This window comes from Leifsonia poae, assembly GCF_050632865.1.
Classification (GTDB): domain Bacteria; phylum Actinomycetota; class Actinomycetes; order Actinomycetales; family Microbacteriaceae; genus Leifsonia; species Leifsonia poae_B.
In genome coordinates this window covers 113,870-170,305 of sequence record NZ_JBODSA010000001.1, presented here as the reverse complement: position 1 = coordinate 170,305, position 56,436 = coordinate 113,870, and the positions used below count along the sequence as shown (strand labels likewise).

General features: G+C 69.9%; 50 protein-coding genes, 1 tRNA gene, 2 pseudogenes and 1 riboswitch (2 of these 54 only partly in view). Of the genes and pseudogenes, 17 read left to right on the top strand and 36 right to left on the bottom strand.

The window, feature by feature from the left end; genetic code table 11:
• Positions 1-703: the 3' portion of an HAD family hydrolase gene (locus tag ACRAWB_RS00810; RefSeq protein ID WP_431351627.1), read on the top strand. The gene continues 23 nt to the left of window position 1, outside the view; only the last 703 of its 726 coding nucleotides appear in the window; its start codon lies beyond the left edge, outside the window; it ends in the stop codon at positions 701-703.
• Between the two features lie 54 nt (positions 704-757).
• Here ACRAWB_RS00810 and glpK read toward each other — a convergent pair whose 3' ends face one another.
• From glpK to ACRAWB_RS00795, 3 genes are all read right to left on the bottom strand, one after another.
• Positions 758-2,278 (bottom strand): glycerol kinase GlpK, encoded by a 1,521-nt coding sequence (glpK, locus tag ACRAWB_RS00805; protein ID WP_431351626.1) that lies wholly within the window; start codon positions 2,276-2,278, stop codon positions 758-760.
• Between the two features lie 72 nt (positions 2,279-2,350).
• Positions 2,351-3,079 carry an MIP/aquaporin family protein gene (locus ACRAWB_RS00800; RefSeq protein WP_431352682.1) on the bottom strand — a complete coding sequence of 243 codons (729 nt, stop codon included), beginning with the start codon at positions 3,077-3,079 and terminating at the stop codon, positions 2,351-2,353.
• 181 nt (positions 3,080-3,260) lie between these two features.
• Complete coding sequence (locus ACRAWB_RS00795; RefSeq protein WP_431351625.1) at positions 3,261-5,000, bottom strand: FAD-dependent oxidoreductase; 1,740 nt, start codon at positions 4,998-5,000, stop codon at positions 3,261-3,263.
• A 139-nt stretch (positions 5,001-5,139) separates the two neighbouring features.
• On the opposite strand from ACRAWB_RS00795, the gene ACRAWB_RS00790 reads away from it, so the two are divergent.
• Complete coding sequence (locus tag ACRAWB_RS00790; protein WP_431351624.1) at positions 5,140-6,147, top strand: sugar-binding transcriptional regulator; 1,008 nt, start codon at positions 5,140-5,142, stop codon at positions 6,145-6,147.
• A gap of 72 nt (positions 6,148-6,219) precedes the next feature.
• Here the strand turns inward: ACRAWB_RS00790 and ACRAWB_RS00785 are convergent, their stop codons facing one another.
• Positions 6,220-7,932 (bottom strand): hypothetical protein, encoded by a 1,713-nt coding sequence (locus ACRAWB_RS00785; protein ID WP_431351623.1) that lies wholly within the window; start codon positions 7,930-7,932, stop codon positions 6,220-6,222.
• A gap of 98 nt (positions 7,933-8,030) precedes the next feature.
• Positions 8,031-8,185, top strand: a riboswitch (FMN riboswitch).
• A gap of 71 nt (positions 8,186-8,256) precedes the next feature.
• Between ACRAWB_RS00785 and ribD the strand changes: the two genes are divergently transcribed.
• From ribD to ribH, 4 genes and pseudogenes are all read left to right on the top strand, one after another.
• Positions 8,257-9,342: a bifunctional diaminohydroxyphosphoribosylaminopyrimidine deaminase/5-amino-6-(5-phosphoribosylamino)uracil reductase RibD gene (gene ribD / locus ACRAWB_RS00780; RefSeq protein ID WP_431351622.1), complete on the top strand. Its 1,086-nt coding sequence runs from the start codon at positions 8,257-8,259 to the stop codon at positions 9,340-9,342.
• 4 nt (positions 9,343-9,346) lie between these two features.
• Complete coding sequence (locus ACRAWB_RS00775; RefSeq protein WP_431351621.1) at positions 9,347-9,976, top strand: riboflavin synthase; 630 nt, start codon at positions 9,347-9,349, stop codon at positions 9,974-9,976.
• A pseudogene (gene ribA / locus ACRAWB_RS00770) lies at positions 9,973-11,274 on the top strand (GTP cyclohydrolase II). The gene ACRAWB_RS00775 and the pseudogene ribA overlap by 4 nt, the downstream one beginning before the upstream one ends.
• Positions 11,271-11,747: a 6,7-dimethyl-8-ribityllumazine synthase gene (gene ribH, locus ACRAWB_RS00765; protein WP_363807564.1), complete on the top strand. Its 477-nt coding sequence runs from the start codon at positions 11,271-11,273 to the stop codon at positions 11,745-11,747. The pseudogene ribA and the gene ribH overlap by 4 nt, the downstream one beginning before the upstream one ends.
• Before the next feature lie 4 nt (positions 11,748-11,751).
• Here ribH and ACRAWB_RS00760 read toward each other — a convergent pair whose 3' ends face one another.
• The 5 genes from ACRAWB_RS00760 to ACRAWB_RS00740 are packed head-to-tail and all read right to left on the bottom strand — an operon-like array spanning position 11,752 to position 14,111.
• On the bottom strand, positions 11,752-12,159 hold the full coding sequence (locus tag ACRAWB_RS00760) for a VOC family protein (protein WP_431351620.1): 408 nt from the start codon (positions 12,157-12,159) through the stop codon (positions 11,752-11,754).
• On the bottom strand, positions 12,159-12,773 hold the full coding sequence (locus ACRAWB_RS00755) for a dihydrofolate reductase family protein (RefSeq protein WP_431351619.1): 615 nt from the start codon (positions 12,771-12,773) through the stop codon (positions 12,159-12,161). The genes ACRAWB_RS00760 and ACRAWB_RS00755 overlap by 1 nt, the downstream gene beginning before the upstream one ends.
• A gap of 4 nt (positions 12,774-12,777) precedes the next feature.
• Entirely contained in the window at positions 12,778-13,254 is a 477-nt protein-coding gene (locus ACRAWB_RS00750) for an SRPBCC family protein (RefSeq protein WP_431351618.1), read from the bottom strand.
• On the bottom strand, positions 13,251-13,598 hold the full coding sequence (locus ACRAWB_RS00745) for an ArsR/SmtB family transcription factor (RefSeq protein ID WP_431351617.1): 348 nt from the start codon (positions 13,596-13,598) through the stop codon (positions 13,251-13,253). The genes ACRAWB_RS00750 and ACRAWB_RS00745 overlap by 4 nt, the downstream gene beginning before the upstream one ends.
• A gap of 18 nt (positions 13,599-13,616) precedes the next feature.
• Positions 13,617-14,111, bottom strand: coding sequence for a DUF2269 family protein (locus ACRAWB_RS00740; RefSeq protein WP_431351616.1), 495 nt, complete (start codon positions 14,109-14,111; stop codon positions 13,617-13,619).
• 170 nt (positions 14,112-14,281) lie between these two features.
• On the opposite strand from ACRAWB_RS00740, the gene ACRAWB_RS00735 reads away from it, so the two are divergent.
• Entirely contained in the window at positions 14,282-15,676 is a 1,395-nt protein-coding gene (locus ACRAWB_RS00735) for an MFS transporter (RefSeq protein ID WP_431351615.1), read from the top strand.
• Positions 15,677-15,697: 21 nt separating this feature from the next.
• Here the strand turns inward: ACRAWB_RS00735 and ACRAWB_RS00730 are convergent, their stop codons facing one another.
• Genes ACRAWB_RS00730 through ACRAWB_RS00720 form a run of 3 tightly spaced genes read right to left on the bottom strand, consistent with a single transcriptional unit; the run spans position 15,698 to position 18,293 of the window.
• Positions 15,698-16,528 carry an ABC transporter permease gene (locus ACRAWB_RS00730; protein ID WP_431351614.1) on the bottom strand — a complete coding sequence of 277 codons (831 nt, stop codon included), beginning with the start codon at positions 16,526-16,528 and terminating at the stop codon, positions 15,698-15,700.
• A complete protein-coding gene (locus ACRAWB_RS00725) occupies positions 16,525-17,370 on the bottom strand; it encodes an ABC transporter permease (protein ID WP_431351613.1) in 846 nt (281 codons plus the stop codon). The genes ACRAWB_RS00730 and ACRAWB_RS00725 overlap by 4 nt, the downstream gene beginning before the upstream one ends.
• The gene (locus tag ACRAWB_RS00720; protein ID WP_431351612.1) at positions 17,367-18,293 is read right to left on the bottom strand and encodes an ABC transporter ATP-binding protein; all 927 of its coding nucleotides are present in this window, start codon (positions 18,291-18,293) and stop codon (positions 17,367-17,369) included. Before ACRAWB_RS00720 ends, ACRAWB_RS00725 begins: the two co-directional genes overlap by 4 nt.
• 96 nt (positions 18,294-18,389) lie before the next feature.
• Here ACRAWB_RS00720 and ACRAWB_RS00715 point away from each other — a divergent pair, with 96 nt between their 5' ends.
• Together ACRAWB_RS00715 and ACRAWB_RS00710 are read left to right on the top strand one after the other, a co-directional pair.
• Positions 18,390-18,605, top strand: a complete 216-nt coding sequence (locus ACRAWB_RS00715) for a hypothetical protein (protein ID WP_431351611.1) — start codon at positions 18,390-18,392, stop codon at positions 18,603-18,605.
• Positions 18,606-18,653: 48 nt separating this feature from the next.
• A complete protein-coding gene (locus ACRAWB_RS00710; RefSeq protein ID WP_431351610.1) occupies positions 18,654-20,633 on the top strand; it encodes an ABC transporter ATP-binding protein in 1,980 nt (659 codons plus the stop codon).
• Positions 20,634-20,712: 79 nt separating this feature from the next.
• On the opposite strand, the gene ACRAWB_RS00705 is transcribed toward ACRAWB_RS00710, so the two are convergent.
• Positions 20,713-22,545: a phosphoenolpyruvate carboxykinase (GTP) gene (locus ACRAWB_RS00705; protein WP_431351609.1), complete on the bottom strand. Its 1,833-nt coding sequence runs from the start codon at positions 22,543-22,545 to the stop codon at positions 20,713-20,715.
• A gap of 114 nt (positions 22,546-22,659) precedes the next feature.
• Between ACRAWB_RS00705 and ACRAWB_RS00700 the strand changes: the two are divergent.
• Positions 22,660-24,110 (top strand): annotated as a pseudogene (locus ACRAWB_RS00700) (helix-turn-helix domain-containing protein).
• Positions 24,111-24,118: 8 nt separating this feature from the next.
• On the opposite strand, the gene ACRAWB_RS00695 reads toward ACRAWB_RS00700, so the two are convergent.
• The 8 genes from ACRAWB_RS00695 to ACRAWB_RS00660 form a co-directional block, all read right to left on the bottom strand.
• Positions 24,119-24,880 (bottom strand): 3-hydroxyacyl-CoA dehydrogenase, encoded by a 762-nt coding sequence (locus ACRAWB_RS00695; RefSeq protein WP_431351608.1) that lies wholly within the window; start codon positions 24,878-24,880, stop codon positions 24,119-24,121.
• Positions 24,881-24,921: 41 nt separating this feature from the next.
• Positions 24,922-26,112 carry a thiolase family protein gene (locus tag ACRAWB_RS00690; RefSeq protein ID WP_431351607.1) on the bottom strand — a complete coding sequence of 397 codons (1,191 nt, stop codon included), beginning with the start codon at positions 26,110-26,112 and terminating at the stop codon, positions 24,922-24,924.
• Between the two features lies 1 nt (position 26,113).
• A complete protein-coding gene (locus ACRAWB_RS00685; protein WP_431351606.1) occupies positions 26,114-27,577 on the bottom strand; it encodes an NAD-dependent succinate-semialdehyde dehydrogenase in 1,464 nt (487 codons plus the stop codon).
• Complete coding sequence (locus tag ACRAWB_RS00680) at positions 27,570-28,085, bottom strand: Lrp/AsnC family transcriptional regulator (RefSeq protein ID WP_431351605.1); 516 nt, start codon at positions 28,083-28,085, stop codon at positions 27,570-27,572. Before ACRAWB_RS00680 ends, ACRAWB_RS00685 begins: the two co-directional genes overlap by 8 nt.
• 47 nt (positions 28,086-28,132) lie before the next feature.
• Positions 28,133-28,864: an alpha/beta fold hydrolase gene (locus ACRAWB_RS00675; RefSeq protein WP_431351604.1), complete on the bottom strand. Its 732-nt coding sequence runs from the start codon at positions 28,862-28,864 to the stop codon at positions 28,133-28,135.
• A complete protein-coding gene (locus tag ACRAWB_RS00670; protein WP_431351603.1) occupies positions 28,861-31,107 on the bottom strand; it encodes an MMPL family transporter in 2,247 nt (748 codons plus the stop codon). The genes ACRAWB_RS00675 and ACRAWB_RS00670 overlap by 4 nt, the downstream gene beginning before the upstream one ends.
• A gap of 74 nt (positions 31,108-31,181) precedes the next feature.
• A complete protein-coding gene (locus ACRAWB_RS00665) occupies positions 31,182-31,754 on the bottom strand; it encodes an isochorismatase family protein (RefSeq protein WP_431351602.1) in 573 nt (190 codons plus the stop codon).
• Positions 31,755-31,787: 33 nt separating this feature from the next.
• A complete protein-coding gene (locus tag ACRAWB_RS00660) occupies positions 31,788-33,308 on the bottom strand; it encodes a D-alanyl-D-alanine carboxypeptidase/D-alanyl-D-alanine-endopeptidase (protein ID WP_431351601.1) in 1,521 nt (506 codons plus the stop codon).
• Positions 33,309-33,397: 89 nt separating this feature from the next.
• Between ACRAWB_RS00660 and ACRAWB_RS00655 the strand changes: the two genes are divergently transcribed.
• Positions 33,398-34,003, top strand: a complete 606-nt coding sequence (locus ACRAWB_RS00655) for an RNA polymerase sigma factor (protein WP_431351600.1) — start codon at positions 33,398-33,400, stop codon at positions 34,001-34,003.
• A 1,351-nt stretch (positions 34,004-35,354) separates the two neighbouring features.
• Positions 35,355-35,597 (top strand): hypothetical protein, encoded by a 243-nt coding sequence (locus ACRAWB_RS00650; RefSeq protein WP_431351599.1) that lies wholly within the window; start codon positions 35,355-35,357, stop codon positions 35,595-35,597.
• A 76-nt stretch (positions 35,598-35,673) separates the two neighbouring features.
• Here ACRAWB_RS00650 and ACRAWB_RS00645 read toward each other — a convergent pair whose 3' ends face one another.
• Positions 35,674-35,889, bottom strand: a complete 216-nt coding sequence (locus tag ACRAWB_RS00645) for a DUF2945 domain-containing protein (protein WP_431351598.1) — start codon at positions 35,887-35,889, stop codon at positions 35,674-35,676.
• 61 nt (positions 35,890-35,950) lie between these two features.
• Between ACRAWB_RS00645 and ACRAWB_RS00640 the strand changes: the two genes are divergently transcribed.
• Positions 35,951-36,583 (top strand): TMEM175 family protein, encoded by a 633-nt coding sequence (locus ACRAWB_RS00640; RefSeq protein WP_431351597.1) that lies wholly within the window; start codon positions 35,951-35,953, stop codon positions 36,581-36,583.
• Here the strand turns inward: ACRAWB_RS00640 and ACRAWB_RS00635 are convergent.
• From ACRAWB_RS00635 to topA, 7 genes are all read right to left on the bottom strand, one after another.
• The gene (locus ACRAWB_RS00635; RefSeq protein ID WP_431351596.1) at positions 36,559-39,030 is read right to left on the bottom strand and encodes a PKD domain-containing protein; all 2,472 of its coding nucleotides are present in this window, start codon (positions 39,028-39,030) and stop codon (positions 36,559-36,561) included. The two genes, ACRAWB_RS00640 and ACRAWB_RS00635, sit on opposite strands and share 25 nt — an antisense overlap.
• 188 nt (positions 39,031-39,218) lie before the next feature.
• A tRNA-Thr gene (locus tag ACRAWB_RS00630) sits at positions 39,219-39,294 on the bottom strand.
• A gap of 81 nt (positions 39,295-39,375) precedes the next feature.
• The gene (locus ACRAWB_RS00625; protein ID WP_431351595.1) at positions 39,376-40,086 is read right to left on the bottom strand and encodes a TetR family transcriptional regulator; all 711 of its coding nucleotides are present in this window, start codon (positions 40,084-40,086) and stop codon (positions 39,376-39,378) included.
• Positions 40,087-40,126: 40 nt separating this feature from the next.
• Positions 40,127-41,662 carry an alpha/beta hydrolase gene (locus ACRAWB_RS00620; RefSeq protein ID WP_431351594.1) on the bottom strand — a complete coding sequence of 512 codons (1,536 nt, stop codon included), beginning with the start codon at positions 41,660-41,662 and terminating at the stop codon, positions 40,127-40,129.
• Entirely contained in the window at positions 41,659-42,867 is a 1,209-nt protein-coding gene (locus ACRAWB_RS00615) for a DNA polymerase III subunit delta' (RefSeq protein WP_431351593.1), read from the bottom strand. The genes ACRAWB_RS00620 and ACRAWB_RS00615 overlap by 4 nt, the downstream gene beginning before the upstream one ends.
• A gap of 61 nt (positions 42,868-42,928) precedes the next feature.
• Positions 42,929-43,549 carry a dTMP kinase gene (gene tmk, locus ACRAWB_RS00610; protein ID WP_431351592.1) on the bottom strand — a complete coding sequence of 207 codons (621 nt, stop codon included), beginning with the start codon at positions 43,547-43,549 and terminating at the stop codon, positions 42,929-42,931.
• The gene (gene topA, locus ACRAWB_RS00605; protein WP_431351591.1) at positions 43,546-46,374 is read right to left on the bottom strand and encodes a type I DNA topoisomerase; all 2,829 of its coding nucleotides are present in this window, start codon (positions 46,372-46,374) and stop codon (positions 43,546-43,548) included. Before topA ends, tmk begins: the two co-directional genes overlap by 4 nt.
• 272 nt (positions 46,375-46,646) lie before the next feature.
• Between topA and ACRAWB_RS00600 the strand changes: the two genes are divergently transcribed.
• The gene (locus ACRAWB_RS00600) at positions 46,647-46,892 is read left to right on the top strand and encodes a hypothetical protein (protein ID WP_431351590.1); all 246 of its coding nucleotides are present in this window, start codon (positions 46,647-46,649) and stop codon (positions 46,890-46,892) included.
• A gap of 114 nt (positions 46,893-47,006) precedes the next feature.
• On the opposite strand, the gene ACRAWB_RS00595 is transcribed toward ACRAWB_RS00600, so the two are convergent.
• The 5 genes from ACRAWB_RS00595 to ACRAWB_RS00575 form a co-directional block, all read right to left on the bottom strand.
• Entirely contained in the window at positions 47,007-47,360 is a 354-nt protein-coding gene (locus ACRAWB_RS00595; RefSeq protein WP_431351589.1) for an Rv3654c family TadE-like protein, read from the bottom strand.
• Entirely contained in the window at positions 47,357-47,704 is a 348-nt protein-coding gene (locus ACRAWB_RS00590; RefSeq protein ID WP_431351588.1) for a hypothetical protein, read from the bottom strand. Before ACRAWB_RS00590 ends, ACRAWB_RS00595 begins: the two co-directional genes overlap by 4 nt.
• Positions 47,705-47,732: 28 nt before the next feature.
• Positions 47,733-47,930, bottom strand: coding sequence for a DUF4244 domain-containing protein (locus ACRAWB_RS00585; RefSeq protein WP_431351587.1), 198 nt, complete (start codon positions 47,928-47,930; stop codon positions 47,733-47,735).
• Between the two features lie 102 nt (positions 47,931-48,032).
• A complete protein-coding gene (locus ACRAWB_RS00580; RefSeq protein ID WP_431351586.1) occupies positions 48,033-48,938 on the bottom strand; it encodes a type II secretion system F family protein in 906 nt (301 codons plus the stop codon).
• Positions 48,935-49,921 (bottom strand): TadA family conjugal transfer-associated ATPase, encoded by a 987-nt coding sequence (locus ACRAWB_RS00575; protein ID WP_431351585.1) that lies wholly within the window; start codon positions 49,919-49,921, stop codon positions 48,935-48,937. The genes ACRAWB_RS00580 and ACRAWB_RS00575 overlap by 4 nt, the downstream gene beginning before the upstream one ends.
• Before the next feature lie 335 nt (positions 49,922-50,256).
• Here ACRAWB_RS00575 and acs point away from each other — a divergent pair, with 335 nt between their 5' ends.
• Positions 50,257-52,206, top strand: coding sequence for an acetate--CoA ligase (acs, locus tag ACRAWB_RS00570; protein WP_431351584.1), 1,950 nt, complete (start codon positions 50,257-50,259; stop codon positions 52,204-52,206).
• Between the two features lie 63 nt (positions 52,207-52,269).
• Here the strand turns inward: acs and ACRAWB_RS00565 are convergent, their stop codons facing one another.
• Together ACRAWB_RS00565 and ACRAWB_RS00560 are read right to left on the bottom strand one after the other, a co-directional pair.
• Positions 52,270-52,740, bottom strand: coding sequence for a RidA family protein (locus tag ACRAWB_RS00565; RefSeq protein WP_431351583.1), 471 nt, complete (start codon positions 52,738-52,740; stop codon positions 52,270-52,272).
• Positions 52,740-52,907 (bottom strand): hypothetical protein, encoded by a 168-nt coding sequence (locus ACRAWB_RS00560; RefSeq protein ID WP_431351582.1) that lies wholly within the window; start codon positions 52,905-52,907, stop codon positions 52,740-52,742. Before ACRAWB_RS00560 ends, ACRAWB_RS00565 begins: the two co-directional genes overlap by 1 nt.
• An 81-nt stretch (positions 52,908-52,988) precedes the next feature.
• On the opposite strand from ACRAWB_RS00560, the gene ACRAWB_RS00555 reads away from it, so the two are divergent.
• Together ACRAWB_RS00555 and ACRAWB_RS00550 are read left to right on the top strand one after the other, a co-directional pair.
• Positions 52,989-55,514 carry a transglycosylase domain-containing protein gene (locus ACRAWB_RS00555; RefSeq protein ID WP_431351581.1) on the top strand — a complete coding sequence of 842 codons (2,526 nt, stop codon included), beginning with the start codon at positions 52,989-52,991 and terminating at the stop codon, positions 55,512-55,514.
• A protein-coding gene (locus ACRAWB_RS00550; protein WP_431351580.1) for a metallophosphoesterase crosses the window boundary here: on the top strand, positions 55,514-56,436 show its 5' portion. The gene runs 58 nt beyond the window's last position; 923 of the gene's 981 nt are visible here — the first part of the coding sequence; its start codon is at positions 55,514-55,516; its stop codon lies off the right edge, out of view. The genes ACRAWB_RS00555 and ACRAWB_RS00550 overlap by 1 nt, the downstream gene beginning before the upstream one ends.

Below are 56,436 nucleotides of genomic sequence, written 5' to 3'. Positions count from 1 at the left end.
CCTCGACGACACCCTGTTCGCGCACCGCGCCGCCGTGGAATCCGGCATCCTGGCGTACGCCCAGGCGCTCGGCGCCCCCTACGGCGCGCTGGAGGCCGACGAGGTGGTGACGATCTGGCACGACCTCGAGGAGGAGCACTACCACTCCTACCTCGCCGGAGACCTCGACTTCGAGGGCCAGCGGCAGGCGCGCGCCCGCGACTTCGCCGCGCGCCACGGCGTCGCGCTGAGCGACGACCAGGCGAGCGCCTGGTTCGCCGACTACTTCGAGCACTACGTCGCCGCTTGGTCGCTGCACGACGACGCGCTGCCCGCCCTGGATGCGCTCGAGCGACGTCTCCCCGGCGTGCGCTTCGGCCTCATCACGAACGGCGACCTCGCGTTCCAGCGCCGAAAGGTCGAGGCGGTCGGGCTGGATGCGCGGATCGAGCACCTGATCGCCTCCGGTGAGGTCGGCATCCCGAAGCCCGACGCGGCGATCTTCCGCGTCGCCTGCGAGGCTTTCGGCGCCCCTCCGGAGGAGGCCGCCTACATCGGCGACCGCCTCCGCACCGACGCCATCGGGGCCGCCAGAGCGGGTCTGACCGGCGTGTGGCTCAACCGGCATGACGCCGTTCCCTCCCCCGACGACGAGCGGGATGCGGTGGATGCGGGCGTGCGCATCATCCGCTCGCTCGACGAGCTGCCGTCGCTGCTGGCGTGACGACGACGAAGCGCCGCCCGGCGGGAGCCGGACGGCGCTTCGAGGTGGGACTGCTCAGTCGTTCTGGGTGTCCGCGTCGACCCAGTCGAAGGTCTTCGTGACGGCCTTCTTCCAGAGACGCAGCTGACGCTCGCGCTCGGCCTCGTCCATCTTCGGCTCCCAGCGGCGGTCCTCCTGCCAGTTCTTGCGCAGGTCGTCCAGGTTCTCCCAGAACCCGGTCGCGAGGCCGGCCGCGTAGGCCGCGCCCAGGGCGGTGGTCTCCGCGACGACCGGACGGACCACCGGCACGCCGATGATGTCCGCCTGGAACTGCATGAGCAGGTTGTTGGCGATCATGCCGCCGTCGACCTTCAGCTCCGTCAGATCCACACCGGAGTCCGCGTTGACCGCGTCCAGCACCTCGCGGGTCTGGAAGGCCGTGGCCTCCAGAACCGCACGGGCGATGTGGCCCTTGTTGACGTAGCGGGTCAGGCCGACGAGCGCACCGCGCGCGTCCGCCCGCCAATACGGCGCGAACAGGCCCGAGAACGCCGGCACGAAGTACGCGCCGCCGTTGTCGTCGACGGTCTTCGCCAGCTCCTCGATCTCCGGGGCGCTCGAGATGATGCCCAGGTTGTCGCGCAGCCACTGCACCAGCGAACCGGTGACCGCGATCGAGCCCTCCAGAGCGTAGTGCGGCTTCTCGTCGCCCAGCTTGTAGCCGAGCGTCGTCAGCAGACCGTTCTTGGAGTGGACGATCTCCTCACCCGTGTTGAAGATGAGGAAGTTGCCGGTGCCGTAGGTGTTCTTGGACTCGCCCGGATCGAACGCCGCCTGGCCGAAGGTCGCGGCCTGCTGGTCGCCCAGGATGCCCGCGACGGGCACCTCGCGCAGGAGGCTCGACGACTCGACCTGGCCGTAGACCTCGGACGAGCTCTTGATCTCCGGCAGCATCGACTTCGGCACGCCGAACACCTCGAGGATGTCGTCGCGCCAGCTCAGCGTCTCCAGGTCCATGAACAGCGTGCGGGAGGCGTTGGTGACGTCGGTCGCGTGCACGCCGCCGTCCGGGCCGCCGGTGAGGTTCCAGAGCACCCAGCTGTCGGTCGTGCCGAACAGCAGGTCGCCCGCCTCGGCGCGCTCACGGGCGCCCTCGACGTTCTCCAGGATCCACACGATCTTCGTGCCGGAGAAGTAGGTCGCCAGCGGGAGGCCGACGATCTGCTTGAACCGCTCGGTGCCGCCGTCCGCCGCGAGGCGGTCGACGATCGGCTGGGTCCGGGTGTCCTGCCAGACGATGGCGTTGTAGACGGGCTCTCCGGTGTTCTTGTCCCACACCACAGCGGTCTCGCGCTGGTTGGTGATGCCCACGGCCGCGATGTCGTGGCGGGTCAGGTCGGCCTTCGAGAGCGCCTGGCCGATCACCTCACGGGTGTTGTTCCAGATCTCGATCGGGTTGTGCTCGACCCAGCCGGCCCGCGGGAAGATCTGCTCGTGCTCGAGCTGTCCGGTCGAGACGATCGACCCGGACTTGTCGAAGATGATCGCCCGGGTGCTCGTGGTGCCCTGGTCGATGGCGACGACGTAGTCGGCCATAGGTAACTCCTTTGTTCTGTGGGGGTGGAACGGGGCGGGGCCGGCGGGATGACTCCCGACCGGCCCCGTTTATCACTTGAGGATGGGGAGCAGCAGCAGTGCGAGCCAGCCGGCGATCAGACCGCCGATGATCGGGCCGACCACCGGGACCCAGGAGTAGGACCAGTCGCTGGAGCCCTTGCCCTTGATCGGGAGGATGGCGTGCACGATGCGCGGTCCCAGGTCACGGGCTGGGTTGATGGCGTATCCCGTCGGACCACCGAGGCTGGCACCGATGCCGATCACGAGGAGGGCGACGGGCAGTGCGCCGAGGGCTGCGAGTCCGGCCGCCTGACCGGGCTGGTGGCCGAAGGCGATCACCACGAACACCAGCACGAAGGTGCCGATGATCTCGGTGACCAGGTTCCAGCCGTAGCTGCGGATGGCAGGACCGGTCGAGAAGACGCCGAGCTTGTTCGCCGGGTCCGGCTCCTCGTCGAAGTGCTGCTTGTAGGCGAGCCAGGTGAGGACGGCGCCGATCATCGCGCCGATCAACTGCGCGAGGATGTACAGCAGCACCGTGATGAAGTTCACCGGCACCAGCGTGTGCGCCGCGGCCGAACCGAACGTCTTGGCGCCGTTCGCCACGAGCCCCAGCGTCACCGCAGGATTGAGGTGAGCACCCGAGTTGTAGGCGACCACCACGCCGGCGAACACACCGATGCCCCAACCGAAGTTGACCATCAGGAACCCGCCGTTGAAGCCCTTGTTCCTGATGAGGGCGACGTTCGCCACGACACCGGTACCGAGGAGGAGCAGCAGCGCTGTGCCGACCACCTCGGACAGGAAATCTACACCGATATTGTCCACGTTGACCTTCCAGTTGTTCAGTTGACCCGCACCCTGTTGTGCGATCTGGTGTGGCACTCGTCAGGGTGGGCATCTGAACGCTATTGCGCTCGGGCCCACCTCGACAAGGACCATGTCATGCACGTTCGTGCATTTATCGAACAGCCGCGGCTTCGCTCCCGTCCCCCGACTTGAGCTGCACCCGGTGGGCGTCGGCGAGGTCCGCTACGAACGAATCTTCCTCCTCCGTGCGCTGATTTGGCGACCATCCGAGTGCGTTTGCGACGATTTCGCCGATCTCGCGCACGAGAGCCGGGGTGATCGCGCCCGTGAAGGCGAGGCTGGTGCGGCGCAGGAAGACGTCTCCGAGGTGCACGACATGCTCGTTGCGCACCAGGTGGTCGATCTCAGCGCGGGAGTACGAGGGAGCGGCCGCGAGCGGTGCATCCTCTCCATCCCAGCCGGCGATCGCGTCGATCACGAAGCTCGCCTTGGTGCCGTAGCGGTTCAGCAGCGTGGCCGCCCGCTCGGCGCCGACGTCGGCGCCGTACCGGGCGATCCAGTCGCGCTCCGCCTGCGGCGTGGTGGGGAAGCCGGCGCCGCCGCCGATCGGCAGGCCGAGGGTCTGGACGGTGCGCTCGACCTTCAACGCGGCCAGCGTCTCGTTCGCCAGGTGCTCGCTGAGGGCGCGGAACGTGGTCCACTTGCCGCCGACGAGGCTGAGCACCGTGGTGTCCCCGAGGCCCGCGATCGTGCCCGGGACGATGCGGTAGTCGCGGGAGACGAATCCCGGTGCCGTGTCGTCGTGCCGCGGCAGCGGTCGCACACCCGAAAAGGTGTAGACGATCTGCTCGCGCGTGATCGGGATCGTTGGGAAAACGTGCGCGACCAGCTCGATGAAGTAGTCGATCTCGTCCTCGGTGATCACCGCGCGCTCGGACATGTCGGCGTCGATGTCGGTGGTCCCGACCATGACGCGGCCCTTGAGCGGGTAGATGAGGACGATACGGCCGTCGTTGTTCTCGAAGAACATCTCGCGGCCCTGGCAGGCCTCGAGGAGCGCCGGGTTGTCGAGGACGATGTGCGATCCCTTGGTGCCGCCCATGTACCGGGTGGCCCCGCCCAGCGCCTCGTTGGTGAGGTCGGTCCAGGGACCGGAGGCGTTGACCACGACGTCGGCGGTGATGGAGAACTCCTCCCCCGTCTCGCGGTCGCGGACCAGTACGCCGCCGTCGCGCGTCCCGACAGCCTCGACGTAGTTGACCGCACGGGCGTGGGGACCCGCGGCGAGTCCGTCGGCGAGCACGTCGAGCGCCAGGCGCTCCGGGTCGTGCACCGAGGCGTCGAAGTAGGTCGCGGTGTACTTGAGGCCCGGGTTGAGCTCGGGCAGGATCTCCAGCGACTTCTTGCGGCCGTGGAAGCTGTGGCGCGGCACCGAGCCGCCGTCGCGCGAGAACGCGTCGTAGATGGTCAGGCCGGTCTTGATGAGGAACGCGCCGCGCTCCTTGGGCTTGCCCTGCTTGTGGGTGAGGAACCGCAGCGGCGCCGCGAGGATGCCGGAGAAGGTGGAGAAGATCGGGATGGTGGTCTCGAGCGGCTTCACGTAGTGGGGGGCGATCTTGAGCAGGCCGTTGCGCTCGGTCACCGACTCCTTGACCAGGCGGAACTCGCCGTTCTCGAGGTAGCGGATGCCGCCGTGGATCATGTGGCTGGATGCGGCGGACGCCCCGGAGACGAAGTCGTTGCGCTCGACGAGCACGACGTCGACGCCCTGGAGGGCGAGGTCGCGGAAGGTGCCGAGACCGTTGATGCCGCCGCCGACCACGAGCACCTGTGCTCGGGGGCGTTCGCGGAGGCGCTGGACCTCGGTGCGGGTGGTCGACTTCGTCGTCACGATGTTCTCCTAGTGCTGTCTCGTGAGGTGCTGTGCAGCTATAGTCTTCGCATCGGCACAACTTCGATCAAGCGCTATGCACATACGTGCACCCCCTGATCGGCCCCCCCGAACGCCGACCCAGCGAAGAAGGCCCCGAATGCCCCAGCCCGACACCGAGCACCTGCCCGACAAGGTCCGCGACGCCCTCAAGGCGGGCCACCTCTATTACATGCAGGACCTGACGATGGAGGCCATCGCGCACGAGATGCACACGTCGCGGTCGAGCGTTTCGCGCCTGCTCAGCTACGCGCGCTCCTCGGGGCTGGTGACCATCCAGATCGCCGAGCCGCACGAAGGTGCAAGCCAGATCCAGCAGTCGATCCACGAGCACTACGGGATCGCAGCGCACATCGTGCCGATGCCGAGCGCCATCAGCGACGTCGACCGCCTGGAGCGCGTGGCGATCTCCGCTGCACGGATTCTCGACCGCTTCATCGACTCCAACCAGACCGTCGGGATCGCCTGGGGCTCCACGATGAGCGCCCTGAGCCGGCATCTCATCCCGAAGGAGCTGCACAACGTCGAGTTCGTGCAGCTCAACGGCGCGGGCAACACCTACACGACCGGGGTGCTGTACGCGTCGGAGATCCTGCGCCGCTTCGGCGACACCTACTCGGGCACGATCCAGGAGTTCCCGGTCCCGGCGCTCTTCGACGACCCGCAGACCAAGATCGCCATGTGGCGCGAGCGGAGCACCCGCCGCATCCTCGACATCCAGGAGCGGATGGATGTCGCCCTCTTCGGCCTCGGCTCCCCCTTCTCCGAGGTCCGCTCGCACGTCTACGCGGGCGGCTATCTGGACCAGGCGGACTACGCGTCGCTCGACGAGTCCGGCGTGGTGGGAGACGTGGCGACCGTGTTCTTCCGTGAGGACGGCAGCCACCACGGCATCCCGCTGAACGAACGTGCGAGCGGCCCGGACATCGACCTCATCAAGCGGGTGCCGCGGCGCGTCTGCATAGTCTCGGGCCCGTCGAAGGTGCACAGCCTGCGCGGTGCGCTGGCGGCGGGGCTGATCACCGACCTCATCGTCGACGAGGGCACGGCCCGCGCGCTCGCGCAGCTGACGCAGACGAGCGCGCACGCGGAGGCCGCCGCGGCGTAACCGGAGACGGCACGGCCGCGAGGCGGGTGCCCGGCGGGCCGGCACCCGCGGATGCCGGCCCCGCCGATGGCGCTATGCGCGCCGGGCTCGGCGACGCGCGACGACCGCGGTCATCGTCCCTGCGAGGAGCAGCAGCAGGGCCCAGCCGGTGAGGTCCGACGCCCTCGACGCGGTGGTCGAGCCTGTCTTCGCCAGCGACGCCGCCCCGGGTGTGCGCTGATCAGCCGCGGTGCCAGGAGCAGGCGCCCCGGATCCGCCGGCAGGCCCGGCCGGACCACCGGGACCAGCAGGCCCACCCGGCCCAGCAGGTCCACCCGGCCCAGCCGGCCCCCCAGGCCCTTCGGTTCCGCCCGGAGGCGTCCCCGTGTCGTCGGGGTCGCTCGCCGTCACCGCCGCGGCCGCATCGTCCTCGTTCGAGAGGACACCGTCCGGATACCGTCCGGCGAGTGACGCACCGTCCGGGCTGAGCGGCGTTCCCACCACGACAGCGGTGTTGACGGTGTCGCGTGTGGTGTCGGAGATGGAGGTCGTGATGCATCCGAGCGATCGGGACTCCCCCGGCACGAGGTCGCCGAAGGCGAGGGCTGCGCACTCCGCACTCCGGCCGGCCTTTCCTCCGCTCAGCGTCTCGACGCTCGGGACGATGCCGACGAGCGGCAGATCACCGGTGTTGCGCACCGTCAGGCGCCATTCCACGGCTGAACCTCCGGCGACGACGACACGCTCGATCCACTGCGCGTCATCAGCGAGGTCGCATCCGGTCCCCGTCATGCAGACCTGCTTCACGAGCTCCAGCGACGGAACCAGAGCCTTCGCCCTCGCCGTGGCCGGGCCCGAATCGACCGAGCCGCCGAAGCGATCGAGCAAGGCACCCCCGTTCGGATCGGTGAAGACGCTTCCGAGGTGTGCGGTGTTGGTCACCCACTGTCCGCCCGAGACGGAAGCGGTGGAGCAGACGAGGGCGGCTGAGCTGCCCGCGGGAAGATGCGCGGCGATCGTCCGGCCGAGGCAGTCGGTCGCTCCCGCGGGAGGCCCGCTGAGAGCGTCGCCGGCAACGGCCACATCGTCGAGATCGATGTTGCCGGTGTTCCGCGCCGTCAGCCGCCACTCGACGGCGGTGCCGCTGACGACAGTGGTCTCCGGTGCCCACTCCGCGTCGACCGTCGGGTCGCATCCGGTGCCGGTGATGCAGACCTCCTTCACCAGCTCGAGCCGCGGGTCGAGCACGTGGAGCGTGACCGTGGTGGTGGCGCTGGAGGTGTCGAGCCCGTTCGGCGCGTCGACGGGAGAGGGCACACCCCAGTTCACCCGCCCCAGGTGATCCGCCGCGGTGAGCGTGCGGGAGAGAACGGACTGGGTGGGAATGGTCGTGCGCCCCGACTGGAGGATGGTCCCCGTGCCGAGGTCGGACTTCGCCCCGCCCGCCGGTGTGAAGGACCACCCGACCTCGGATCCGACGAATCCCCACTGCAGCGCGTCGCTCGAGTTGTACTGCGTCTGGCATGCCTTTGCGAGACCGACGAGCTGCACCGTGTCCCCCGGCAGCGCGTACACATCCTTCGTGAAGCCGTCCGGCGTCGCGATCTTGACGACCGTGAGCGACTGGCTTCCGTCGCACACGCTCGACGCCAGGTCGTCGTAGGGCGTGGGGACGAGGCGGGTGGCCGCGGGCGGGGCGGTCGCCGCGAACGCCACGGCTGCCGTGAGCGCACCGCTCGCGACGGTCGCCGCCCCCGCGACCACGGCGATCGGTCGGAATACACGTATATATTTCGCATTGAACACACCGAAATGATAGCCGTGCGTCGATGTCGCCGGATGACGCGTGACCGCAACGGGAATAGACGGCGCGCTGACGCGTTGATCTAGACTCGACAACGAAATAACGTGCTCCGGGGTCGGTGAGAGTCCGAACCGGCGGTGACAGTCCGCGAGCGGTGCGCCCAGGCGCCCTGCTGAGCCGGTGGAATTCCGGCACCGACGGTAATGCGTGCAGGCGAGAGCCTGCCGCTCAGTCCGGATGGGAGGCAGCACGGTGGGCAGCCCGCATGGGCTGGCGCCCGCGCGACCCCGGCGACACGTCTCGACGAGAGACAGGATGGCAACGGGATGACGTGGGAAGCACCCATGCGCACGGCGCTCGAGCTCGCCGCCAACGGTCCCGCGACCGGCGTGAACCCGCGGGTCGGGTGCGTTCTCCTCGATGCGGAGGGGAACATCCTGGCCGAGGGCTGGCACCGTGGCGTCGGCACCCCGCACGCCGAGGTGGATGCGCTGAACAAGCTCCCCGAGGGCGGCGCCCGCGGCGCGACCGCCGTCGTGACGCTGGAGCCCTGCAACCACTGGGGCCACACGGGCCCGTGCTCTGTTGCGCTCATCGAGGCCGGCGTCGCGCGCGTGGTCTACGGCACGGATGACCCGGGCCACCACTCCGGCGGGGGCGCGGAGCGCCTGCGCGAGGCGGGTGTCGAGGTCACCGGCGGCGTCCTTCGAAACGAGATCGAGGACTTCCTCGGCGACTGGCTGACCGCCGCGCGCCTCGGGCGACCGTACATCGTCGTCAAGTGGGCGAGCAGCCTCGACGGCCGCGCCGCCGCCTCCGACGGCACCAGCAAGTGGATCACCGGAGCCGCCGCCCGCCAGCGCGTCCACGAGCAGCGGGAGGCGTCCGACGCGATCGTCGTCGGCACCGGCACGGTGCTCGCGGACGACCCGAGCCTCACCGCCCGCGGCGACGCGGGCGAGCTGATGGGCACGCAGCCGACACCCGTGGTGATCGGCACCCGCGCTGTCCCGAACGACGCCGCGGTGTTCCAGCACCCCAACCCGGTGATCTTCGAGGGCACCCACGACCTGCAGGAGGTCGTCGCCGACCTGCACCAGCGCGGCTTCCGCCGCATCTACGTCGAGGGCGGCCCGACGCTCGCTAGCGCGTTCGTCGCGGCGGGCCTCGTGGACGAGTACGCGATCTACCTCGCACCGACCCTGCTCGGCGGACCGCGCCTCGCCCTCGGCGACATCGGCGTCGAGACCATCGGCGAACAGCGCCGGCTGCGCATCCTCGACGTGGAACGCCTCGGCGGCGACCTGCTGATCCGCGCGGTGCCGGTCCCGCCCGGCGGTCCGCGCTCCGCCGACCACGTCCCCGTGGACGTCGCCGGCGCCGACATCTTCCCCACGACCCAGGAGGTCTGAACGCATGTTCACCGGAATCATCGAAGAGCTGGGCGAGGTCACCGCCGTCGAGCGCACCGCCGACGCCGCGCGCCTCACCGTCCGCGGACCGCTCGCGGTCAGCGACGCCCGGCACGGCGACTCCATCTCGGTCAGCGGTGTCTGCCTGACCGTCATCGACAAGGACGCAGAGGGCTTCACCGCGGATGTGATGGCCGAAACCCTCGCCATGAGCACGCTCGACGACGTCCAGCCCGGCCGCCGGGTCAACCTCGAGCGCGCGGCCCAGGTGGGCGACCGCCTCGGCGGCCACATCGTCCAGGGTCACATCGACGGCACCGCGACCATCCTCTCCGTCACCGACGGGAGCGCGTGGCGCGTCGTGCGACTCAGCCTCGACCCCGAGCACGCGCCGCTGGTCGCGCGCAAGGGCTCCATCGCCATCGACGGCGTCTCGCTCACGGTGAGCGCCGTCGGCGGCGGACGCGAGGACGGCTGGTTCGAGGTCTCGCTCATCCCCGAGACCCTTGCCGCCACCACGCTCGGGGACCGCGTCCCCGGCGACCGCGTCAACATCGAGACGGACATCCTCGCCCGTCACGTGGAGCGCATGCTCGCGCTCGAACCGGCACTGACCGAACGGAGTGCGTCATGAGTCTCGCCACCATCCCGGAAGCCCTCGCCGAGCTGCGCGCCGGCCGCCCGGTGATCGTCGTCGACAACGAGAGCCGCGAGAACGAGGGCGACGTCGTCCTCGCCGCCGAGCTCGCCAGCCAGGAGTGGATCGCCTGGACGGTGAAGAACTCCTCCGGCTTCATCTGCGCGCCGATGACCGACGAGATCGCCGACCGCCTGGAGCTGCCGGTCATGGTCGCCCACAACGAGGACGCCCGCGGCACCAACTACACCGTGAGCGTGGACGCGGCCGACCGCCTGTCGACCGGCATCAGCGCCGCGGACCGCGCGCACACCCTGCGCGTGCTCGCCGACCTCGACTCCACGCCGTCGAGCCTGCACCGGCCCGGCCACATCCTGCCGCTGCGCGCGGTGGAGGGCGGCGTGCGCGAGCGCGACGGCCACACCGAGGCCGCGGTCGACCTGCTGAAGCTCGCCGGGATGACCCCGTCGGCGCCATCGCCGAGATCGTCGCTGACGACGGCGAGATGATGCGCCTCCCCGGGCTGATCGAGCTGGGCAAGCGCGAGGGGATCCTCGTCGTCACCATCGAGTCGCTGATCGACTACCTGCAGGAGTTCCACTGCGACCAGCCGCTGGAGACGGTGACGCCCATCCCGGAGACCTCGCGCGTGATCTTCGAGGTCGAGACGACCGTCCCGACCACGCACGGCCCGTTCAAGATGCGCGCCTACCGCGACCGCATGACCGGCGCCGACCACGTCGCCATCGTCGCAGGCACCCCGCGCCGCGAGGGCACGCTGGTCCGCGTCCACTCGGAGTGCCTGACCGGCGAGGCGTTCGGCTCGCTCAAGTGCGAGTGCGGACCGCAGCTCGACGCCGCGATGGACACCATCCAGCGCGAAGGCGGCGTCGTCGTCTACCTGCGCGGACACGAGGGACGCGGCATCGGCCTCATCAACAAGCTGCGCGCCTACAAGCTGCAGGAGGAGGGCCTGGACACGCTCGACGCGAACCTCGCCCTCGGCCTGCCGATCGACGCCCGCGACTACGGGGCGGCCACGGCCATCCTGCAGGACCTGGGCATCGAGCTCGGTGCGGCTGCTGACCAACAACCCCGAGAAGGTGCGGCAGCTCGAGGAGCACGGCATCGAGGTCGAGGAGCGCGTGCCCCTCGTCGTCGGCGTCGGCGCCTTCAACGAGGGCTACCTGGAGACCAAGCGCGACCGGATGGGTCACGCGATCGGAGACATCGACCCGGTCGCCGGGCTCGACGAGACGGCCGCGGGCATCGCGGCGGAGAGGACCACACGATGAGCGGAGCGGGAGCCCCGAACGCGCAGGAGCAGATCGACGGCACAGGACTGAACGTCGTCGTCGTCGCGGGCAGCTGGCACGAGACGATCAGCGAGGCGCTGATCGCCGGCGCGCAGCGGACCCTGGATGCGGCGGGGGCGACGCACTCGCTGGTCCGCGTCCCCGGCAGCTTCGAGCTGCCCGTCGTCAGCAAGGCGGCGCTCGAGGCGGGCGCGGACGCGGTGGTGGCGCTCGGCGTCATCATCCGCGGCGGCACGCCCCACTTCGAGTACGTGTCGGCCGCCGCGACCGACGGCCTCACCCGCGTCGCGCTCGACACGGGCAAGCCGGTCGGCTTCGGGGTCCTGACCCTGGACGACGAGAAGCAGGGCATCGACCGGTCCGGCCTGCCCGGCTCGAAGGAGGACAAGGGCGCGGAGGCGGCGCACGCCGCGCTCGCGACGGCGGTCGCGCTGCGGGGGCTGCGCGGCTGACGCCTCAGCTCCGCCAGGGCATGTGCTGGAGCGTCCAGGTGTTGCCGTCCGGGTCGGCGAACCAGGCGTAGAGGACGCCGCCCATGTTCTCGACCGGCCCCATCTCGACGCCGCGCTCGATCAACCCCGCCCGCGTCGCCTCGATATCGGCGACGACGAGGTGAAGCCCGCGCAACGAGCCGGGCTCCATCCCGGTGCCACCCATGCCCTCCGTCAGGTTGATCGAGCAGTGGGATCCGGGCGGAGTGAGCTGGACGACGCGGACCCCGGGCGCCGGCCGCACATCCACGTCGAGGGTGAAGCCCGCTCGGTCGCGGTAGAACGCGGTCGAGCGGTCGATGTCGCTCACCGGCAGCATCACCAGCTCGAGCATCATCGCGCCGGGCGGTACGGGCTGCGCGGTGGTGTCCATCAGCCCACCTCGTAGGTCACGTGCGTCGCGTACGGCGTGACGATCACATCGCGCTGCACCAGTTCGCGGCGCACCGCATCCCGGAACAGCGGGTCCCCCGCCCCGAGGATGAGCGGCGACACGTGCAGGCTGAGCACGTCGACCAGCCCGGCGGCGACGGCTGAACCGACGAGCGCGCCGCCGCCCATCAGGACCACGTCGAGGTCTCGCCCGGACGCCGCCGACCGCTCCTCGGCCGCGGTCCGGGCGAGCTCGATCGCGTCCGCCAGGCCGGTCGTCACGAACGTGAAGTCCAGGTTCGTCAGCCGCCTCCGCTCGGGAGGTGTCGACGTCACGACGAAGAACGGCGGACGGCCCACCTCGCGCGCGCCGTAGCCGAGCTCGTCGCTCCACCCGCCCGGGCCATCGATGACGTCGAACAGGTTGCGGCCCATGATGACCGCGCCGGAGCGTTCCGTGCCCTCCTGCAGGAGGCGGTCGTCGGCGGGGTCTCCGGCGAACACCCAGCGGTGCAGCGCCTCTCCCCCGTCTCCCAGCCCGTTTCCGGGGCCGGCGTTCGGCCCGGTGACGAAGCCGTCGAGGGACATCGTGATGTCGGCGACGATGCGGGTCATGGGGTCACTTCCCCGCGAGCAGTTCGTCGAGCTTTTCGAAGCCCTCGCGGACGCCGTACTCCATGCCGCTCTCGATCATCTGCTCCAGCGCCTCGCGGGAGGTCATCACCGAGCGGCCGGACAGCCGGGTGCGGCCGCCGGGCAGAGCCTCGAAGCGCATCCGGTCGAGGCTCACCTCGCCGGGGGCTCCCAGCCACTCGAAGGTCTGGATGATCTGCTCGTTCTGCTCCACGGTGTGGAACGTGCCGCGGAACGCGTAGACGCTGCCGTCGGTGTCGTGCGACTCGTAGGCCCAGGTGCCGCCTGAGCGGAAGTCCCACTCGGTGATGACGTTGCGCAGGCGGCGCGGGCCGATCCACTGCGCGAACAGCTCGGGGTCAGCGTAGGCGCGGAAGACGGCGTCGACCGGCGCGTCGAACTCGCGGGTGAGGTCGGCATAGGAGGTGCCCTCGACGGCCTCGATGGTGACGGGGTTGCTCATGATTCCTTCTCCTTGGTGGAGTCGTTCTGCTGCTTCAGGATGGCGTCGAGGCGGCGGAACTGCGCCTCCGCCTCGAGCCGGTAGCGGTCGATCCAGGACGTCAGCCGCTCCAGAGCGGCGGCATCCAGGTGGACCGGGCGGCGCTGCGCCTCGCGGCTGCGCCAGACGAGGCCGGCCGCCTCGAGCACGCTGATGTGCTTGGAGACGGCTTGCAGGGAGATGGCGAAGGGCTCGGCGAGCTCGTTCACGGTCGCGGGCCCCCGGCTCAGCCGGGCGATCATCGCCCGGCGGATCGGGTCGGCCAGTGCCGCGAACGCCCGGTCGAGCGCTCCGTCGTCCTGCATTTTCAACCTTTCGATTTATCAACCAATTTGTTGAATACAACGGTAAGACGAGCGAGCGCCGAGCGCAAGAGGGATCTGGGCCCGGTTACGGCTTCCAGACCATGAGCACGACCACCGCGACCAGCAGCAGGCTCGCGACGCCCGAGCCCGCGGCGATCTGCGGGTAGCGGGACGCAGTCCCGTCACGCAGCGCCTCCCCGCCCGCCGCATGGCCGGCACGACCACGAACAGCGTCAGACCCAAGGCGACGACGTACAGGATGATCGACCACAGGATCCACGGCGTCGTCACGCTGAGGTCGTACTTCTTGTCCGCCAGCCCCATAACGCCGAACCCGAACAGCACCACCAGGAGCGACAGCAGCGACAGCAGGTTGGTCGACTTCGCCAGGGTCTCGACCTGGCGGGCGTCACCCGCACGGACGGCGCGCATGGCCGTCATCGGGAGGATGGCCATCGGTCCGACGATGAAGACGGCGGTGACGACGTGCAGGACAGCGAACAGCGTTTCCATGCTCCTCAGCGTAGCGAGGCGCACGGATTCGGCATGGCCACAGGAGGCGCATAGGGTAGAAGGTGCGCCACAAGCGCTGCCCGTCCTTCCGCCCATGCGCGCTTCCGCCCGACCGACGCCGCGCCCGCCATGCGGCCCTCTCGCACTCTCTCCGGAAGCTCTCTACACGCATGTCCACGACGGAAACCGTCACCACCCCCGCGCCCGCGAACACCCGCGGCCGCGTCATCCTCGCCAGCCTCATCGGCACGTCGATCGAGTTCTACGACTTCTACGTCTACGCGACCGCGGCCGTCCTGGTCTTCCCCTCCCTCTTCTTCACCAGCGAGGACCCCACCACGGCGCTCCTCGCCTCCTTCGCCGTCTTCGGCGTGGCCTTCATCGCCCGCCCGGTCGGCTCCATCCTGTTCGGTCACTTCGGCGACCGGATCGGCCGCAAGGGCACCCTCGTCGGCTCGCTGCTCACCATGGGGATCGCGACCGTCCTCATCGGCTGCCTGCCGACCGCCCAGGTGCCCGGCTGGGAGTTCTGGGCTCCGTTCCTCCTCGTCGTGATGCGCTTCTGCCAGGGCCTCGGGCTCGGCGGCGAGTGGAGCGGCGCCGCACTGCTGGCGACCGAGAACGCCCCGGCGGGCAAGCGCGCCATCTACGGCACATTCCCCCAGCTCGGCGCGCCGATCGGCTTCATCGTCGCGAACGTGCTGTTCCTCATCCTGAGCCTGACCATCGCACCGGAGCAGTTCGCCGCCTGGGGCTGGCGCGTTCCGTTCCTGCTGAGCGCGGTGCTCGTCATCGTCGGCCTCTACGTGCGGCTCAAGCTCGTCGAGACGCCCGCCTTCCAGAAGGTCGTCGACACCGGCGAGGTCGCCAAGCTGCCCCTCGCGCGCGTGTTCCGGACCAGCTGGCGCCAGATCATCCTCGGCACCTTCATCATGCTGGCCACCTACGTGCTCTTCTACCTGATGACCGCCTTCACGCTCACCTACGGCACCACCCCGGCGACCGCGGAGCAGGCGCAGGCCGCCGCGGAGAAGGCGGGCAAGACGTTCTCGGCCGCCACCTTCGTGCCCGGGCTCGGCTTCAGCCGCAACGACTTCCTGATCATGCTGATCATCGGCGTCGTGTTCTTCGGCATCTTCACCCTGGTCGCCGGCCCGCTCGCGGAGCGCTTCGGCCGCCGCAAGACGCTGATCTGGGTGACCATCGGGATCATCGTTTTCGGTCTGCTGTTCGTCCCGCTCTTCGCGGGCGGCACGGTCGGCACCATGGCTCTGCTCATCATCGGCTTCACGCTGATGGGCCTCACCTTCGGACCGATGGGCGCCGAGCTCCCGGAGCTCTTCCCGACGAACGTCCGCTACACGGGCTCGGCGATCTCCTACAACCTGTCGAGCGTGCTCGGCGCGGCCGTCGCGCCGACCATCGCGGTCTGGCTGTGGACCAGCGCCCACGGCAGCACCGTCTGGGTCGGCGTGTACCTGTCGCTGGCCGGCGTGCTGACCCTCATCGCGCTGCTCCTCTCGAAGGAGACCCGCGACGTGGAGTTCACCGATAACGTCAGCTGACCGCTCCGGTCGCCTGCGCGCTCAGTCGAGGAACAGGGCGCGCAGGCGGCGGGTGGTCAGGACCAGGCCGAGCACGATCATGACGGTGAAGTACAGGACGTGCCAGAGCATCCCGAGATCGACGTCGCCCGTCGTGAGCCCGCGGACGAGCTCAACCCCCTGCCACAACGGCAGCGCCTTGATGATCACCTGCAGCGGCTCCGGATAGACGGTGATCGGGTAGAACGTCGCCGAGAGCAGGAACATCGGCAGCAGGATGAAGTTGATCCAGTCCATCTGCTGGAACGTCTTCATGTAGCTCGTGACGCCCATCCCGAAGCTGGCGAAGCCGAACGCGATCAGCAGCACGGCCGGCAGAGCGAGGATCGCCCACCACGAGAGGTTCAGGCCGAGGGCCTGCATCACCAGCATGAAGCCGGTCGCGTAGAGGGCGCCGCGCAGCAGTGCCAGCAGGATCTCGCCGAGCGCGACGTCGAGCGGCCCGAGGGAGGTGGCGAGCATCCCCTCGTACAGCTTGGCGAAGTGCATCTTGAAGAAGACGTTCCACGTCGAGTCGTAGACGGCGCCGTTCATCGCGGCGGTCGCCAGCAGCGCGGGCGCGATGAACGCGGCGTACGGCACCTCCTGTCCGGACGACGTCTGGATGGTACCGACCAGCGACCCGAACCCGATGCCGAGCGACAGCAGGTAGAAGATCGGCTCGAAAAAGCCGGAGACGATGACCAGCCAGTTCGTGCTGCGCGTCGCCGACCAGCCGCGCTGCATCACCGAGCGGGCGTTGCCCGCGTACAGCGCGCGCAGCGGACGCGACCGCGCGTCGGCGGTCGTCAGGCGCTCGTCGGTCGTGGTCATTTGTTCAGCCTCCGGGCGGCGATGCGGCGCGACCACCGCCAGAACACGACGAACAGCGCGACCAGGTAGAGGACGTGCACGATCGAGAGCCACAGCGGCTCGCTCATCCCGTAGGTGAAGACGCGCGACAGCTCGGTGGAGTGCCAGAGCGGCGAGACCCAGCCGATCCACTGGAGGTAGGCCGGCATGCTGGTCAGCGGGAAGAACGTGCCGGAGAACAGCGACAGCGGCAGCAGCACGAACCGCATCAGCATCGCGATCTGACCCGTGTCCTGCTCGAGGGTGGCGACGTACGCCATGATCGGGGCGCCGAAGGCCAGACCGCCGAGGGTGCCGATCAGGATGCTGACCCATCCCCCGGGGTCGGGCACGGCACCGAACAGGACCATGAACAGGTAGTAGACGGCGCTGGTGCCGAGCAGTCGCGCGACGACGGCGATGACCACTCCGTCGATGATCTGGCCGGGGGCGATCGGCGAGGCGTTGATGCCGAAGAACGTCGGGTTCCACTTGAACCCGAGCAGGATCGGGTAGGTGAACTCCTCGCTCGCGACCGTGACCGCGGCGGTGCAGAGCAGCGCCGGGGCGACGAAGGCGAGGTAGCTGACCCCGTCGACGGCGTTCGGGCCCATGCTGGCGCTGACCAGGCTGCCGAGGCCGAGGCCCATCGCCAGCAGGTAGAGCAGCGGGTTGCCGAATCCCGTGACCAGCACCGTCTGCAGGTACGACCGCATCACGCGGAAGCGGTGCTCGGCCACGTACCAGGCGCCGAAGCGCCGCGGGCGCACGGCGGCGGCGAGCGCCGTCCGCGCCGCGTCCTGCCCGGTCTCGATCGCGCTCATTCGATCAGGCTCCGTCCGGTCAGGCGCAGGAACACATCCTCGAGGCTCGACCGCCGTACCAGGCTCGTGAGCGGGTGCAGCCCGCGCTCCGCGATCCGCACCAGCTCCGCCTCGCCGTCCTCGCTGTAGACGAGGATGCGGTCGGGCAGCACCTCGATCCGCTCGCCGATGCCGTCGAGCCGTTCGGCCACTTCCGCGTTGCGCTCGGAGCCGAACCGCACTTCCAGCACCTCGCGCGTGGAGTACTCCCGGATGAGGGCCGCGGGCGACCCCTCCGCCATGATCGTGCCCTTGTCGACCACGACCAGGCGGTCGCAGAGCTGTTCGGCCTCATCCATGTAGTGCGTGGTCAGCACCAGCGTCGTGCCCTGCTCCTTGAGCCGGAACAGGCGGTCCCACAGGATGTGCCGCGCCTGCGGGTCGAGGCCGGTGGTCGGCTCGTCGAGCAGCAGGATGCGCGGGTGGTTGATCAGCGCCCGGGCGATGGTGAGCCGGCGCTTCATGCCGCCCGAGAGGTCGTCGACCTTCGCCTTCGCCTTGTCCTCCAGCTGCGCGAACGCGAGCAGTTCGTCCGCACGCGTGCGCACGCGCGCGGACGGCAGCCCGAAGTAGCGGCCGTAGACGATGAGGTTGTCGCGCACGCGCAGCTCGGTGTCGAGGTTGTCGGCCTGCGGGACGACGCCGAGCTGGCTGCGGATCTCGGGACCGTAGCGGTCCGGGTCGAGGCCCAGGATGCTGAGGTCGCCGCCCGTACGCGTCGAGACCGCGCCGATCATCCGCATCGTCGTGGACTTGCCGGCGCCGTTCGGGCCGAGCAGTCCGAAGGACTCCCCAGGCTCGACTTCGAAGCTGATGCCGTCCACGGCCGGGAAGTCCTTGTACTTCTTGACGAGGTCGCGAGCGGCGATGACGGGCGTCGGCATAGTTCAGCACTGTAGCCCGCGCCTCCGACATCGCAGCAGGCCCACCGCCGTCAACAATGGTTGACTTCGGGCGTCGAGTCAACTACGGTTGACGGCATGGACACCGGAAGCCTCCGCACCCTGGTCGGCGACGCCGACTCGGACGACCCCATCGTCGCCCTGCGCGCCATCTCGCGCATGCACCGCGAGCTCGATCAGCTGGAGGCGGTGGCCGTGCGGCGCGCCCGCAATGCGAACGCGACCTGGCAGCTGATCGCCCTCGCACTCGGTGTCAGCAAACAGGCAGTCCACAAGAAGTACGGTCGGAGTTAGCGGTTCCGCCGCCCGACGAACCCTCCACCCCCGAAACGGAACACCGTCATGTCATCCACGTCCGCAGCCGCCCCGCGCCGCCGCCGGGGCTTCGGCCGGCCCGCCGACGACGCAGGCCCCCGCGCCCGCTTCTCGCAGCTGCTCCCCTACCTGTTCGAGCACAAGCGCGTGCTCGCCTTCGTGGTCGTGCTCAGCATCCTGGGCGCGGCCGCGAGCCTCGCTCAGCCCATACTCGTCAGCCAGGTGATCGACCTGGTCGGCAAGGGCGAGCCGTTGAACGGGCTGGTCTGGGCGCTCGTCGCCCTGGTCGTCGTCTCCGCCATCATCTCGGGCTACCAGCATTACCTCCTGCAGCGCACCGGTGAAGGCGTCGTGCTGTCGTCGCGGCGGAAGCTCGTCGGGCGCCTGCTGCGGCTGCCGATCAGCGAGTTCGACACGCGCCGCACCGGCGATCTGGTGTCGCGCGTCGGGTCGGACACGACGCTGCTGCGCGCGGTGCTGACCCAGGGGCTCGTGGAGGCGATCGGCGGCGCGCTGACGTTCATCGGCGCGCTCATCGCCATGCTCATCATCGACCCCGTGCTGCTCGGGCTGACCGTGCTCGTCGTCGCCATCTCGGTGGTGACCGTCGTCCTGCTCTCCGGTCGCATCCGCGTCGCCAGCCAGAAGGCGCAGACCAAGGTCGGCGACCTCGCCGCGGCCGTGGAGCGAGCGATCAGCTCGGTGCGGACCATCCGTGCGGCGAACGCGACGGAGCGCGAGATCGCGGCGGTCGACGAGGACGCGACCGGCGCGTGGAAGATGGGTATCCAGGTCGCGAAGATCTCGGCGCTGGTGGTGCCGGTCGCCGGGATCGCGATGCAGGTGTCGTTCCTCGTCGTGCTCGGCGTCGGCGGATTCCGGGTCGCCAGCGGCGCGATCACGATCGCCAACCTGGTGGCGTTCATCCTGTTCCTCTTCATGATGATCCTGCCGCTCGGCCAGGCGTTCGGTGCGATCGCAGCGGTGAACTCCGCGCTCGGTGCCTTGGGCCGCATCCAGGAGATCCTGGACCTGCCGACCGAGGACCAGCACGACCGCGATATCGCGCCGCTGGCGATGACCGTCGGCGTCGCCAACGAAGGGCTCGCGCCAGAGGCTCCCGCCATCGAATTCGCCGACGTCGTGTTCGCGTACCCGGAGGGCGCCGGGGAGTCGGCGTCGGGGTCGCCGTCCGCATCCGCGGAGACGCCCGCGGCCGAGCCGTCGCCGGAGCGCCTGGCATTCGAAGCGCTCACCGGCGCCGACGTCGTGGCCGAGGCGGAGGCTGCGGCCGGCGTGGGCGGCGGCGAGGGGCCGCAGCGTCACGGCGGCGTGCTCCACGGCGTGAGCTTCGGCGTCCCGCGGGGCAAGCGAACGGCGCTGGTCGGGCCGTCCGGGGCCGGCAAGTCCACCATCCTGGCGCTGGTCGAGCGGTTCTACGACCCGCAGGCCGGCGAGGTCCGCTTCGGCGGGATGGATGTGCGGAGCCTCGATCGCGAGGCGCTGCGGTCGCAGATCGGCTACGTGGAGCAGGACGCTCCGGTGCTGGCCGGCTCGCTGCGCGACAACCTGACCCTTGCGGCGCCGGACGCGACCGACGAGCAGTGCATCGATGTGCTGCACGCGGTCAACCTGACCGAGGTGCTGGAGCGGAGCGAGCTCGGACTGGGAGCGCCCGTGGGCGAGGACGGCATCATGCTGTCCGGCGGCGAGCGCCAGCGGCTCGCGATCGCCCGCGCGCTGCTCGCCGCGCCGCCCGTGCTGCTGCTGGACGAGTCCACCTCCAGCCTGGACGGCCGCAACGAGCAGCTGATGCGCGAGGCGATCGACGCCGTGGCGGAGGACCGCACGCTCCTCGTGATCGCGCACCGCCTGTCCACGGTGGTCGACTCCGACCAGATCGTCGTACTCGACCACGGCCGCGTCATCGGCACCGGAACCCACTCCGAGCTCGTCGAGACGACCCCGCTCTACCGCGACCTCGCGAAGCACCAACTCCTCGTCTAACCCGGCCCAGCCGCCGAGCACAGGAAAAACGTCGCCCATCCCCCGGATCGGCGACGTCTTTCCTGTGCTCGCGGGCCGGCTAGGCGCGGAGGTGGTACCGGAGGGACGCGAGCTCGGCGCGCAGGGCGGCCGGGACGCGTGAGCCGAAATGCGCGAAGAACTCCTCGGTGAGGTCGCACTCGGCGAGCCAGCTCTCCGCATCCACCTCGAACAGCGCCTCCACGTCGGCGGCCGGCAGGTCCAGCCCGTCGAGGTCGAGCTCTTCCACGACCGGCAGGCGGCCGATCGGCGTGCCGACGCTTCCGGCGCTGCCCTCGACGCGGCGTGCGATCCACTCGATCACCCGCGCGTTCTCACTGAACCCCGGCCAGAGGAACCGTCCATCCGCCCCCTTGCGGAACCAGTTCACCTGGAACACCTTCGGCGCGTTGTCCCCCAGCGCCTCCCCCATCTCCAGCCAGTGGGCCCAGTGGTCGGCCATGTTGTAGCCGCAGAACGGCAGCATGGCGAACGGATCGCGGCGCAGTTCGCCGACCACGCCTTCCGCGGCGGCCGTCTTCTCCGACGAGACCGTCGCACCGATGAACACGCCGTGCCGCCAGTCCCGCGCCTGCGCGACCAGCGGGACGTTCGTCGCCCGCCGCCCGCCGAACAGGATCGCGTCGATCGGCACCCCGTCGAACGCGTCCCAGTCGTCGGCGATGGACGGGCACTGCGCGGCGCTCACGGTGAAACGGGAGTTCGGATGCGCGGCCGGGCGACCGCTGTCGGGCGTCCAGTCCTTCCCCTCCCAGTCGATCAGGTGCGCGGGCGGCTCGTCGGTCAGCCCCTCCCACCAGACGTCGCCGTCGTCGCGCAGTGCCACGTTGGTGAAGATCGTGTTGCCCCACAGGGTGCTAACCGCGGTGCGGTTGGTGCTCTCGCCCGTTCCCGGAGCGACCCCGAAGAAGCCCGCCTCCGGGTTGATGGCGCGCAGCCGGCCGTCCGGCCCCGGACGCAGCCACGCGATGTCGTCACCGATCGTCTCGACCTTCCAGCCCGGGATGCTCGGCTCCAGCATCGCGAGATTGGTCTTGCCGCAGGCCGACGGGAACGCGGCCGCGAAGTGGAAGACGCGCCCCTCCGGCGAGGTCACCTTGATGATGAGCATGTGCTCGGCCAGCCAGCCCTCGTCGCGCGCCATCGCCGAGGCGATCCGCAGCGCGAAGCACTTCTTGGCGAGGATGGCGTTGCCGCCGTAGCCGGACCCGTAGGACCACACCTCCCGCGTCTCCGGGAACTGGACGATGTACTTGGTCTCGTTGCAGGGCCACGCCACGTCCTCGTGCCGGACCCCGGCGTCGTCGATCAGCGGCGCGCCGACGCTGTGCACGGTCGGCACCCACGGCTGCCCGGCGTCGATGAGGTCGAGCACGGTCGTGGTCACGCGGGTCATCATCCCGAGGCTCACGACGACGTAGGCGGAGTCGGTGAGCTGGATGCCGACCTGCGAGATAGGGCCGCCGACCGGTCCCATCGAGAACGGGACGACGTACATCGTCCGCCCGCGCATCGAGCCGGCGAAGACCTCTCGGAGCTCGGCGCGCATCCCCTCGGGCTCGCGCCAGTTGTTGGTCGGGCCGGCGTCGGCCTCGTCCCGGGAGCAGATGAAGGTGCGGTCCTCGACGCGCGCAACGTCGCCCGGATCGGTGCGTGCGAGGAAGCTGTTCGGCCGCCACTCCGGGTTGAGGCGGATCAGCTTGCCCTCGGCGACGAGCTGCTTGGTGAGCCGGTCGGCCTCGGCGAGGGAGCCGTCGCACCAGACGACCTCGTCGGGCTGCGTGAGGGCGGCGATGTCGTCGACCCAGGCGCGCACGGCGTCCAGCCCGCCGGTCGGCGCGGCGTCGGTCAAGTCCAGCTCGGCGATGCTCATGAGGCGTCCTTTTCGTCGAAAGAAGCGGTGATGCATCCAGCATCCGGGATGTTCCGTGCCCTGAACCCAAGAATTCTGCTGCAAGAATCGCGATTCTTTCGCTATCGTGAAGCCATGACCTCCGCGGACACGGGCGACATCGATGTCGCCACTCTCGGGCACCGCATCCGCCACTTCCGGACGCAGCGCGGCATGACGCTCGACGACCTCGGCGCCGCAGCCGGGGTGGCGGCGAGCCAGCTGTCGCTGATCGAGAACGGCAAGCGCGAGCCTCGCATCTCTCTGCTCGCCTCGCTCGCCGCCGCCCTCGGCGTGCAGCCGGGCGACCTGCTCTCCGCCGAGCCGCCGGACGAGCGCGCCGCCCTCGAGATCGAGCTGGGGAGGGCCCAGCGCGGCTCGCTGTACGCCTCCCTCGGGCTGCCCGCGGTCAAGCCGACGAAGGGCACACCGACCGAGACGTTGCGCGCCCTGGTCGGCCTGCACCGCGAGCTGAGCCGCCGCGCCAGCGAGGCCATCGCGACGCCCGAGGAGGCCCGTCGCGCCAACACCGAGCTGCGCGAGCGGATGCGCGCGCAGGACAACTACATGCCCGAGATCGAGGAGCTGGCGGAGCAGCAGGTGCGCGCGTCCGGTCACGTCCGCGGCGCGCTCACGCATCGCGAGGTGAGCGTCATGGCCGAGCGGCTGGGCTTCGAGCTCATCTACGTCAACGACCTCCCCGGTCGGCCCGCTCGATCACGGACCTCGAGAACGGGCGCATCTACCTGCCGCCGGCCTCCATCCCCGGTGGCCACGGCCTGCGCTCGATGGCGCTGCAGGCGATGGCGCACCGGCTGCTCGGCCACACCCGGCCCGCGTCGTACGCCGACTTCCTGCGGCAGCGGCTGGAGATCAACTACTTCGCCGCGTGCTGCCTGATGCCCCGGGAGGCTGCCGTCGCGTTCCTGCGGCAGGCGAAGAAGGAGAAGGACATCGCGGTGGAGGACTTCCGCGACGCCTTCGGGGTGACCCACGAGGCGGCAGCGCTGCGGCTGACGAACCTCGCGACCAGCCACCTCGACATGACACTGCACTTCCTCCGGGTCGGCGACGACGGCGCGCTGTACAAGGGCTACGAGAACGACGGGCTGCCGCTGCCGACGGATGTGACGGGCTCCATCGAAGGCCAAGTGGTCTGCCGCAAATGGGGAGCCCGCAGCGCGTTCACCCACACCAACCGGACCACCGAGCTGTACCAGTACACCGACACCCCGGCGGGGACGTACTGGTGCGCTACACAGACCGGGACCACCGCGGAGGGCGGCTTCTCGATCAGTGTCGGGGTGCCGTTCGACGAGGCGAAGTGGTTCCGCGGGCGCGAGACGACGGCACGCGCCGAGTCGCGCTGCCCCGACGAGTCGTGCTGCAAGCGTCCGCCGGCGGACCTGTCGGGGCGCTGGGCGGGCAAGGCGTGGCCGAGCGCGCGCCTGCACGCGCACATCCTGTCGCCGCTCCCCCAGGGCTCATTCCCCGGCGTCGACGACTCGGACGTCTACGCCTTCCTCGAGGCCCACTCCGGCGCGTAGCCGCCGAGTTACTTGGGCTGCATGCGAATGGCACCGTCGAGGCGGATCGTCTCGCCGTTGAGCATGGGGTTCTCGACGATCGCGCGCACGAGCTGCGCGTACTCCGCGGGGCGCCCGAGGCGGGAGGGATGCGGCACCTGCGCGGCCAGCGAGTCCTGCGCCGCCTGCGGCAGCCCCGCCATCATCGGCGTCTCGAAGATGCCCGGTGCGATCGTCATGACCCGGATGAGGCTGCGGGCGAACTCCCGCGCCAGCGGCAGCGTCATCGCCGCGACGCCGCCCTTGGACGCCGAGTAGGCCGGCTGCCCGATCTGCCCGTCGAACGCCGCGACCGACGCCGTGTTGACGATCACGCCGCGCTCCTCCCCGACCGGCTCGGTCTGCGCGATCGCCGCCGCCGCGAGCCGCACGACGTTGAACGTGCCGATCAGGTTCACCCGGATCACCCGCTCGAAGTGCTCCAGCGGGATCAACCCCTCGCGCCCCAAGACCTTCTCCGCCGTCGCGATTCCCGCGCAGTTGACCACGACCCGCAGCGGCGCCAGCCCGGACGCGGTGTCCACCGCCGCCTGCACCTGCTCCTCATCCGTCACATCGGCGGGCACGAACCGCGCCTTCGGCCCGAGCGCGACCGCCGCCTTCTCCCCCTCGGATCGCGGGAGGTCGAGGATGACGACGTGCGCGCCCGCCTCGGTCAGCGCATGCGCGGTGGCGTTCCCGAGGCCGCTGGCCCCGCCGGTGACGAGGGCGGAGCATCCGTCCAGCTGCATGGTTCTCCTTCGAATCGGTGAGTGGATGTGGCGAGCGCCGGTCAGCGCAGCACTTCGATGAGGGTGGCGTTGGCGGTCCCTCCGCCTTCGCACATGGTCTGCAGCCCGTAGCGGCCGCCGCGCGCCTCCACCTCGTTCAGGAGGCTGGCGAGCAGCCGCGTCCCGGACGAGCCGAGCGCGTGCCCGAGCGCGATGGCGCCGCCGCGCGGGTTGAGCTTGGACGGATCCGCCCCGAACTCCTGCCGCCACAGCAGCGGCACCGGGGCGAACGCCTCGTTGACCTCGTACGCATCGATCTCGTCGAGGCCGACGCCACTGCGGTCGAGCAGCTTGCGGGTCGCGGGCAGGATGCCGGTGAGCATGAGCAGCGGGTCGCTGCCGGCGACCGCGAACGAGTGGAAGCGGGCGCGGGGCCGCAGGCCCAGCCGCTTCGCGGCGTCCCCGCTCATGATCAGCGTGGCCGATGCGCCGTCGGTGAGCGGCGACGCGTTGCCGGGCGTGATCTTCCACTCGAGGTCCGGGAACCGCTGGGCCAGCCGGTCGGTGCGGAACACCGGCTGCAGCTGCGCCAGCTTCTCGGCCGTCGTCCCCGGCCGGATGGTCTCGTCCGCGACGACGCTGCCCGAGTCGGGCGTCGGCACTCCCACCAGCTCGCCGTCGAAGGCGCCGTTGGCCGCCGCCCAGGCCGCGCGGCCGTGCGACTCGGCCGCGTAGTCGTCGAGCTGCGCCCGGCTGAAGCCCCAGCGGTCGGCGATCAGCTCCGCCGCGACGCCCTGGTTCACCAGGCCCTGCGGGTAGCGCGCCTTCAGCAGCTCGCCGCCGAGGGACGCCCCCTGCACGTTCGATCCCATCGGCGCGCGGCTCATCGACTCCACGCCGCACACGATGACCACGTCGTACGCGCCGGAGAGGACCCCCTGCGCCGCGAACGCCGCCGCCTGCTGGCTCGACCCGCACTGCCGGTCGATGGTGACCGCCGGCACGCTCTCGGGGAAGCCCGCGCTCAGCACCGCCGTTCGCGTGATGTTTCCGGCCTGCTCTCCCGACTGGGTGACGCATCCGCCGATCACATCGTCGACCACCGCCGGGTCGATGCCCGTCCGAGTGACGAGCTCGATCAGCACGCCCGCCAGCAGGTCGGCGGGGTGGATGTCGGACAGCTCGCCGTCCGGCTTGCCGCGACCCGAGGGGGTGCGGATCGCGTCGACGATGACCGCCTCCGTGCGCGCCATGTCAGGCTCCGAAGGGGTTCGGCGTCAGCGTGTACTTGGTGTTGAGGTATTCGTGGATGCCCTCGAACCCGCCCTCGCGGCCGAGCCCCGATTGCTTCACGCCCCCGAACGGCGCGGCCGCGTTGGACACGACCCCGACGTTGAGGCCCATCATCCCCGTCTCCAGCCGCTCGATCATCCGCTGGCCGCGGGCGAGGTCCTTCGTGAAGACGTACGAGACCAGCCCGAACTCGGTGTCGTTGGCGAGCCGCACGGCCTCGTCCTCGTCCGAGAACCGGATGATCGACAGCACCGGCCCGAAGATCTCCTGGCGCAGGATCTCGCTGCCCGGCCGCACATCCGTCACCACGGTCGGCTCGAAGAAGGTGCCGGTTCCGTCCACGCGGGAGCCGCCGGTGAGGACCGACGCGCCGCGGGTGACCGCGTCCTCCAGCAGCGAGGCGGCCTTGTCGATCGCGTCCTCGTTGATGAGCGGACCGATCGTCACGCCCTCCTCGGTGCCGCGCCCGACACGGAGCCCGTTCACGCGCTCGGTGACGCGCCGCGCGAACTCGTCGGCCACGTCCTCATGCACGATGAACCGGTTGGCCGCCGTGCACGCCTCGCCGATGTTGCGGAACTTCGCCAGCATCGCGCCGTCCACGGCCTTGTCGAGGTCGGCGTCGTCGAACACGACGAACGGGGCGTTGCCGCCGAGTTCCATGGACGTGCGGAGCACGTTCTCCGACGCCTGCTGCAGCAGCTTGCGCCCGACCTCGGTGGACCCGGTGAACGACAGCTTCCGGAGCCTCGGGTCGGCGATGATCGGGGCGGAGACCTTGCCCGACGTGGTCGTGGTGACGACGTTGAGCACACCACCGGGCAGCCCGGCGTCCTCCAGCAGCTTCGCGAAGTAGAGCGTCGTGAGCGGCGTCAGCTCGGCCGGCTTGATGACCACGGTGCAGCCCGCCGCGAGCGCCGGAGCGATCTTCCGCGTCGCCATGGCGAGCGGGAAGTTCCACGGCGTGATGAGGAAGCAGGGGCCGACGGGATGCTGGCTGACGATCATCCGCCCGGTGCCCTCCGGGTTCGCGCCGTAGCGGCCCTGGATGCGGACCGCCTCCTCCGAGAACCAGCGCAGGAATTCACCGCCGTAGGTCACCTCTCCGCTCGCCTCGGCCAGCGGCTTGCCCATCTCGAGCGTCATCAGCAAGGCGAACTCGTCCCGCCGCTCCTGCAGCAGGTCGAACGCGCGACGCAGGATCTCGCCGCGCTGCCGGGCCGGCGTCGCCGCCCAGTCGTCCGCGGCGGCGACCGCCGCATCCAGTGCCCGGATGCCGTCCTCGGGCGACGCGTCGGCGATCTCCTTGATGCGGTCGCCGGTGGCGGGATCGAAGACCGGGAACGTCCCGGCCGATCCGGACGTCCACTCCCCTCCGATGTACAGTCCGTCGGGCACGCGCTCCAGCAGAGCCTTCTCATCCATCCGTCGCATCCTCCTGTTTCGTATCGTTCGTCGCGTCGTCGCTCGCCACCGCCGCCTGCACGAGCGGAGCCGAGCGATGGTCGATGGCGGTCGTCAGGGCGATCACGGTCGACGTGTGCACGATCGCCGGAGCGCTCGCGATGCGCCCGATGACGCGCTGCAGGTCCCCGTTCGACCGCGCGACCGCGCGGATCATCAGGTCGCCGGGGCCGGTGATGGTGTGCACCTCCAGCACTTCCGGGATGCCGCTCAGGTGCTCGACGAGCTCCCGGCTCGGGCCGCCGTCGCCCTGGAGGTCGGCCGTCACGAACGCGGTCACCGGGAACCCCAGCCGCCCGGTGTCGACCGTCGGCGCGAAGTCCCGCACGATCCCGGAGCGCTGCAACCGGTCGAGCCTGGCCTGCACGGTCCCCCGGGCGACCCCCAGCCGACGCGACGCCTCGAACACGCCCAGCCGCGGCTCAGCCGTCAGCAGCGCGATCAGCTCGGCGTCGAGCCTGTCGACCATGCGGCCCTCCTTCGGTCCTCGCACATCGTACGACGCAGGGTACGCGCTCAGGACGGTCTGATCGAAGCTCCCAGGAACGGCAGGGCAGCCTGCTTGAACCCGCGCGCGCTCAGCGTCGTCACGTGGTTGCGCTTGGGCAGCGTCACGAGCTCCGCCCCGAGCAGCCGCGCCGCCTCGTCGGCACCGTCGGCGACCGGATCCGCGTCCCCCACCACCAGCATCGTCGGGACGGTGCTCGCCAGCGGCAGCGGGTGCCGCGCCATCCCGGCCGCGCAGGCGGCCAGCGCCTCCCGGTCGACGCCGGGCGCCGTGCGCAGGGACGCGAGGAGGGGCGCAAGCGGGCTGGAGGCGTCCAGCATCGACGCGTCGTCGCGCAGGGCGGCCTGCACCGCGGACACTCCCCAGCGACCGAACTGCTCGACCGTTCCGATGCCGCCGACGACGGTACGACGCACCCGCTGCGGCGCCATGCCGACCAGCGCGAGCGACACCCAGCTGCCCATCGAGTAGCCGATCAGATCCACCCGCTCGACGTCCTGCTCGTCCAGCACGGCCACAAGGTCCTGCGCGAGCAGGTCGGGCGAGTAGGCACCCGGGTCGTGCGGGGCGTCGCTGCCGCCGTGGCCGCGCAGGTCGGGCACGATCGCACCGCGACCGCCCTCGGCGAGCGCCTGCACCCATCCCGTCGCCTCCCAGGTCAGCGCGCCGGTGGAGGCGAAGCCGTGCACGAGCAGGACCGGATCGGCACCGGGGTGCCGGTCGACGTGGAGGTGCGTCATCCTCCCACTCTCGCCGACGCCTCCCCGACGGGCAAGCGCGGCGCTTGGTCGACCTTTGCGCGCTCGACGTTCGTCCGGTCGCGCCACAGCTTCGACGGCCACCAGATGGCGCGTCCGATGTCGTACGACGCCGCGGGCACCAGCAGGGAGCGGACGATGACCGTGTCGAGCAGCACGCCGAACGCCACGATGAACGCGATCTGCACGAGGAACAGGATCGGGATGACCGCGAGCGCCGCGAACGTCGCCGCCAGCACGATCCCGGCCGACGTGATCACGCTGCCGGTAAGGCCGAGGCCGCGCAGGATGCCGGGCCTCGTCCCGATGTGGAGGGATTCCTCCCGCACGCGCGTCATGAGGAAGATGTTGTAGTCCACGCCGAGCGCCACCAGGAAGACGAAGCCGAACAGCGGCACCGCGGCATCCGCGCCGGGGAAGCGGAAGACGTCGTTGAAGACGAGCGCCGAGACGCCGAGCGCGGCCGCGTACGACAGCACGACGCTGCCGATGAGCAGCACCGGCGCGAGGATCGACCGCAGCAGCAGCATGAGGACGATCAGGATCACCGCGAGCACGATCGGGATGATCTTCGCCAGGTCGCTCTGCGCCGTCTCGTTCGTGTCGAGCGCGATCGCGGTGACGCCGCCGACGAGCACCGAGCCGTCGTCGGAGAGGCTGCTCCGCAGTTCCTTCACCACGGACTCCGCCTCGGCCGAGTCGGGCTCGGACGCGAGGGTCGCCTGGATGAGGACATGCCCGTCCTTGACGACCGGTGCGGCCTCCGTCCCGGGCCGGCCGCCGCCGGTGTAGAACGCGGCGGAGGCGATCCCGTCGGTCTTCTCGGTCGCGGCGAGCACCGCGTCCCCGTCGGCCTCGGGTGCCACGATCAGCACGGGCGAGCCCGTGCCGGCGTCGAAGTGCTTCGCCACGACGGCCTGACCGTCGACGGCGTCGGACTGCGACAGGATGACGTCCGTCTGCTGCACGCCGTTGGCCTTCAGCTGCGTCAGGCCCAGGGCGCACGCGGCGAGCAGCACGAAGGAGACGATCCAGGTGACCCGCGGGCGCCGCGCGATCAGGCCGCCGACGCGGCGCCAGAGCCCGTGCACCCCCTCCAGCCCGGTGAGCGTGACACCCTCCGGGCGCTTGCGGGGCCGGCCGCCGACGACCGGACGGAACGGCCAGAACGACGCGCGCCCGAACACCGCCAGCAGCGCCGGCAGGAGCGTCAGCGCGGAGAACAGCGAGAACACGATGCCGATCGCGGCGATCGGGCCGAGGCTCTTGTTCGAGTTGAGGTCGGAGAAGAGCAGGCAGAGCAGCGCGAGGATGACGGTCGCCCCGCTCGCGAGGATCGGCTCGAACGACGCGCGCCAGGCGCGCAGGATGGCGACCCAGCGCGACGGCTCCTGCTCCAGCGCTTCGCGGTAGCGGGCGACGAGCAGCAGCGAGTAGTCGGTGGCGGCGCCGATCACGAGGATGGAGAGGATGCCCTGGCTCTGCCCGGAGAGCTTGATCCAGCCCCACAGCGCGAACAGGTACACGAACACGATGGCGGCGCATAGGGCGAATATCGACGTGAACAGCACGAGGAACGGCAGCAGCAATGCGCGGTAGACCAGCAGGAGGATGACGAACACCGCCGCGACGGCGACGAGGAGCAGGATGCCGTCGATGCCGCCGAAGGCGTTCACCAGGTCGGCGGTGAGCCCGGCCGGCCCGGTGACCCAGGCCTGCGCACCGTCGGGCCCCGCGTCCGCCACGGCGGCCCGGAGGTCGGCGACGACGTCCTTGACCTCCTCCGAGTCGGACACCGGCACGATGTACTCGACGGCACGTCCGTCCTCCGACGGGATCGGGCCGGCCACGCTCGTCGTCTCGCCGTCCGCCGGAGCCTGCACGCCCTTCACGTCGCCGAGCTTCGCCCCGAGATCGGCGTAGGTCGTGCCGAGTTCGCTCTTCGGGATGCTCTGGTCGGCTTCCACGACGACGATCGCCGGGATGGCGCCCGAGTCGGTGAAGCGCTTCTGCCAGTCCTGCACCTCGGTCGACTCGGCGCTGGCCGGCAGGAACGCCGCCTGGTCGTTGCTCGAGACGCCCGAGAGCTTGCCGAACGTGGGACCGCCGATTCCGGCGAGCGCCAGCCAGACCAGGATGAGGACGGTGGGGACGACGATCCGCAGCCAGCGGGCCGGCTCACGGATGGGGCGCTTCTGGGCGGTCTCCGCCGTCTCGGTCGACACTTAGCCTCCTGATTACTAGATGAGCTAGCAATCAGGATAGCCCGAAGCGACCAGGGCGTCCACGCCGGGCTGCCTCAGTCGACGAGTTCGGCTCCGGCGCGCGCCAGCTCCGCGAGCGCGGCCTCAGACGTCGCCGGTGCGACGCCCGCGACGAGCGACGTCAGGACGCGCACCGCCTGCCCGTGCTCCAGCGCATCCAGCGCCGACGCCCGCACGCAGTAGTCGGTCGCGATCCCGGCCACATCCACCGAGTCGATGCGGTGCTCCTCCAGCAGCTCGTAGACGGTCGCACCCGACTCGGTCCGCCCCTCGAACAGCGAGTAGGCGGGAACGCCCTGGCCCTTGTGCACGTGGTGGGTCACCCGGTCGGTCACGAACGCAGGGTGGTAGTCCGCGCCCGGTGTCCCGGCGACGCAGTGGACCGGCCAGCTGGTCTCGAAGTCCGGCTCACCGTCCGCGAAGTGGCCGCCGTTGTCGTTGTCGCCGTCGTGCCAGTCGCGACTGGCGACGATGATGTCGTACTCGTCGGCGTGCGCGCGCAGGTGGTCGGTCACGCCTTGCGCGACCGCCGCTCCGCCGTCGACCCCGAGGGCGCCGCCCTCGGTGAAGTCGTTCTGCACATCGACGATGAAGAGCGCCTTGCCCATCCGTCCTCCTGAGGTCGGTCGCCGGCTGACGGCTCAGCCGTTGGAGAGGTTGTCTCCGCATTGGTAGAAGCCGGCGACGAGGCTGTCGATCGCCTGCTTGGCATTGTCGCCGACGTTCCCCAGAGCGAACACGGCGAACGTCAGCGGTGTTCCGTCGGCGGAGTTCACGATGCCGGAGAGCGTATAGCCGTGGTCGATCCATCCGGTCTTGGCGAACACCGCGCCGCGGGCGACGGAGTTCGAGCCGGTGAATCGGTTGTAGCCCGGGCCGAGCGTGCCCGACTTGCCGGCGACCGGCAGCCCGTCGTAGACCACGCCGAGTCCGTTCTGGCGGTTCAGCACCTTGATGAAGAGCTGGGTGAGGTAGGACGGCGGCACCGCGTTGTCGTCGCTGAGTCCGGAACCGTCGGCGATGTGGATGCCCGACGTGTCGATCCCGTAGCCCTTCAGCCCGGCGAGCACACCGGCGTTGAGGGCGTCGAAGGTGTTGCCCGCGCCGTTCTTGATGGCGACCAGACGCGCGAGCTCTTCCATGATCGTGTTGTCGGAGACGCGCATGGCCTGGTCGATCAGGGTGGTCACGGGCTGCGACTGCACGACGCCGAGCTGGCGGGCTCCCGCCGGCGCGACGCCCTGGCTGACGCCGACGCTGGTGCCGAGGTACTGCTGGAAGTACTGCACCGCGCGGGCGACCGGGTCGGTGCTGCGCGGCGACTCCACCGCGGTCGGGTCGTCGCGGTCGCCATCGACCATGAGCGAGGTCATGTACGGGGTCGAGCCCTCGACGACGCGCTCCTCGCGCTCGTCCCAGCTGGGCTGCCAGAACGGCGCGCCGAAGAGGGAGGCGTCCACGACGATCGAGGTGATCGGCTGGCCGCCCATGGCCTGCTTCACCTGGTTCGCGAGGTCCTGGATCTTCGGGGCGCCGGTGTAGAAGGACGCCTGTCCGTCCGGAAGGCGCGAGAGGGTGACATCCCCTCCGCCCACGATGACGACCTGGCCGGGCGTGCTGCCCGCGACGACGGTGGTCGAGACGCGGTAGTCGGGACCGAGCGTGGCGAGCGCCGCCGCCGATGTCAGCGTCTTGAGGACGGAGGCGGTGGGCGCAGGCTTCACGCCGTTGCGGTCGAACAGGGTCTGACCGGTCTTGGCATTGACCACCTGCGCCTCGAGCGTCCCGAGCCGCCCGTCCCCGGCCAGCCCGGCGACCGAGCAGGTGCGGATGCGCGTCGCCGCCGCCTGATTCGCGGGGACCGGGCGCGCGGGATCCACCGTGGGGGTGGGGGTCGGCGTGGCCGAGCGGGTCGGCGTCGGCTTCGCGGTCGCCGTCTCCGGCGCACCGGCCGCGGCCGCGGGGGCGCCGACGGTGGCGCCCAGCGCGACGCTGCCCGTGCCGAGCAGGAGGAACGCGACGGCTGCGGCGGCCGCCATCCAGGTCTTGGGGTGCCGGCGGATCGTGGCCATCGCACCGGCGGCGACGCCGGCGGCACCGGCGGGTCGCGCGGCGGCTCGGCGCCCAGGACCAGTGGTGGCGGGCGGCTCCGATTCGTGCATCCGGGTATGCTACCTGGGCTTTCTGAATGCTGCGATTTCGCTTTGCGCCCGATCTGGAACCATCCGGGCCCGTCCGGACAGTAGAGGGTATGAGCACGGAAGAGTTCGACGAGGCCGCGGCCTGGTCGTCGGCACGCGGCGGGGACGGCCCCGCATTCGCGTCGCTGTTCGACCGGCACCGCGATCGCGTCTTCGGCCACGCGCTGCGGCTGACGCGCCAGCCGCACGACGCCGAGGACGTGACGGCCGCCGTCTTCCTGGAGGCGTGGCGCAAGCGCGAGTCGGTGCGGCTGGTCGACGGATCCATCATCGGCTGGCTGCTCGTCACGACGAACTACGTCGCGCGCAACCACACCCGCGGCCTCCGGCGCTACCGCACCGCGCTCGCGAAGCTCCCCGCTCCCGCGCCCCAACAGGACCACGCGCCCGACGTGGACGACTCCCTCGACGGCGCCGGACGCGACCGGCAGGTGCGGGAGGCATTCGCGAAGCTCAGCAAGCGCGACCAGGACGTCATCACGCTGTGCGTGCTCGAAGAACTGACCACCGCCCAGGCCGCGGAAGCGCTCGGGGTGCCGGAGGGGACGGTCAAATCCCGCCTCTCCCGCGCCCGCGCACGCCTCGCCGCGCTGGCCTCCCCGCTGGCGGCCGAACCCGGAACCGACTCCACGATCCTCGAAGGAGGTGCACGATGAGCACCACGGACTTCACCCCCGAACGCAGCGCCGCCATCCGCCAGCTGCTGATCGACACCGTCGCCGACGAGCCGCGCCGCCGCAAGCGCCTCCAGATCCTGCTGACCAGCGTGCTCTCGGGCGTCGCGATCGTGCTCGCGGGAGGAACCGCCGCGCTCGCGCTCTCCGGTGTCATCCACCTGGGCGGGGGCGAGACGCCGCCGGCGCCCGTGCCGACGCCGACGCAGACGGTCACGCCGACACCCAGTCGGACGCCGACGGCGACGCCCACGGAGCGGCCGCTGGTGCAGACGGCACCGGTGCTGCCGCACGACGTCGACGCTCTGGCGTCGACCACCCGCTGGTCCCTCGACCTGCCGGGCGACCCGGAGTGCACCGGCTCGTCCACCTACACACTGAGCGACGCGCGCGTCGTCTACGTGTCTGGCCTGCGCCCGAAAGAGTACGAGGGCTCCGACTGCATCAACCACCTGGAAGAGCACATCGGGGTGACCCTCGTCGATACGTCGAACGGGTCCGTGCTCTGGCAGCGCGAGTGGCAGTTCCTGCCGAAGCAGGTGGGATTCGGCACCTCTTTCACCGTCCTCGGCACCTCGGGGCGCGCCATCCTCGCCTTTCCGGAGGCAGCGGTCGGTCCTCACGACGTGCTCGACCTCGCGACGGGACAAACGGTCGGCACGTTCCGGCCCGACTGGGCCGGATTCCGGCCGAAACAGGACATGCGAGCCGTCCCGGGCGACTCGGGCGAGGTGGTGCTGCTCCAAAGTCACCTCGACTCCAACGGGAATCCGTCGGGCGAGGACACGCTCTTCCGCGCCGATCCGACCGATCTCACCCATCCCCGGTGGTCCATCGGCACCGGCTTGCAGTGGACGAACCTGGGCTTCCCAGCCCCTGCGGGAACAGCCGTCGACCTCGATGGGACCGACGCTGACGGCCTGGAATCTACGCGGATGCTCGATCTCGACACCGGGGAGGTCCTGTCCGCACTGAATGCCCAAGTACAGCCGATGAGTCAGATCCTCCTCGCGGTATCGAGAACGCAGGATCAACTGACGGCCTTCGGTCCCGACGGGCGGAGACTCTGGGCACGGCCGCTCCCGAAGGGCGCTTCGGTGTTCGCCGCATCGACGCCCGAGACCGTGCCGGCCGCGGTCGGCAGATTCCAGCATGGGGACACGGGCGAGTTCTTCGTCGGAACCGAAGACAGCATTTCGCTGATCGATCAGACCACCGGTGCTGAACGCTGGACCGTTCCCACCTCGTCGTGCTTCCCCGCACGGTACGTCGCCTATGGCTCCATGCTGACGGCGAGCCGGGATGCATTCTTCCTGTTCTCGAACGGCAAGCAGTGCCTGGTCGATCACGGGACCGGCTCGGTCGTCGACGCTCCGAACCCCCGGCGCAGAACTTCACGGTCTGGGGCCTCACTCACCTGTACACATTCGCGGGCGAGGACGACCCCGGCATTGCGTACGACCTTGAGACGGGGGCGAAGATCTGGAGCCGCGAGCGTCACGACTGGGAGAACTGGTCGTTCGACGGTGGATACCTCGTCAGCCAACGCCCCAACCACATCGAGTCGATCGGCTGACACAGACTGGGGGAAACCGGGGGAAACAAGGGGGACGGCGAACGGCCCGCGGATCGGGGGACCCGCGGGCCGTTCGTCATTTCTTCTTCTTGTGCAGCGCGTCCGGCTTGTGCACCGCCTCCTTGCCGCTCTTGTCGCTCTTCACGAGGTACTGCGGGTCGTCCTTCGACGCCTTGACCGTGCGGCCGGCCGCCTCGGTGTCCTCGGTGATCTTCTTCTCGACCTCGCCCGGCACATCCACCCCGTGGGAGGACCACTCGACGTGGTCGCCGCGCTTCAGCTCATCCGCCATGCTCGCAGCCAACCACCGACCCGCGGCGGGCACCAGGCCATAGGGTGCAGGGGGAGGCGAGATGAAGAAGGAGACCGGCCGCATCGAGGCGTTCAGCGACGGCGTCTTCGCCATCGCGATCACCCTGCTGGTGCTCGACCTGGGCGTCCCCTCCCCCGGCCATTTCGCCGAGACCCTGCTCGCCGACTGGACGAGCTACCTCGCATACCTTGCGGCCTTCCTGACGATCGCGAGCATCTGGCTGCACCACCACTCGGTTTTCCAGCACATCGGCCGTCTGGGGCCTGCGGCGCTGCTGTTCAATCTCCTGCTCCTGCTCGGCGTCTCCCTGGTGCCGTGGCCGACCTCGCTCATCGCCGCGGCGATCCGCGACGGTTCGCGCTCCGACGAGGTCGTCGCGATCGTCGTCTACACGATCACCTCGGTGCTGGTCAGCATCGCCTGGGCGGGCATCGGCTTCTCGTTGTCCCGTCACCCGGACTGGCTGCTGCATCCCGACGACGCGCGGTGGATGCGCGTCACCGGCTACCAGGGGGCGTTGGCGGCGGTCCCGTCGCTGCTCGCCGCGGCGATCTCACCGTTCGCGCCGCTGGTCTCGCTGCTGATCTTCCTGCTGGTGCCGCTCTACTTCATCCTCGTCACCACAATCAGTCGCCGGGCCCCCGGGGCTCACGGCACGGCGGAGACCAGGTAGTCGTCGAAACGGAAGCTGACCGGCGTGGTCGTCGCTGTGCCGGAGACGTAGGCGCGCAGGCCCACTGATCCGGCGGCCTGCAAGCCAGCTGTCGAATCCGTCACGCTCAACTGCCAGGCGCCCGGCTCCGCTTGCGCGGCCGGCCACACCTTCGCCTGGAAGAGCGTCGGCGCGGTCCCCACCGCCTGCACGCGAAGCTTGAGCTGCGTCCCGGGCGTGTAGGTCACGCCCGCTACCGTGGCCGTGTTCAGGGTCGTTCCGCTCTGCAGGAGTTGCACCGCCACGGCACCCGTCGAGCTGATCCTGGCGCGGCCCTCGTAGGATGCGGAACCGACCTGCCGCGCCAGGGCGGACGCGAAGATGCCGCCCCCGGTCGCAGCCACGTCCGTCGTGAACGTCACGGTGGAGTCGGTGCGCGCCGACGAAACCGACCCCAGGGTCTCTGTGCGCGACCCGCCCGCCGTATCGGACATCTGCCCCGTGCCGGAGGCGACCGAGTACGACGTGGCTGTTCCGGAGGCCGTCCACGCCCCGCCCGCGTCGGCCGTGCCCCATCCTCCAGTGACCGTCCGCTGGAACGCGTCGCGTGCGAGTGCGGTTCCTGTCGCGGAGCTGACGGTGACCTGCTTGGACGTCGTCGAACTGGCTCCGCCGTTGTCCGTCACTTTGAGCGTCGCCGTGTACGTGCCTGCGGCCGCGTAGGTGTGCGACGTGGTCGATCCGCTCGCCGTGCCGCCGTCCCCGAAGGTCCAGGCGTACGACGAGATGGAGCCGTCCGGATCACTGGACCCGCGCCCGTCGAAGGACACGCTGAGCCCGCTGGCCGTCGCACTGAACGACGCGGTAGGCGCCTGGTTGCCCGACCCGCCCGCGATGACGACGCTGTTGCCGGTTACCGCGGTGCTGTTCCCGTCAGGATCCGTCACGGTCAGCCTGTAGGTGTGTGTACTGCCACCGGCGAGTCCCGTATCGGTGAAGCTCATCGCGGACCGGCTCCAGAAGAGGGAGCTCTTCGTCGTCTGATAGATCGGGTGCGCGGTGTCGCCGTCGCGGGACAGCGCGTAGTTGAGGTTCACGTTGTCCATGTCGAACGTCGCCGTCCACGACACCTTCGCCTGTCCTGCCGTCGACGAGGTGGCGGTCGGGACCAGTGCCGTGTTGTTGTCCGGCGCCATGGTGCTGCGCACCACAGTGGTCATCGCGAAGCGCGCCAATCCGTACTGAGCCTTGTTGTTGACCCGTGGGAACTCGCCGCCCACCACGACATAGCGGCTGTCGCCCGCGATCGACCAGGTGGCCTGGCCCTGACCGGTGAAGGAACCGCCGGCGAAATCGGGGAACCAGTCCAGGAGGGAGGGCGCGGGTTGACCGGCGAAGTTGGCGTAGCCGGTGTTCCCGTCGTTTGTCAGCGTGTGGGTCACGGCTTTCGTGAAGGCGAGCGTGTGGTGGTAGGTCCGGGGGTTGGTGTCCGGGAAGCCGCCCACGTTGCGGCAGGTATGAGGGTGACCCGTCGCATAGAGGACGGGGCCGATGGGAGCCACCGAGTAGGTGTCTCCGTGGCAGTCCTCGAGCCAGACGAGTGCGCCTGTAGTGGCGTCGGCCGAGAAACTGCCCTCGAAGTTGCCGCCGGACCCAAAATCGTATCCACTGCCGTAGACGCGGTCGGAGGTTGCGCTCAGCGATGTGATGGCGGCATTCGGGCCCGCATCCCGCACGAGCGAGTTGACGGGGAAGGGCAATGCGGCGCCTGTGGTCCCGTCGAGCTTGGCGAGACCGTAGTGCGACGCGCCGTTGACGTTCTGGAAGGCGCCGCCTGCGTAGACGCGGGTGCCGTCGGGGCTCACCGCCATCGTCGTGACGGTGGCGTCGGCGGAGGCGTTCCACGCGCTGACGAGGCTCCCGTCGGACGCGTTCAGTTTCGCGAGGCGCGTTCGGGAGGTGCCGTTGACGCTGCCGAAGGCGCCACCGATATAGACCGCCGTGTCGGTGGCCGCGATACCCGCCACTTGGCCCGATACGGTCGGACGGAAGGAGCTGACGACTTGGCCCGTCGAGGTGTTGATCGCGAGGATTCGGTAGTAGCTCGCGCCGTTCGCGGTGGTGAAGTCTCCCCCGACATAGACCCGGGTGCCGTCAGGTGAGGCCGCGACCGCCTTCGCCTGCGCGTTGAGCTGGACGTTCACTCCCGTGTTCAGTACGCCGGTCGTGACGTTATAGGCGAGGAAGTTGTTGCGCGGCGTGGTGTTGCTGCCCGCTGGGGAGCCGGCGGGGCGCGCGGTGGTGAACTTGCCGGCGACATACACGGTGTCGCCCACTACCGTCTGCTGCCACGCCACGCCGTCGATCTGAACGGTCGGGAGGAAGCTCGCCCCGACCGTCGGCGGTGACGCTGGATTCGTCGGGTCGGGTGGACGGGTGTCTGCGCCGGCCGGCGTGGCGGCGGCCAAGCCCCCGCTATGAGCAGCAGCGCACTGAGCGCCGCGGTGATGGTGCCGACGATTCGGGTTCGGCGTGACTTCTGGTTCGGGTCCATAGCAGCCTCAGCAGATGTGATTGATTCTCAGCTTTTGGCTAGCGTACGCGGGTTGGAGGCAATAGGGGAAGAAAATATGCGATCGAACCTGCACGGAGGAAATGGAGCCGCCCAAGGGAATCGAACCCTTGACCTTCTCATTACGAGTGAGATGCTCTGCCGACTGAGCTAGGGCGGCGTGGGCCGGGCTTCCACTCGGCGCACAGTCAGATAGCTTACCCGATCCGGCGGCGTCGTGACGACCAGCCGGTGCCGGGGTTCAGCGGACCTGGGTGCCGAGCGCGGAGAGCTGCTGGAACGAGCTGCGCAGTCGGTCGGAAAGCGGCTCGACGCCGCCGTGATCGGCCCAGCACGACCAGGCGTGCCGCATCCCCGCGAAGGCGACGTAGGTGACTAGTCGCGCGCGCTGGTGCAGGGTCTCCGGGTCGTCGACGAGCTCCGGGTCGTCGTGGGCGAGGCGGCGCTGCACGATGCCGCTGAGCGCGTCCTCGAACTTGTGCATGCTCGCCATGCGCAGGGCGAAGAGCTCCGGGTTGTCCTTGAGCAGCGCGCGGCGCATCGCGTGCAAGCGCTGCATGCTCGCGGGGTCCGCACCGTCCGGCTCCGCGCCGGCGTCACCCCGTGTCTCGCCGCTCGTATCGCCCAGGTCGATGGCGGCGACCAGGAGGGTGCTGATCCCGTCGAGGATGGGCTCCTCCGGCCCGGCGGTCACGAAGCGGTCGATGCTTTGCTCGTCGGGCAGTTCGGGGAGCTCGCCGATGATCGCGGACTCCTTCGAGGGGAAGTAGTTGAAGAAGGTCCGCGGCGATACATTGGCGACGTGGCTGATCTCGTCGATGGTGACGCGGTCGAAGCCGCGCTCGCTCGCGAGCTCGACCGCGGCGAGCTGGATCGCGCGCTTGGTGGCGATGCGCTTGCGCTCGCGGAGACCCAGCTCGTTGAGCGTGGATTCGGTGGCCGGAGAAGACACGGACCGATTATTTCACCGTCTGCAAAATTGCACCACTCCGTCAGCAGGTCTTGCCGTCGGCAGGGACGGTGCCGTGGACCAGGAAGTCGTCGACGGTGCCGTTCACGCAGGAGTTCGACTTGTTGTAGGCGGTGTGGCCCTCGCCCTTGTAGGTCAGCAGGTGGCCGTTCTGGAGCTCGGACGCCAGGTTCTTCGCCCACACGTACGGAGTGGCGGGGTCGTTGGTCGTGCCGACCACGAGAATGGGCGCCGAGCCGTCGGCCGAGATCGGTCCGCGCTTCACGGTGGATGTGTACGGCCAGTTCGCGCAGCCGATGTCGCCGTACGCCATGTACGGGCCGATGACCGGTGCGACTTTCGCCAGCTCCGCCGCCTGCGCCCGCATCGTCGCGGGATCGGCGTCGTAGGTGTAGTCGAGGCAGTTGATCGCGACGAACGCCTCGGTGGAGTTGTCCGAGTAGGTGCCGTCTGCGTTGCGGTCGTTGTACGTGTCGGCGAGCGTGAACGCGACCGATGCGCTCCCCTGCATGACCGACTCGAACAGTTTGTCGAGGTACGACCATGCCGTCGCGTCGTAGAGCGGCGTGATGATCGCGGTGACGAGAGTGTTCGCACCGAGTTCGCGGCCGTCGGAGTTGCGGATCGGACTCTTGTCGACGGACGCGAGCAACTGCGCGATCGTGTTCATGGCGTTGTCGACCGTCCCGCTGAACGGGCAGTCCTTCTGCGTGAGGCAGCTCTTGAGATAGGCGCGCAGCGCGCTCTCGAAGCCCTTCGCCTGAACCTGGGTGACTTCGAAATTGGTGGCGGCGGGGTCGAGCGCGCCGTCGAGGACGAGCCGGCCGGTCTTGCCCGGGTACAGACCCGCGTAGACCGCACCGAGGTAGGTGCCGTAGGAGTAGCCGAGGTAGTTCAGCTTCTTGTCGCCGAGGGTGGCGCGGAGGAGGTCGAGGTCGCGCGCGGCGCTGACGGTGTCGACCTTCGGCAGCGGCGCGCCGGTGTTCTTCTGGCAGGCCGCGCCGAAGTCCTTCGCCACCGTCGTGTTCTCGGCGATCCACTGGTCCGAACCGCGCTCGCCGGGCGTGATGCCGTAGAGGTATTGATCCATCTGGGCCGCGTCGTAGCACTTCACCGCGGTGGAGCGGCCGACTCCCCGGGGGTCGAATCCGACGATGTCGAAGTGGTCCTGCAGCGTGGCGTCGGCGACGAAGTCGACCGAGTCCTTGACGAAGTCGAACCCGGACGCGCCCGGACCGCCGGGGTTCGTCAGCAGAGACCCCTGCTTCGTGCCCTTCGCCGGCTGCCGGATGAGCGCGAGCTCGATCTCTCCCTTGCCGGGGTCGTTCCAGTCGAGTGGGGCCTTCGCCGTCGCGCACTGCTTGCCGCCGTCGCACGACTTCCAGGTGAGGATCTGCTCGTAGAAAGGCGCGAGCGCGGCGGAGACCTTCTCGGGCGCCGGCGTCGAGCTCGTCGACGCCTTCGCCGGCAGGAACCAGGTCACACAGCCCGTCAGGGTCAGGGCGACGACGGCGGCGATGGCGATCACGGCGGTGCGGACGGCGCTCCGGGAGGTCACAGGTCGGTCCCCTTCCGCGCGTTCGCTCCGCGCAGGATCGTGGTCAGCATGGCCTCCAGCGCGAGGGCCGGGGCGACGTTGCCGTCGACGCGCTCGCGCGCCGTCGCGACGGCATCCATCGCCGCGAGCGTAGCGGCCGGAGTCGTGTGCGTGCTGAGAGCGTCGAGCTCCTGTCGCAGCTCGCGATTCACCAGCTCGCTGTCGCTGCCGAGCTGCAGCATCATCACATCGCGATAGAGGGAGAGCAGGTCGACGAGGATGCGGTCGATCCCGTCACGGAGGCTGCGCGTCGCGCGCCGCTTCTGATCCTCCTCCAGCTGGCGCAGCTGTCCGCGCAGTGCGGGAGGGATGGTGCCACCGGGCTCGATTCCGAGTGATCGCAGCGCATGCTCCCGCTCCTCCGCATCCCGCTCTTCGGTGATCGCCTTGGCGTCGGCCCCGGCGATCTCGAGCAGCGTGGCGGCCGCGAGCACCGCGTCGGATACCGACCGGATGCCCAGCGCCAACTCGAGCGTCTGCTCCCGGCGACGACGGGCCTCTTCGTGAGTGGCGAGTCGGTGCGCCATGCCGATGTGACTCTGGGCGTGGCGGGCGGCGCGCTCTGCGGTCTCCGCGTCGACGCCGTCACGACGCTGGATGAGTTCGGCGACGTCTGCCACGCTCGGGACCCGCAGGCGGACGGTGCGGACGCGGGACCGGATCGTGGGCAGCAGGTCGGCGTCGCTGGGCGCGCAGAGGATCCACACCGTGCGCTCGGGCGGCTCCTCCAGCGCCTTCAGCAGGACGTTGGACGTGCGCTCGGTCATGCGGTCGGCGTCTTCGATGACCATCACGCGGTAGCGCGCGACCGACGGTGAGAACTGAGAGCTCGCGACGAGCGAGCGGACCTCGTCGATCGAGATGATGACGCGCTCGGTGCTGAGGACCGCGAGGTCGGGGTGGGTGCGCGCCTCCACCTGGCGGCGGGTGGCGAGATCGCCCTTCGGCGTACCGGGGCTGAGCAGGGCGGTCGCGAACGCGTAGGCGAGGTTGGAGCGGCCGGACCCCGGCGGCCCGGTGATCAGCCACGAGTGCGTCATGCCGCGCGAGGGACCCGCGCCGCTGGCGGAGCTTCCGGTGCTTGGGACGGCGCCAGAGCCCTCCGCGGCGGCCCGGACGATCGCAATAGCGTCATCCTGCCCCGTGAGCTCGTCCCAAACCGTCATGCTCTCCAGGCTAGCTGGCACCGCGGACACCTTTCGCTCGCGTCCGGATCGTGTGGATAAGTCAGACGCGGCCGGCGAGACGTTCGCGGATGTCCGCGGCGATCTCGTCCACGGGACGGCCGGCGTCGACGACCAGGAACCGCTCGGGCTCGGCCTCGGCGAGTGCCAGGTAGCCGGCGCGGACGCGCGCGTGGAAGTCGGAGCGCTCCGCCTCCAGCCGGTCGTAGCGGGTGCGCGAGGCGTCGAGGCGAGCGCGCGCCGCGTCCTCGTCGAGGTCGAGCAGGATGGTGAGGTCCGGGAGCAGCCCTTCGGCCGCCCATAGCGAGAGCTCGCGGATCTCCTGGGCATCCAGCACGCGACCCGCGCCCTGGTAGGCGACGGACGAGTCGAGGTAACGGTCCTGGAGGACGACCTCGCCCCGGGCGAGCGCCGGACGCACGACCGTGGCAACGTGATGCGCCCGGTCGGCCGCGTAGAGGAGCGCTTCGGCCCGCGGGGCGATGTCGCCACGGTGATGCAGGACGATCTCGCGGATCTCGACTCCCGCGTCGGTGCCGCCCGGCTCGCGGGTGCGCACGACGGTCCGCCCGAGTCCCGTCAGCCACTCCTCGAGCAGGGCGGCCTGGGTCGACTTGCCCGTGCCGTCCCCGCCCTCGAGGGTGATGAAGAGCCCGCCGGTCACTCGGCGGACTTCTTCGCGGCCGCCGTTCGCGCCGTGGCCGACTTCGCGGCCGGCTTCTTGGCTGCGGTGGTCTTGGCCGCGGTGGTCTTCGTCGCCGTCTTCTTGGCCGCGGTCGTCTTCGCGGTGCTCGCCTTCGCCGTGGTCGCCTTCGCAGCGGTCTTGCGAGCCGGCTTCTTGGCCGGCCCCCTGGCGCGCTTGTCGGCGAGCAGCTGCACCGCCCGGTCGAAGTCGACCTCGTCGACCGTCTCGCCGCGCGGGATGGTCGCGTTGGTCTCGCCGTCCGTGACGTACGCGCCGAAGCGGCCGTCCTTGATCCGGATCGGCTTGCCGCTGACCGGGTCCGCGTCGAATTCCTTGAGCGCACTGGACGCCCGGCGGTTGCCGTACTTCGGCTGCGCGAACAGCTCGAGGGCACCCGCCAGGTCGACGTCGAAGATGTCGTCCTCGCTCGGCAGCGACCGCGTGTCCGTGCCCTTCTTGAGGTAGGGCCCGTAACGGCCGTTCTGCGCCTGGATCTCGTCCCCGCTCTCGGGGTCGGCTCCCACCACGCGCGGAAGGCTGAGCAGCTTCAGTGCGGTGTCGAGGTCGATCGTCGCGAGATCCATGGACTTGAAGAGCGACGCGGTACGCGGCTTCTCGGCGGCCTTCTTCGGCTTCTTGGCCGGCTCGGCCACCTCGCCCGTGGCCGGGTCGGCCGCTGCCTCGTCCTCCGGGTCGGCCTCGGTCACGTAGGGCCCGAAACGCCCGTCCTTGGCGAGCACCAGCTTGCCGTTCTCGGGGTTGGAGCCGAGGACGCGGTCGGTCTGCACCGGGGCCTCGATCAGCTCGCGCGCCTTCGCCGGCGTGAGCTCGTCGGGCGCCAGCTCCGGCGGGATGTTGACCCGTCGCGGCGTCGCATCCGGGCCGGCGTCAGGCTCGGCCACCTCGAGGTACGGCCCGTACTTGCCGATGCGGAGCGTCACGCCGTCGTCGATGGCGATCGAGTTGATGCTGCGCGCGTCGATCTCGCCGAGGTTGTCGATGACGCGGCGCAGTCCCTTGTGCTTGCCGCTGCCGAAGTAGAAGCTGTTCAGCCAGTCGACGCGCTCGGCCTCGCCGTCGGCGATGCGGTCGAGGTCGTCCTCCATCTCGGCGGTGAAGTCGTACTGCACCAGGTCGCCGAAGTAGTCCTCAAGCAACCGGACCACCGAGAAGGCGACCCAGCTCGGGACCAGTGCCTGTCCCCGCTGCGTGACGTAGCCGCGGTCGATGATGGTCGAGATGATGCTCGCGAACGTCGAGGGGCGGCCGATCCCCAGCTCCTCGAGCGACTTCACGAGGCTCGCCTCGGTGTAGCGCGGGGGCGGGGTGGTCTCGTGCCCGTCGGCCGCGACGTCCTGCACGGTCAGCGGCTGCTTCTCGGTGAGGGGCGGCAGCTTGGCCTCGGCGGAGTCGGACGCGTTGCGCTCCTCGTCCTTGCCCTCCTCGTAGGCGTTGAGGAAGCCGCGGAACGTGATGACCGTGCCGCTCGCGGTGAACTCGGCGACGGTCCCGTCGAGCGGGCCCTCGGCGATGCGCGCCTCGACGGTGACGGACGCGGTCTGTCCCTTGGCGTCCGCCATCTGCGAGGCGACGGTCCGCTTCCAGATGAGGTCGTAGAGCCGCAGCTCCGGCCCGCGGAGCGAGCGCTCGAGCTCGGCAGGCGTGCGGAACGTCTCGCCGGACGGACGGATCGCCTCGTGCGCCTCCTGCGCGTTCTTGCTCTTCGACGCGTAGGTGCGCGGCTTGTCCGGGACCGTCTCGGGGCCGTAGAGCTTGGCGGCCTGCGAACGCGCCGCGTTCGTGGCCTGCTGCGACAGCGACGCGGAGTCGGTGCGCATATAGGTGATGTAGCCGTTCTCGTAGAGCGACTGCGCGACGCTCATCGTCTGGCGCGCGGAGAAGCGGAGCTTTCGCGCCGCCTCCTGCTGGAGCGTGGACGTGGTGAACGGCGCCGCGGGCCGACGCGAGTAGGGCTTCGAGTCGACCTTGGAGACGGCCACGACGGTGCTGGGATTCCGGACCGCCTCGGCGAGCGTCGTCGCCGAAGCCTCATCGAGCGTCCGGGCATCGGACGTCAGGCGCCCGTGGTCGTCGAAGTCGCGTCCGGTGGCAACGCGGGTGCCGTCGAGCCGGGCGAGCCGGGCTTCGAAGGCGTTCGCGTCCTCCGGGGCGAGCCGAGCGGTGAGACCCCAGTAGGAGGCCGGGACGAACGCGAGGCGTTCGCGCTCCCGATCGACCACGAGACGGGTCGCTGCGGACTGCACACGACCGGCGGAGAGGCCCGGACCCACCTTGCGCCAGAGCACCGGCGACACCTCGTAGCCGTAGAGGCGGTCGAGGATGCGGCGGGTCTCCTGCGCGTCGACGAGGGCGGTGTCGATCTCGCGGGTGTTGTCGCGCGCCTTCTCGATGGCCTCGCGGGTGATCTCGTGGAACACCATGCGCTTGACCGGGACCTTCGGCTTCAGCACCTCGACCAGGTGCCAGGCGATCGCCTCTCCTTCGCGGTCCTCATCCGTCGCGAGGAGGAGTTCGTCGGCGTTCTTGAGGGCGCGCTTGAGGTCGGCGACCGTCTTCTTCTTCTGGTCCGACACGACGTAGTAGGGCTCGAACTCGTTCTCGACGTCGACGGAGAACTTGCCGAGCGAGCCCTTCTTGAGCTCCGGGGGCAGGTTCTTGGGCTCGATGAGGTCGCGGATGTGCCCCACCGAGGCCATGACCTCGTAGCCGTCGCCCAGATATTGGGCGATCGACTTCACCTTGTTCGGCGACTCGACGATGACGAGCTTCTTCGTGTCGGGCACGTGACTCCTCTTATATATGCACACGCTGTGTCGTCCACAGCTGACGGCGACGTCCACGACTCGACCGGTGTGGCGCGCTCCCCCGGCGGCTTCGGTCCACGTCATGCGTGATCCGTCGTCCGACAGGCAAACCATACACACCTTCGCCGCTCATCCACCTAATCAAGCCCAGGCCGTTCGCCCTGGGCGCAGTCTCTCTGTTCCGGTCGAGCAGCCACCTCTGGGCGCGTGGACCCCTTTTCGGCAGCCGCGCGGCGGAGGATGATGTCAGCATGGCAACGACGATGACGTACACCGCCAAACTGATCGACGGACCTCTCGAAGGCAAGACCATCTCGACCGGGTTCCTGGACTCCGGAGACGCCCGGCCCCGCCTGGAGATCTCGGCTCCCGCCGGTTCGAAGCACTACCTCTATATCCGCGCCTCGGGCGCCGAGCTGGAGTATGCATCGGACGACGGCGACGGCCGCCAGCCGACCGCGGTCTCGTACCGCTATTTGGAGACCGTCTTCGACTGACGCGCCGCGGCGATGCCGTCGACGCCCAGCGCCGCCGATGCCCCACAGCCGCTGACGCCCAGCGCCGCTGACGCGCACCGCCGCTGACGCGCACCGGCCGCAGCTGGCCCCATGTCACCGCGGCGCCGCCGGTCCGGCGCGCGCGGACGCTTTCGCGTGCCACACCAGGTACGGGGTCGTCGCCGTGACCGTGACGACGGTCCCCGCCTGGTCGCATGCCGCCAGCGCCGCGCCGTTCGCCTGAGCCACCTGGCCGGCCGTATCGCACGGCACGCCGCCGATCCGCCCCGACGCGGCATCGGCCGCGCCGAGCGCTGCCAGATCGGCAGCGACCGCGGCGCGCGCCTGGGCGGCGCTCGCGCCGACCACGGTCATGGCCCCGCCCGCCACCGTCACCACGGCACATGCGATGCCCAGCGCAAGCACCGAGCCCGCGCCCGCGTCGTCCCTCCACCACCGGGGCTTCACGGTCCGACGCTCTCGTCGAGCGCACGCGCCCCGGCGCTCAGCCGGATACCGGGGCTTCCCGGCCCGACACTCTCGTCGAGCGCGCACGCCCGGGCGATCAGCCGGATACCGAGCCGGCTCAGCGTCGTGTCGTCCGACGCCGTAGAGCTGACACATACGACTCCTCCTTCTCGCTCGATGCCCAAGGTCGTCCCGGCGGGCGCTGCGGCGCCACCAGGATCGTCTCCGCGTCCCGCCAGCCGCGCGGCGACGGCCGCGCTTCCGGCGAGCGCCGCATACTGCGCCGCCCCGCAGATGCCGCCGACGCATAGCGCAAGGCACCCCAGCACAGCCGGGAGCGCCACCGCGAACTCCGCGCTGACGCTTCCACGGTCATCCTCCGGCCAGCGCACGGTGCACCAGATCGGAGAGGATCGCCTTCACCTCGTCGCCCTTCAACAGGGCGACCAGGACGCCGGCGAAGCCGACCGCGGCCAGGATCGTGATGGCGTACTCCGCCGTGGCCGCACCCCGGTCTCCCCGCAGCCGGGCCGCCATCCGCCGGCCCGAGCGTCGCAACCATGTCGTCATGCGCCCCATGTCGCTTCCTTCCGTTCTGTGATTCCGTCGTGTGATCCCATCCTTCGCGGCGGCCGCAGCGGCCGGAGCGCGAACGCGGAATCTGTGGACAACTCATCTCAGGCCCGCGGTTGTGGACGACAGAAGGGACAGGACCAAGGGCGCCACCGCGAGCAGCAGGAAGCTCGGCAGCACGCAGACCCCGAGGGGCATCATGAGCCGCACTCCGAGGGTCGCGGCGGACTGCCGCGCCTCGGCACGCGCGGCCCGGCGCTGCTGGCGGGCGGACGCGGTGAGGAGTTCGGCAGCGGGCGCACCGGCCGAGGCCGCGAGCGCGAGAATCCTGCGGACTCCGCCGTCGTCGAGCGTCGGGAGACCCGATTCGCCGGCCGCCCGATGCGCCGCCTCGAGCGCCGACCCCGCGGACGAGCCGCCCGCCAGCGACACGGCCGCAAGCTCTTCGGCGAGTCCGGGGATGGGGCGCCGCGCGAGGTTCCGCTGGAGCAGGGCGCGCATCCACCAGCGACCGGCGAGCATGATCGCCAGTCCGGTCACGATGGTCGCGGCGCCGGCGGTGGAGGTCGCCGCTCCGACGAGGTCCGCACCGAGCCCCAGCGACAGCAGAGCACCCACGGCAGGCAGCCATGCCACCAGACGAGCGGTCGCCCGCGGGCCCGCGAGAGCCACCTCGGCCTCGCGTTCCGCTTCGGCGACGTCGCGCACCGTCGAAGCGACCGCGCGCAGGGTCTGCCCCAGCGGCGCGCCCGCCTGCTCCGCGACCAGCCACGCTGCCGCGACGGCCCGCAGGTCGTCGGTGGCCGCCACGTCGCTCACCGCTCGGGCGCACGAGGTCCGCGATGCCAGCGCGTCGACCACCCGGCGGGCGATCGGGTCCCCGCTGTGCGCGGCCACGGCGGCCCATGCGGATCGCGGCGTGAGTCCAGCATCCAACAGCACCGCCAGCGACTCGGCGAGCCCGGCGACAGCATCCGCGTCCGTGCCCGGCTTGGGCCTCCTCACGACGTGTCCCCAGGGTCCACCCGCTCGATCGCCAGTCGACCATCCGGCCCGGCACGCAACTGCCCGAATCCGTTCACCCGCCGCACCGGTCCATCCCGCTCGAGGTGTACAACGAGCCCGATCGCGCTCACCGCCTGCCGGGCGAGCGCTCGGTCGTCGAGGCCCGCGAGCGCGCCAAGCGCCTCCAGCCGCGCCGGGACGTCATCCAGCGAGTTGGCGTGCAGAGTCCCCGCTCCCCCGTCGTGCCCGGTGTTGAGGGCGCCGAGCAGGTCGCGCACCTCCTCGCCGCGGCACTCGCCCAGCACGAGCCGATCGGGGCGCATCCGCAGCGCTTCACGGACCAGCCGGCGCAGGTCGACGCCGCCCGCGCCTTCCAGGTTGGGCTGCCTGGTCTCGAGGCCGACGACGTGCGGATGCGGGATGCGGAGCTCCGCGACGTCTTCGATCACGACGATCCGCTCATCCGGACGCGCGGTCGCGAGCAGGGCGGCCAGCAGCGTGGTCTTCCCAGCTCCGCCGGCGCCGGTGATCAGCAGGTTGGTCCTGGCGCGCACCGCCCGCAGCAGACGATCCCCGTCGGGCGGCCGCATGCCTCCCGCGGCGACGAGTTCGTCGAGGGTCGGCTGGGCGCGCGGCGGCACCCGGATCGAGAGCAGCGCCCCGCCGGTGGAGACAGGCGGCAGGACGGCATGGACGCGCACGCCCCCGCGCAGTCGGACGTCGACGAACGGCGTCGCCTCGTCGATATGGCGTCCGCCGGCGGCGATCAGGCGGACGGCGAGCGACCGGGCTTCGCCGGCGTCAGCGCGCCAGCCGTCCTCCCGCCGGAGCCCGTGCGGAGGACCGTCCGACCACAAGTCGCCGGTGCCCGTCACGAACAGGTCGGTGACGCCGGGCCTCAGGAGGTAGGGCGTGAGTCGCCCGAACGTCCGCCACAGCCCGGGCTCGTCGGAGGGTACGGAGGTCACTAATGCATCGGTCATGAGGACGACGTTAAGAACCATGACCGCTCAGATGAGCACGACGGGTAAACCCGTGGAGAACGCGAGAAGGACCTCGGCTGTGGACGACTTGGCCAAACAGCCGGTTAAAGAGGGGGCCGCACCTATTGGGGGGAACAGGTGCGGCCACTGCGGCGCAGGATTGGGGGAATCGATTGCGCCGCACGCACGAATTTACATTCGGCCGGGGACCAGTTTACGCAGATTCGATGCAAACGCAAGTCTCCTGGGGACGCCTCCCCGGCAGGTTGTAGAGTCAGGCATTGTCGCGCCACGACCCGTATCGACCGCATCGCAAAGGAGCGAAAAGACTCCCCATGAGCAACACAATCGACAACCTGCTCCACGAGGCACGCCGGTTCCCGCCGAGTGACGAGTTCGCCGCGAACGCGGTCGCGACCGCCGAGCTGTACGAGCGCGCCGCCGCAGACCGTCTGGGATTCTGGGCGGACCAGTCGCGCGACCTGCTCCACTGGCACACGCCGTTCACGCGCACCCTCGACTGGAGCGAGCCCCCGTTCGCGAAATGGTTCGACGACGGCGAGCTGAACGTCGCCTTCAACTGCCTCGACCGGCACGTCCTGGCGGGAAACGGCGACCGGGTTGCGATCCATTGGGAGGGCGAGCCGGGCGACACCCGCACGATCACCTACGCCGAGCTCACGGCCGAGGTCAAGAAGGCGGCCAACCTGCTCACCAGCCTCGGCATCCGTGCCGGCGACCGCGTGGCGATCTACCTCCCGATGATCCCGGAGGCCGTCATCGCGATGCTCGCTGTCGCGCGCATCGGCGCGGTCCACTCCGTCGTCTTCGGCGGCTTCAGCGCCGAGAGCCTGCGTTCCCGCATCGACGACGCCGAGGCGAAGCTCGTCATAACGGCCGACGGCGGCTGGCGCAAGGGTCGCGTGTTCCCCCTCAAGGACGCCGTGGATGCGGCTCTCACCGGTGAGGCGACCTCGGTCGAGCACGTCCTGGTCGTGAAGCGCGGCGAGAACGAGGTGGCCTGGACCGAAGGCCGCGACCTGTGGTGGCACGACGAGATCGCGCTGGTCGACGCCGACCACACCGCCAAGGCGTTCCCTGCCGAGCAGCCGCTCTTCATCCTCTACACCTCCGGTACGACGGGGAAGCCCAAGGGCATCCTCCACACCTCCGGCGGCTACCTCACGCAGGCCGCGTTCACGCACAAGAACGTGTTCGACCTGCACCCCGAGTCCGACGTCTACTGGTGCAGCGCCGACGTCGGCTGGATCACCGGGCACACCTACGTCGTCTACGGCCCGCTCGCGAACGGCGCGACACAGGTGCTCTACGAAGGCACTCCGGACACGCCGCATCCCGGGCGCTGGTGGGAGCTGATCGAGAAGTACAAGGTGTCGATCTTCTACACCGCGCCGACGGCCATCCGCTCCTTCATGAAGATCGGACGCCAGCACCCGCAGCAGTTCGACCTGTCGAGCCTGCGCGTGCTCGGCTCGGTGGGTGAGCCCATCAACCCTGAGGCGTGGATGTGGTACCGCGAGGTCATCGGCGGCGACACCACCCCGATCGTGGACACCTGGTGGCAGACCGAGACGGGCGCCATCATGATCTCGGCCCTGCCGGGTGTCACGACACTCAAGCCGGGCAGCGCCCAGGTGCCGCTCCCGGGCATCTCGGTCGACATCCTGGATGAAGCGGGCACCCCGGTCGGCAAGGACCAGGGCGGCCTGCTGGTCGTCACCGAACCCTGGCCCAGCATGCTGCGCGGCATCTGGGGCGACCCGGAGCGCTTCAAGGAGACGTACTGGTCGAAGTTCGGCGACAAGTACTTCGCCGGCGACGGGGCGCGCTACGACACCGACGGCGACATCTGGCTGATGGGGCGCGTGGACGACGTGATGAACGTCTCTGGCCACCGCCTGTCGACGGCGGAGATCGAGTCGGCGCTGGTCGCTCATCCCTTCACGGCCGAGGCCGCCGTCGTGGGCGCGAATGACGAGACCACCGGTCAGGCCGTCGTCGCCTTCGTCATCATCAAGCAGAACCAGCTCGAGAAGGCGGTCGCCCTGGATGTGGCGGCCGAGCTCCGCAAGCACGTCGCCCAGCAGATCGGCGCGATCGCACGCCCGCGCGACATCTTCATCGTCACCGAGCTGCCGAAGACGCGTTCCGGCAAGATCATGCGGCGCCTGCTGCGGGATGTGGCTGAGGGACGCGAGGTCGGCGACACGACGACGCTCGCGGACACCGCGGTGATGAGCTCGATCCAGGCGAAGCTCTCGTAGGCCGGGTCCCTGAGACGACGGAGGGGCGGCGCCGGTCGGCACCGCCCCTCCGCGCATCCGTCGTCAGTCGACGGCGAGGATGAGCTCCACCTCGACCGGCGAGTTGAGCGGAAGGACCGCGACCCCGACGGCGGAACGCGCGTGCACGCCGGCGTCGCCGAAGATCTCGCCCAGCACCTCGGAGGCGCCGTTGATCACACCCGGCTGGCCGGTGAAGTCGGGATCGGAGGCCACGAAGCCGACGACCTTCACGACCCGGCGGACGCGGTCGAGCGAGCCGAGGACGCTCTTGGCCGCGGCCAGCGCGTTGAGCGCGCAGATGCGGGCGTACTCCTTGGCGTCGGAGGCGGACACGAGCCCGCTCCCATCGCCGACCTTGCCGGTCGCGGGGAGGGCTCCGGACACCATCGGGAGCTGGCCGGAGGTGTAGACGTGGTGGCCGTCGAGTACGGCAGGCGTGTACGCCGCGACCGGCGGGACGACCTCGGGCAGCGTGATCCCGAGTTCGGCGAGGCGCGCTTCGATGTCGGCCATCAGTTCTGCTCCTCACCGGGCAGCGGGCGCTTGAGGTAGGCGACCAGGCCGCCCTCGGGGCCGGTCACGACCTGCACGAGCTCCCATCCCTCCGACCCCCAGTTGTTCAGGATGGCGGCGGTGTTGTGGATCATCAGGGGCGTGGTCAGGTACTCCCAGCGCGTCATCGTGCTCCTAGGTAGAGGGTCTTTAACAGGTTGATCACCTACTCTGATCCTATGTCTGCGCAAAAACCACAGGCTAGAGGTGTGCTCGGTGCCGCCGGTGCCTTCATCGGCATGAGCGTCGTGGCCGGTCTTCTGGTCACCGCCGCCGTCACCCCCGCGATCGCGGTCACGGGCATGGCCGCGAACAACTCGATCGGCGTCTTCGAGGGGCTTCCGGAGTACCTGAACGTCGACCAGCTGGCCCAGCCCACCACGATCTACGCGAAGAACGGCGACCAGGATGTGCCCCTGGCGACCTTCTACTCCCAGAACCGCCTCCCCGTGGCGTTCAACCAGATCTCGCAGGCCGCGAAGGATGCGGCGATCGCGGGCGAGGACCCGCGCTTCTACAGCCACGGTGGTGTCGACATTCAGGGCACCGTCCGCGGTGTGCTCTCGACCGTCGCGGGTGGTGGGGTGCAGGGTGGTTCTTCGATCACTCAGCAGTATGTGAAGAACGTGCTGCTGCAGAAGTGCGAAGCGCTCCCGGTGAAGACCAAGGAGCAGAAGGCCAAGTATCAGGAGTGCGTGACCGACTCCACCGGTGTCTCCCCGGACCGCAAGGTCAAGGAGATGAAGTACGCGATCGGTGTGGAGAAGAAGTACAGCAAGGACCAGATCCTGGTCGGGTATCTGAACATCGCCGGGTTCGGCGGTTCGGTGTACGGCATCGAGGCGGCGGCGAAGTACTACTACAACACCAGCGCGGCTGCGTTGACGCCGGCGCAGGCGGCCAGCCTGATCGCGATCGTGAACGAGCCGACCAGTCTGAAGATCGACGACCCGGAGTCCAAGAGCAACGGTGCCGCGAACGGGTACGCGAAGAACAAAGAGCGCCGGGACTACATCCTGGGCAAGATGTACCAGTACAAGAAGCTCACCAAGGCGCAGTACCAGGAGGCGGTCAAGACGCCGATCCAGCCGGTGATCACCCGGTCGGAGCGCGGCTGCCAGACCGCGGGCGGGTCGGCGTACTTCTGCGACTACGTGCAGAAGACCATCCTCAACGACCCCGCCTTCGGCGCCGACAAGGACACCCGCGCCTCCAACCTCAACCGCGGCGGCTACAAGATCTACACCAGCCTCGACCTCCAGCTGCAGCAGGTGGCGGAGCAGACCATCGCCGACTACGTGCCGCCGACGTACAAGAACGTCGACCTCGGCGCCGTCCTGACCGGCGTGCAGCCCGGCACCGGCCGCGTGCTCTACATGGCGCAGAACCGCAAGTACAGCCAGGACCCGGACGTGCTCAACACGAGCACCGATTACACCTCCATCAACTACGCGACCGACCAGGACTACGGCGGCTCCAACGGCTTCCAGGTCGGATCGACGTACAAGGTGTTCACTTTGGCCGAATGGCTGAAGCAGGGCCACTCCCTGAACGAGAGTGTCAACGCGAACATCCGGACGTACACGCACTTCAAGAACTCGTGCACCGGCGACTGGGGCGGCAGCTACCGCCCGACCAATGACTCCTATGGCGAGGAGGGCCAGCGCAGCGCTCAGAACGCGACCACGCTGTCCATCAACACCGCCTTCGTCTCGATGGCGTCGCAGCTCGACCTGTGCGAGATCCGGAAGGACGCCGAGGCCTTCGGCGTGCACCCCGCCGCCGGCGGAGAGCTGAACTCGGACCCGGGTTCGGTCCTCGGAACGAACACCATCGCCCCGCTGACCATGGCGACCGCCTTCGCGGGCATCGCCAACAACGGCATGACCTGCACCCCGATCGCCATCGACAAGATCGTGGACGGCGGCGGCAAGGAAGTTCCGCCTCCCGCCAGCAAGTGCACCCAGGCCGTCGACCCCGCGGTCGCGAACACCATGGCGAAGGCGCTGCAGGGCCCGCTCCAGGGCGGCGGCACGGCCTCCGGGATGAACCGGACCGGCAAGGACATGCTCGGCAAGACGGGCACCACCGACGGCAACAAGCAGCTCTGGCTCGTCGCCTCGACCACCAAGGTGGCAGGCGCTTACTGGGTCGGCAACGTGACGGGTGACCAGGACATGCGCCGCATCTACCCGACGCACGGCACCACCCCGGCGATCGCGCGAACCGCGGTCATGCGCACCATGATGACCGCCGCCGTGGGCAAGTACGGCGGAGACGACTTCCCCGACGCCCCGAGCAAGCTGACGCGCGGTGTCCAGGTCGCCGTGCCGGACCTGACCGGCAAGACGCCGGACGAGGCGAAGTCGATCCTCTCCGGGCTCGGCCTCGAGTCGGCCGACGGCGGTCCGCAGGACTCTGTCGCCCCCGCCGGCACCGTGTCCTCGACGGACCCGGCCCCCGGTACCCAGGTGAGCAAGGGCACGCCGATCACGCTCTTCACGAGCAACGGCGCCCTCGTCGCCGTCCCGAACGTCGTCGGCCAGAAGTTCTCCGACGCTCAGGCCGCGCTGACCGCAGCCGGGTTCAAGGTGAAGGCTCAGGGCGGCAACAACCCGGCCTCGATCGTGCAGGCTCAGGATCCCGCCGCGGGAGCTCCCGCCAAGCCGGGGACGCAGGTGACCGTCGCACTCGCGGCGGCCTCCGCCCCGCCGACACCGGGCTCCAACGGCTAGTGGCGCGCAGAGCTCTGCGTTCGGCGGCGTCCGCGCTCGGCCTCCTGGCCGGCGCGGGCGCTGCCGCGTTCGCGTACGGTTCGCTGGTGGAGCGCAAGGCGTTCACGCTGCGCGAGGTCAGCGTGCCGGTGCTCCCAGCCGGTGCCGAGCCGATTCGCGTGCTGCACCTGTCCGATATGCACATGGCGCCGTGGCAGCGCGAGAAGCAGGAGTGGGTGCGCTCGCTCGCGCGCTTCCGTCCCGACCTGATCGTCGAGACGGGGGATGTACTGGGCCACGCCCGTGGGATCGAGGGCGTCCGTGCGGCGTACCAGGACTTCCGCGGCATCCCGGGGGTGTTCGTCCACGGCTCGAACGACTACTTCGGCCCGCAGCTCAAGAACCCGCTGAAGTACTTCCTCGGCCCGTCCAAGAAGAAGGCATCGACCGCACCGCGGCTCGACACCGCCGCGCTGACCGCGTTCTTCAGGGACCTCGGCTGGACCGATCTCGACAATCGCGCGGCGGGGCTGGAGATCCGTGGGACGCACCTGGAGTTCTTCGGCGTCGACGACCCGCACATCCGGTTCGACCGGGTCGAGTCGATCCCGGGCGCGCTGGACGAGCTGCGTGAGGACGACCCGTTCTCCGATGACGACACCTGGCCGGATGGCGGTCCGCGGAAGGAGCGCCAGGCGGTGACGATCGGCGTCGTCCACGCCCCCTACCGCCGGGTGCTGGATGCGTTCGTCACCTACGGCGCGTCGATGATCTTCGCCGGACACACGCACGGCGGGCAGGTCTGCGTTCCCGGCTTCGGCGCCCTGGTGACGAACTGCGACATCCCGCGCGCCCAGGCGAAGGGACTGAGCGTCTGGCGGCACGCCTTCCGCTCGGCCTACCTGAACGTCTCCGCCGGTCTCGGCACGTCGATCTACGCGCC

Excerpts from the sequence above, each read along its gene's own strand:
- ACRAWB_RS00705 (WP_431351609.1), bottom strand. The coding sequence starts at position 22,545 with ATGAGCATCGCCGAGCTGGACTTGACCGACGCCGCGCCGACCGGCGGG.
- ACRAWB_RS00645 (WP_431351598.1), bottom strand. The coding sequence starts at position 35,889 with ATGGCGGATGAGCTGAAGCGCGGCGACCACGTCGAGTGGTCCTCCCAC.
- ACRAWB_RS00755 (WP_431351619.1), bottom strand. The coding sequence starts at position 12,773 with ATGACCCGCATCGTCGCCGACATCACGATGTCCCTCGACGGCTTCGTC.
- ACRAWB_RS00735 (WP_431351615.1), top strand. The coding sequence starts at position 14,282 with ATGTCCACGACGGAAACCGTCACCACCCCCGCGCCCGCGAACACCCGC.
- ACRAWB_RS00745 (WP_431351617.1), bottom strand. The coding sequence starts at position 13,598 with ATGCAGGACGACGGAGCGCTCGACCGGGCGTTCGCGGCACTGGCCGAC.
- ribH (WP_363807564.1), top strand. The coding sequence starts at position 11,271 with ATGAGCGGAGCGGGAGCCCCGAACGCGCAGGAGCAGATCGACGGCACA.
- ACRAWB_RS00575 (WP_431351585.1), bottom strand. The coding sequence starts at position 49,921 with ATGACCGATGCATTAGTGACCTCCGTACCCTCCGACGAGCCCGGGCTG.
- ACRAWB_RS00725 (WP_431351613.1), bottom strand. The coding sequence starts at position 17,370 with ATGAGCGCGATCGAGACCGGGCAGGACGCGGCGCGGACGGCGCTCGCC.
- ribD (WP_431351622.1), top strand. The coding sequence starts at position 8,257 with ATGACGTGGGAAGCACCCATGCGCACGGCGCTCGAGCTCGCCGCCAAC.
- ACRAWB_RS00730 (WP_431351614.1), bottom strand. The coding sequence starts at position 16,528 with ATGACCACGACCGACGAGCGCCTGACGACCGCCGACGCGCGGTCGCGT.
- ACRAWB_RS00685 (WP_431351606.1), bottom strand. The coding sequence starts at position 27,577 with ATGGATGAGAAGGCTCTGCTGGAGCGCGTGCCCGACGGACTGTACATC.
- ACRAWB_RS00690 (WP_431351607.1), bottom strand. The coding sequence starts at position 26,112 with ATGGCGCGCACGGAGGCGGTCATCGTCGACGCGATCCGCACCCCCTCG.
- ACRAWB_RS00640 (WP_431351597.1), top strand. The coding sequence starts at position 35,951 with ATGAAGAAGGAGACCGGCCGCATCGAGGCGTTCAGCGACGGCGTCTTC.
- ACRAWB_RS00600 (WP_431351590.1), top strand. The coding sequence starts at position 46,647 with ATGGCAACGACGATGACGTACACCGCCAAACTGATCGACGGACCTCTC.
- ACRAWB_RS00655 (WP_431351600.1), top strand. The coding sequence starts at position 33,398 with ATGAGCACGGAAGAGTTCGACGAGGCCGCGGCCTGGTCGTCGGCACGC.
- ACRAWB_RS00775 (WP_431351621.1), top strand. The coding sequence starts at position 9,347 with ATGTTCACCGGAATCATCGAAGAGCTGGGCGAGGTCACCGCCGTCGAG.
- ACRAWB_RS00560 (WP_431351582.1), bottom strand. The coding sequence starts at position 52,907 with ATGACGCGCTGGGAGTACCTGACCACGCCCCTGATGATCCACAACACC.
- ACRAWB_RS00750 (WP_431351618.1), bottom strand. The coding sequence starts at position 13,254 with ATGAGCAACCCCGTCACCATCGAGGCCGTCGAGGGCACCTCCTATGCC.
- ACRAWB_RS00680 (WP_431351605.1), bottom strand. The coding sequence starts at position 28,085 with ATGGTCGACAGGCTCGACGCCGAGCTGATCGCGCTGCTGACGGCTGAG.
- ACRAWB_RS00565 (WP_431351583.1), bottom strand. The coding sequence starts at position 52,740 with ATGGCCGACATCGAAGCGCGCCTCGCCGAACTCGGGATCACGCTGCCC.
- ACRAWB_RS00675 (WP_431351604.1), bottom strand. The coding sequence starts at position 28,864 with ATGACGCACCTCCACGTCGACCGGCACCCCGGTGCCGATCCGGTCCTG.
- ACRAWB_RS00790 (WP_431351624.1), top strand. The coding sequence starts at position 5,140 with ATGCCCCAGCCCGACACCGAGCACCTGCCCGACAAGGTCCGCGACGCC.
- ACRAWB_RS00665 (WP_431351602.1), bottom strand. The coding sequence starts at position 31,754 with ATGGGCAAGGCGCTCTTCATCGTCGATGTGCAGAACGACTTCACCGAG.
- ACRAWB_RS00740 (WP_431351616.1), bottom strand. The coding sequence starts at position 14,111 with ATGGAAACGCTGTTCGCTGTCCTGCACGTCGTCACCGCCGTCTTCATC.
- ACRAWB_RS00710 (WP_431351610.1), top strand. The coding sequence starts at position 18,654 with ATGTCATCCACGTCCGCAGCCGCCCCGCGCCGCCGCCGGGGCTTCGGC.
- ACRAWB_RS00615 (WP_431351593.1), bottom strand. The coding sequence starts at position 42,867 with ATGACGGTTTGGGACGAGCTCACGGGGCAGGATGACGCTATTGCGATC.
- glpK (WP_431351626.1), bottom strand. The coding sequence starts at position 2,278 with ATGGCCGACTACGTCGTCGCCATCGACCAGGGCACCACGAGCACCCGG.
- ACRAWB_RS00660 (WP_431351601.1), bottom strand. The coding sequence starts at position 33,308 with ATGCACGAATCGGAGCCGCCCGCCACCACTGGTCCTGGGCGCCGAGCC.
- ACRAWB_RS00585 (WP_431351587.1), bottom strand. The coding sequence starts at position 47,930 with ATGACGACATGGTTGCGACGCTCGGGCCGGCGGATGGCGGCCCGGCTG.
- ACRAWB_RS00695 (WP_431351608.1), bottom strand. The coding sequence starts at position 24,880 with ATGCAGCTGGACGGATGCTCCGCCCTCGTCACCGGCGGGGCCAGCGGC.
- acs (WP_431351584.1), top strand. The coding sequence starts at position 50,257 with ATGAGCAACACAATCGACAACCTGCTCCACGAGGCACGCCGGTTCCCG.
- ACRAWB_RS00715 (WP_431351611.1), top strand. The coding sequence starts at position 18,390 with ATGGACACCGGAAGCCTCCGCACCCTGGTCGGCGACGCCGACTCGGAC.
- ACRAWB_RS00760 (WP_431351620.1), bottom strand. The coding sequence starts at position 12,159 with ATGGACACCACCGCGCAGCCCGTACCGCCCGGCGCGATGATGCTCGAG.
- ACRAWB_RS00720 (WP_431351612.1), bottom strand. The coding sequence starts at position 18,293 with ATGCCGACGCCCGTCATCGCCGCTCGCGACCTCGTCAAGAAGTACAAG.